Consider the following 56893-nt stretch of genomic DNA (forward strand, 5'->3'; position numbering starts at 1 on the left):
GCGAAACGGCGCTGACCACGTGGTGGTGTCCAGCGACCCGGCGCAAATGGAGGCCGTGGCAGAGACCTACGACTTCATGCTGGACACCGTGCCGGTGCAGCATGACCTCAACCCCTACCTGGCCGCGCTCAAGTACAACGGTACGCATATCATCGTCGGGCTGCTGGAGCCCATCGAGCCGACCATCGAAGCGTTCAATCTGGTCTTCAAGCGCCGCGTGGTGGCTGGTTCACTGATCGGCGGGATTGCCGAAACGGAAGAGCTCTTGAAGCTGTGCGCCGAACAGAACATCACCTGCGATATCGAAATGCTGGATATCAACGACATCAACGAAGGTTTCGAGCGCATGGAAAAAGGTGACGTGCGTTACCGCTTCGTGATCGACATGGCCACGCTGAAAAACACGCCTGCCTGAGGCAGGTCACGGGTAGCGATGCCCACTCTCCGAGGGTTTCTCGGGGAGTGGGCTTTTTTGTGGGCCCATCAATGAAAATTTGTTGATATACATAAGTCGTAGAAAGGCCGTTTTTTGGCGTGGATTGTTTTACCCTTCGCTTGAGCAGTGCCATAACGAATAAGCACAGGGGAACTCACCCATGAAGCATCTCTCAATCAAATGGAGCCTGACGGCTGCCCTCGCGGTGCTGGTGGTGATGATTGGCCTGATTAGCGGGCTGGGCTTTTATGCCAATACCAACAGCGGTCAGGCACTTGCCGAAATCAACAATACCAATGTGCGGCTGGTCAATCTGGCCAACCGAATGCAGGTCAATGCGTTACGGGCGCAGACCTTTCTCGACCGCGCTGCCAGCTTCAGTACCATGGGCAATCCTGAAAGAGGTCAGGAAAGCCAGGGGCAGGCAGTGGAGGCCACGCAGATCGCGCAACAGTACTTCGAGGAGTTCTCCTCTGTGGGGGTGGCCCCGGAAAGTGAGCTTTCCCGCTACCGAGATGCGGTGGCCGAGGCTTATCAAGCCTTTGTGGTGGAGGGCTTGGAGCCTTTGTTGAATGCGCCGCCTTTCCAGATCCAGCGCCGCCAGGCGGAGCTGGGCGAGCATAGCGCGCGTCTGGATACGGCGATGAGCGGTTTTGTGGCCTATACCGAATCTCGTGGTCAGCAGGTGATGCAACAGGTTGAGCGAGTCGCGACCTGGGTCGGTGCCATCGCCATTGGTCTACTGCTGTTTTCACTATTGGCGGCGCTGGTCATTCGTATTGCCATGGTGCGCGGGGTGGTGACGCCGCTGCGCCAGGCGCTGGACCACTTTGCGCGCATTGCCGACGGCGACCTGACCGGGCGTATCGAAGACCGCGGCCGTAACGAGATTGGCCAGCTGTTCATGGGGCTGGCCGCCATGCAGGAAAAGCTCAGGACGCTGGTCCTCTCGTTGCGCAGCAGCAGTGAGCACGTCTATAGCGGGGCCAGCGAGATTTCCTCCGGCAGTCAGGACCTCTCCTCGCGTACCGAGCAGCAGGCCGCCGCGCTTCAGCAAACGGCTTCCAGCATGGAGCAGATGGCGACCACGGTGGGTACCAATGCGGATATCGCCCAGCAGGCCGACCAGCTCTCCGTGGCGGCATCGCAGTCGGCAGAGCTGAGTGGCGACGAGGTCGAGCGAACCGTGCAACTGATGCGGGATATTGCGGCCAGCGCCGACAAGGTGAACGACATCATTGGCGTGATCGACTCGATTGCCTTCCAGACCAATATCCTGGCGCTCAATGCCTCCGTGGAAGCGGCCCGAGCCGGTGAGCAGGGGCGCGGCTTCGCCGTGGTGGCCAGTGAGGTGCGTTCTCTCGCTACCCGCAGTGCCGAGTCGGCCAAGGAGATTCGTGGCCTCATCGAGCAAACCACGGCACAGATCACCAGCGGTGCCAGCCAGGCCGAGCGCAGCGGGCAAACCATCCATCAGACGGTGGACGCCATTCGTCAGGTCACCACGCTGGTGGGTGAAATTTCCACGGCAACCCGTGAACAGAGCGGAGGGATCGAGCAGATCAATGCGGCGTTGACCGAAATGGATTCGGTGACTCAGCAGAACGCGGCGCTCGTGCAGGAAACCAGCGCGGCGGCCACTGCCCTGGAGGGCCAGGCCAGCGGTCTGGCAGAACTGATCTCTACCTTCCGGCTGGCCGCTGGCGAGCAATTGTCGCCTGCGCCGCAGGAGACAGCGCCCGCTCTTGGGCGGCAAGCACCCGCCCCGATGCCCAAAGCCAAGTCTACCCAGACACAGCAGGACGAGTGGGACGAATTCTAAAGAGGAAGACCATAGAACGCCCCCTGTGCGCACGATGTGCTCAGGGGGCGTTTTTCTTTCAGGCGTGAGCCACCACGCGCAGGCGCACGTAGTCGGCGGTCCAGTTGCCGCGACCATCGCTCAGGCTGTGCGCCAGCAGGTTGACCGCATTATCGAACACGGCATCTTTCAGGTCGTCATCCAGGCCGTGGAAGAACGGGCTGGCAAAGGTGTCCAACCAGTTGGCCATGCCCTTGGGCAGCGGCGTAGGGCGTGGGATGAGCTCGATGCTGTCGATACGAAAGCCCACCGTTTGCAGCAGGTTGGCGTAATCCTCTGCCGTCGGGAAATACCACGGGTGACGCCCTTTGGAGCTGATGCCACGGAACTGCAGCGAGGCAATCAGCGCGGTGCAGATGGCCGCCACGTTACCGTGCCCACCAAACTCGGCCACGAAGCGGCCACCAGGCTTGAGGGCTCGCTTGACGCCGGCCAACACGGCTTGAGGGTCCAGCATCCAATGCAGGGCGGCATTGCTGAAAACTGCATCGAACTCGTGGTCGAAGGGCAGTTGGTGGCCATCGACGACTTTGGCCGTCACGCCGCGCTGCTGCGCCGCCGCGACCATTTCCGCTGACGCATCGACGCCCAGCACGTCAGCGCCCAGCTGCATGATGCGCTCGCTCAATACGCCATCACCGCAGCCCAGATCCAGAATGCGCTCACCCGGCTGAGGGGAGAGCAGCTTCAGCACCTCGTGGCCCAGCTTGGGCACGAAAGATGCGTTTTCCGCGTACTGGCTAGCATTCCATGCTTGCCCAGGCGGGGTATGTGAGGTGTTTGTCATGGCGGCATCCTGGCATCGTTATTCAGTGGTGCGATTATTCAGAGTGAAACACTGTATTAGAATAACGCTTTTTACAGTATAGCCATCCGCTGGATAAGCCCCAGTCACACAGTGTATTCAGTTGTTGATGCGTACTGTCTTGGCCGTTGGTGACATATCCTGACGCTATACTGGTTCCATCACGTTTCACGTAAGCTGGTCATCTTTGTTTGACAATCCATACACTACACCCTCGAGGCACCATGAACGACGTTATCAAGCTCTTGCAGTCCCACCGTTCCATTCGTAAATTCACCGACCAGGAGATTCCCCGTGGGCTGCTCCTGGAGCTGATCAAGGCTGGGCAGGCGGCGGCGACCTCCAGCCATGTGCAGGCGTACAGCGTGATTCACGTGAAAGATGCAGCCAATCGAGAGCAACTGGCCGAACTGTCCGGTGGCCAGGGCTATGTGGCCAGCAGTGCGGTATTTCTGGTGTTCTGCGCCGACATGAAGCGTCCTACCGAAGCCTCGGCGCGTACTGGCGCCAACGTAGAGCGCGGCATGACCGAGCAACTGCTGGTGGCCACCGTGGACACGGCGCTGATGGCCCAAAACGTGGCCGTGGCGGCCGAGTCGGAAGGGCTGGGCATCTGCTACATCGGCGGGATTCGCAACAACCCCGAGGCCGTCAGTGAACTGCTCAAGCTGCCGCCCCATGTGTACCCGGTATTCGGTATGTGTCTGGGCTACCCGGACCATCAGCCGGAGGTCAAGCCCAGGCTGCCCGTGGAGGCGATTCTGAAAGAGGACTACTACACTGATGACAGTGATCAGGTCGTGGCCTTCGATGACACCATGCGGGCCTACTACCAATCACGCAGTAGCGGCAATAAAAACAGTGACTGGTCGCACAACCTCACCCCGCTGTTCGACAACAAGCTGCGCCCCCATATGCGTGACTTTCTAGTGAAGCGTGGCTTTACCATGAAATAAGGAGCCCTTCATGTCCCTACAGCGTGCCTACCTTCTCTTCGCTGGGCTTTACAGCCTGCTGCCCGTGATGGGCGTCATTGCCATTCTCTTCGGGGGCGGGACACCGCTGGCGCTGGTGCACCTGTTTTTTTGGGGTGTTGGGGGTCGTGGGGCTGTGGGGATACATGCTCAACCGAGGCGTCATGAATCAGCGCATGTGGCGGCCGCTGGCGCTGGTGTTTGCCGTGGGAAGCCTGGTGCAGATGGGCATTCTGCTGAGTACGCCAGTGGCGGGCGTAGAACTGACCTGGATGCTCATCAGCAGCATCTTTGCTCTCATCCTGGCCGTCATGCTCTATCACTACGGCAATCGAGACCAGCCGCTGTGGGCCAGTGAAGAAGAGCGAGTGGCCGCGTCGAAGCTGGCCCAACTGTTGGAGCAGCAGTCCAACGTCACGGCGTATCACCGGGAGCCGGGTCACGAGAACAGTGTCCGCGTCTCCAAAGTAGGCAGTGCCTATCAGGCCAGCGTTACCCGCCGCACCCCCAAAGGTCAGGAGACGTTCGAGCAGCGCTTTCGCCATCCTGAAACGCTGCTGTTCTTTGCCGAAAAGTTCGCGAGCGTCGCGCCACAGGAGTTCACTCGCGAGGAGGAGCCAGGCTCACAGCCGGCGTGATCACCATCACGTTTGCAGCAGCGGACTGTTGGCCAACTGGCTCGCCAGTTGGCCCTTGATGAACTGGTAGAGAGGCGTAATGCGCTTCGGCAAATGTTCCTCGGCCACTCGCTGGTCGATATAGTAGGCGGCACGGCTACCGCAGTAGTCGATCACGCCGCCCACTTGATGAAACTGGAGGCCGGAAGCCTTCAGCAAGCGGCTGAAGCGTGGCTCGAGCATGGCGAACGCATGTGGGCGCTGGCTGAGGCCCACCAAGGCGGTGGCGGCCAGAAACAGGCTCAGGCTGAGCAGGGCAGGGCTCTCCTTGATGCTTTCGTAGGGGCTTTGTACGTCGCTATGCTTGCGACGCACCGTAGAATGAACGGCCAACCGCGAGACTTCGCATACCTGCTGATGAGCAAAGCAGCGGGGGTGCGTGTTTGGTAAAAACAGATGCTCCCCATAATAGGCTTCCAGCGGCAGGCTGTGCTGCTCGTGGCCATTGTGCTCGTCGAACAGTACGACCCTCAGGCATCCTACATCCAATCCTGTGGCCTTGTGGTGAAGCAGGCACACCAGCGACTGCTGGTCATGGTCATCGTGTTCGATATTGAGCGCACTGTCATTGCCGAGGTCGTAGTTCAACTCCTCGATGAACACCGCGTGGCGCAGGGTAAAGGCGCGCAGTTTTTCAATGGGTGTATGAGCAATCAACAGGGAAAAATGCGTGTCGAAGAAGGCCGGTGAGAAAGTGTTTTCGACAAGCGTTTCAGGCGTGGTGACGGGGGGAGTTATTGTCGTGATCACCATCGTTATCCTTGTATGAGCTGCGTTAATGGGATGGGTTTTCCCAAATAGAACCCTTGTCCATAGGTAATGCCGTACTCTTGCAGAATAGGCGTCAACGGTGCCTGATCAACGAATTCAGCGATGGTCTGTTTACCGAACCCCTTGGCAATGTCGGCAATTGCTTTGACGATGGTATGGCTGTCGGGATTGATCAGCAGGCTACGAATGAACGAGCCATCGATCTTGATGTAATCCACCGGCAGTTGGCCAAGATAATGGAAACTGCTGAAGCCGATGCCAAAGTCGTCCAGCGCGGTACGGCAGCCCAGGTCTCTGAACGTTTGCAATACGTTGCGGGCGGTGGAAAAGTCGGTGATGGCTGCCGTTTCCGTGACTTCGAGAATCAGGTGGTGAGGGTCGGCACCGCTGCTGCGCAGCTCGTCGGTGAGGTACTGTTTCAAGCCCAGGTCGTGAAGCGACTGCCCCGACAGGTTCACGGCCAGCGAAACACCGCGCTCCTGCAGCTTGCCCAAGGCTTGCAGACTGTGCCTGATGACCCAGCGGTCCAGAGCGACTACCAGGCCGCTCTGCTCGGCGACCGGAATGAAGTGCTGAGGCGCCACCAGACTGCCATCCGGGTGTCGCATGCGGACCAGCACTTCGTAATGTTTGATATCGTGATCCTTGAGGCGCACGATGGGCTGCACCATCAGCTCGAACTGCTCGTGTTCCAGCGCGTTGTGCAGCTGTTCCACCCAATACACCCGCTCCTGCAGCTCGTCCTTGGCATTTTCGGCCTGGGACAGCAGGTACCAATCCTGATTGCTGCTCTCTTTGGCCTTGTACATGGCCATGTCGGCGCTGGCCAGCAGGTCGGCAGAAGTCTGCCCATGGGCCGGGAACAGCGCGATCCCTATGCTGGCAGAGATATGATGTTTCCGGCCTGCGGCCTGGAAGCCAATGCTGCTCAGCAACTGGTTGATATAGTCGGCGACGCTGATGGCTTGCTCGCTGTTCACCCCTTCCAGCAACAGGGCAAACTCATCGCCCCCCAGCCTGGCAATCGTGCCACGCTGCCCGAGATTGATGAACAGCGTTTCGGCAACTTCACGCAGCAGGTGGTCGCCCACATGGTGCCCGCTCAGCTCATTGACCTCCTTGAACTCGTTGAGGTCGAGCAGCACGATGGCGCCTTCGCTCTGACACAGCAGGGCGTGCTGAACCGCATCCTGGAAATAGCGACGGTTGTACAGCTCGGTGAGTGGGTCGTGTTCGGCCAGCCAGGTCAAACGCTCTTCGGCAGCTTTGCGCTCGGTGATGTCCAGACCTACCGAAATGCGTGCTCCCCGCTCCCGATATCTGCTGGTGAGTGGCGCATGGTACCAGGCCACGGTGGCGTAGCGCTTGTCCTGGGTATGCAGGGTTTTCTCTTCCTGCTGATGGCTGGCGAACTGGCCTGCGGGCTGAGCGTTGCGGTGCTCCGCTCCCCCTGACAGAGGGTGGGCAGAGCTGTCGAAGATGTCGTAAAAATGGCGGCCTACCAGATCCTGGTCCGCCAACCCCAGGCGGCTGCGGGTATATTCATTGACTCGTTGAATGCGCCCAGTGGCCGTTTGCACGACGATGAACACCTGGGCCGTATCCAGCAGGCTATTGACGAAATCGCGCTCGCTGGCCAACTCCTCGATACGCTCGGCCAGTTGACCGCTGTGATCATGTACCGACGACTCCAGACGCTCCAACTGGTCGGCCAGGGTGCGCGTGGCATTTTCCAGTATGTCGATCTCATTGGAGCGCCTGGGGGGCGTCATGGGCAGGCGGGTGCGCACGCGCTGAAACTGCCCATCCGACAGCGCCGGTAACAGGGCCGCTACACGGCGCAGCCGCGCCATGGGCCCGAGCAGGATCGCCAGCAGCAGCAATTCCGCCGCCAGCCAGCCCGCCACGCCCAGCGCCAGCAGCGTGTTGGTGGCCCGCTGAATGGCCGTCGTTTGCGTCGTGATGTCTGAAATCAACAGAAAATAGCTGGTGCTGCGCCAATCGGCATCGTCTTCCATGTAAACCGCGCTCAGCTCCAGGTAGCGTCCGGCGTACTCCATGCTGAAAGGCGTGTCTGCCAACTGGTAGATCGGCGTTGCCAACGAGGCTTGCTCCAGCAGTGGCAGGGTAGGTTCTCGGTTGGTGATGGCCACCAGATGACCGTTCCAGCCTGGCAGGTATCGCGATGGGTCGTTGGAGTCACCCTCGACGTGGCCCGTGACCATCAGCGCTACTTCGCTACCCGAGACCTCCTTGGCTTCGCGGGTGACGTCGGCAAGCGAACGAGACAGCATGACCATGCCGATGCTGTCGCCATCCACCAGAATGGGAACCGCCGCATATTGCTGGCAGCTGGTGGTACAGCGTAGCGTCTTGATGGGAATCTCTCGCGCCAGCAGGTCGTCTACCCAGCCGCGAATGGGCAGCTCCATATCCGGGGAGCCCATCCCGGACTGCCCACGCTGCTGCCCCTGACGATCGAAGACGAACACGCCATCTACCCCGGCTTCCAACTGCAGCGAAGGCCACTGGGCTGCCAGCACCGTGCGTAGGCCTTCATCATCGTTCTGAGCCAAGGCATTGCCCAGGTCGGGGGCGTTTGCCGTCAAGCCTGCCAACTGGCGCAGGTTATCGGCAGAGCGCTGCATGGCCAGGCGGATTTCTCGCTGTTGACGCTCATGATGCCCCTGACGGCTCTGTTCGAGCTGCTGGGTCAGGTGATGATGGCCAAGCCAGATGAACAGGGCCACCAGCACCAGCAGCAGCAAGCTGCTAGGCGCAATGACACGCCAGGCAAGACTCGAGCGACGCTTGACGGGTGGGCTGGACTGATTCATCGAGACAGATCCCGGTGGCAGGGTTTAAAAGCGCAGAGAGAGTTGAAACAGCAGCATGTTCCAATGCTTGCGGGTCAGGCCGGCATCGGGGTTGTCTTGCCGAGGCAGCCAGCCGGTGCCATCCACGTAGTGATACTCCCCCGACAGCATGAGCTGGGGCGTGGGTGTCCACTGCACGCCCAGAGTGATGTCATCGGCGAATTGGGAATACGCAGGACCGAACCCGGCCCGTTCGTAGGCGCGGCCCGAACGGTCATCGGTATCGTTGACCAGCCGGTCGAAGCGAATCAGGCCGCTCCAGTCGGGAGAGAAGCGCCGCTGGTACTGGACATACCAGCTTTCACCCGTGATATCGAACGTGCGTGGCAGGTTCTCGCCGCTCAGGGCCTGCTGGCGCAGCGCGTATTCGGCGGTCACGCTCCAGTACTCCTGGTTGTACTGCAAGGAAGCGATCCACGGTTGAAACTCGAAGTCGGCCGCCTGACCGACGAGCGTGGCATCGAGGTGCACCGAGGCCGTGCTCAATGCCGCTACCCACTGGCCGCTGTGGTCTTCGAAGAGCAGCTGCGCGATGGCCGAGGGCTCGGAGGCAGACACTCGTTGGGCCATGCCGCCAAACAGCTGGTCGGATAGCTCTGAGCCCGTCTGCGGGCGACCCAGGCCGCCTCTCAAGCGCCACGTACCCGCCGGGGTATGCTCCTCGGCATACAGGCTGATACCATCCGCCGCCAGCCCCAGTGCGCGGGTGCGGTCAAAGTAGATGGATTGAGGCAGCAAAATGCTCGGGCGTGTAAAGGCCACGTCCCGGGTCTGGTTATAGAGTCCAAACGGGTTCTTGAAGCGGCCTACCTGAACCCCCAGCGTGCGCGCCGGGCTGGACAGCATCTGGTAATCCACCACGCCATAGTCGAGGGTGGGGGCCGCATCGCTGGTATCGCCTCCCGCACGGCGGCTGAGCAGTTGGCCTGCCACCAGCACCCGGCGGTGTGGGCGAAACGAGGCGTTCAACCCCAGTTCGGTATACTCCAGGCTGCCCTTGTCGCTACTGGGGCCAAAGAAGTCGTTATGGTCGGTGATGACCAGTGCCTGGCTGAGAAACCCGTGCACCTGAAGGGTGTCGGCGGGGTGCTCTTGAGCCATGCCTGCCATGGGCAGCCAGGCCAGCAAACCCGCCAGGGCGCAGCGCTGCCCCAAGCGCTTACTCCATGGAAATGACACGGACGCTTTCATCCAGGTACTCCCGTTCAAGGTAGCCTAGCGCGCCGGGAGTGCGGGCAACTCGCTCGCGCATATCCACTTGGTCGCGTACACGGTGGGGCGCTTGCCCCATGCCAGAAAACACCATCCTGTCCCAGGCGAGCTGCAGCTGATGCGGGTAGACGGCCAGCATCTCCTTGGCAAAGCGGGCATGTACAGGGTCGCGATTGGGTAACACAAAAACCTGCATGGCCTGGCCGCCAGGCCAGGTGCGTTGGCGCATGGCAAACATGGCGCGAAGGGCATCCCGTGGCAGCGCTGAAAGTTCGATGTCCGGGTGAGCCACGAGAACGATCGCCGTGAACGACTCGGTCGGCTCGGCTTCGGCCAGGGCACTGGCGGGCACCAGCCATAGCCAGATCAAGGCCAGCAGCCCATAGGCGCGCCAGGGTCTCCGTGGCATCACGTTCAGCAAGGGCACCAGGAACAAGTGCCGTGTGTCATGGGTGTAAGAATGGGAAATCCCCCTGCAACGTACAAACGATGACCTAACAACGCTTCCGTCTCGACCCTGCCGTTCTTGTCATTTTTATATTAGAAAGATAGTACGCTAAAAGCGCGACAGGGTAACGATCGTCAGCACTCGAAAAAGCAGGCTTATTCAACGATCAGTGACTGTAGGCGGTCCGGGTAATCCGTAAACAGTCCGTTGACTCCCATGCGCATCAGGAGCTCCATCTCTGGGCGCTCGTTGATGGTGTAAACGTGCACTGGCAGGCCGTTCTGCTGGGCCAGACGAATAAAGTCGGCATCGATCACGTCCTGCCCATCACGCTGGGCGTTGGTGCCGATCCCGACGGCGTATTCGGCGATGCGCTGAAAGTCGCTGGCACGCATCTGGGCGGGCCCGGGCGTGGTGTCGTTCCACTCGACCATGGGGGAGCCTTCGCCCTCGCCAGGGGAGTACCACAACAGTTGCACCAGCGGGATCTCAGGATTGAGCGCCTGTATTTTCAGCAGGCTTTCCTGAGCAAACGACTGCACCAGTACACGGCCTTCCTGTACAAGGTCGTAGGCCTCCAGGCGCTCTACCAGCGCGGCTTCCAGGCCTGGGTTCAAGTGGGGTGACTTGGTTTCGATATAATAGCGGGTGGTATGCCCGAAGTGATCGAACAGTTCCTCCAGCGTCAGCATGGGTAAACCGACAAAGTCTTCCGACGCTTGCGCGGGGTTTGCTTCGTTGAACCAGCTGCCGGTATCCAGCGCCTTCAGTTCGGCCAGTGTGTGCTCATGGATATGCCCTTCACCGTTACTGGTACGTTCCAGCGTGTTGTCATGAAAAATGACCACTTTGCCATCGGCGGTGAGCTGAGCGTCCAGCTCCAGATAGTCCACACCCCACTCGTGAGCCAGCTCGTAGGCGGGCATCGTGCTTTCGGGAGCGTGACCGCTGGCGCCACGATGCGCGATGACCTGAACGTTTTCCAAGGCGTTCAACTGCTGGGCCAGCGGCGGCTCGCTGGCGACCCCGGCAGTAGCAACGGTCATGAGTGCCGTCAGTGCGGCAGCAGTACTCGTATAGCGCGGCATGGTGGCTCCGTGGAATAGGTAATATTTATCAAGGACATAACGTCTGTCTATTAAAAACGCACGCACTCCCTGAAGAATCGGACGCACTTCCCGTGGCAGCGTGTTCATTCAGCACTCTCCCAGCACTCTCCACGAACAAGATGGCAATTAAAGGTATGCTGGTAGGAAAATACGCTCAATGTGGAGAACATCATGAGACAGAAGAAGGGTAGGGGGGCGCTGGTACTTCGTGTGCTGTTTGCGGTGGTCATCGGGGTAGTGTTGGGCAGCGTCGTGCAAACCCAATTGAATCTGAGTGAATTGCAGGCGTTGGGGGTGGCCATTCCCCTGGGTACGCGGCTTTCGACCACGGCACAGGATCTTCTTCACTTTGCGCCCGTTTACTCAGGGCTGTTTCTGGCGGGGTTTCTGATCTCCCAGGCCGTGGCGGGCTGGCTCACTCGGCGGTGGCCTGCCAGCCTTCGATGCCTGGCCTTTGCGCTGGCGGCCGTGGCCGGGCTATGGCTGACGTTCCTGCTGACCAATATGTTTGCGCCCATGCCCACGCTGGTGGCAGCCACCCGCACTGCCGGTGGGCTGGCCGCCATGCTGGCAACGGCCGCCATAGCCGGCTGGCTGCTGGCCATGCTGACGTATCCCGCGTCGCACAAGCGCCATGGCCACACGTCTCTGGCCATGGCGCTGGTCTCCTTCGTGCTGCCCGTGACTCAGCCCGCTGCCGAAGCCCAAACGGCTTATCAGATCGACACCCTGGCCGAGGCGCTGGAGCACCCTTGGTCGCTGGCATTCTTGCCCGATGGCCGCTTTTTGGTGACCGAGCGCCCAGGACGCCTATTGCTGCTGGATGACAGCGGCCAGACGCTGGCCGACCTCGATGGCGTGCCGGAGGTGTTTGCCTCTGGGCAGTCGGGGCTGTTCGATGTGCTGCTTTCTCCCCAGTTCGAGACGAATCAACAGCTCTACCTCAGCTACGCCTGTGGTACGGCCAGTGCCAATCATGCCTGCCTGGCTCGGGCCACCCTGGGCGATGGGCGTTTGGAGCAGGTAGAAGAGATTTTTCGGGTTCACCCCGCCAAGCGTGGCGATGCCCACTATGGGGGGCGCCTGGCATGGCTGCCGGATGACACGCTGATCCTCACCCTGGGCGATGGTTTCGATAACCGTGAAGATGCCCAACGGGTGAGCAGCCATATCGGCAGCATCGTGCGCCTGAACGCCGATGGCAGCGTGCCCGACGACAACCCCTTCCTGGCTCAGGCCGATGCACTGCCCGAGCTCTACAGTATTGGCCATCGCAACGTGCAGGGGCTGGTTTACGACGCCCAGCGCCAGCAGCTGTTTGCCCACGAGCATGGCCCGCGAGGCGGAGATGAGCTCAACCTCATCCAACCCGGCAACAACTACGGCTGGCCAATTGCCACCGGCGGGCTGGATTACACCTGGGCCAGGGTCTCGCCGTTTACCGAATACCCCGGCATGCAGCCCCCGGCGCTGGAGTGGACGCCTTCTATCGCCCCTTCGGGCATGGCCGTCTATCGGGGCGAGCTGTTCCCCGAGTGGCAGGGCGACCTGCTGGTGGGGGCATTGGTCAATCGTGAAGTGCGTCGGGTACGCTGGCAGGAAGACGGCAGCGCCGAAGACATAGAGGGGCTGTTTGGTGAGCTGGACGCGCGCATTCGTGACGTGCGAGTAGGCCCCGAGGGCGCAGTCTATCTGCTGACCGACAGCCCTCAGGGCAAACTGGTCAGAGTGACGCCAATCGAGCCACAATAAGTACGAGACAATAAGCACGAGAAAGGCAACTCAGCGGCGCCGCGCCGCGCGATGAGGAGATAGCGCATGCTGGCTTACACAATGGTGGGAACCCAGGATCTGGGGCGTGCTCTTCAGTTCTACACGCCGCTGTTCAATGCCATGGGGCTGGAGATCTGCTGGCAGGATGACAGCTGTGTTTCCTTCGGTGACCCGGATGATGTCGACGTGCCCCAGTTTTTCGTGGGCCTGCCGTTTGATGGTCATCCTGCCACGGTAGGCAATGGCACCATGACCGCCTTCCAGTTCAGCGACATCAAGGAAGTGGATACGCTGCATCAGCTGGCCCTGCAAAGCGGTGGCAGCGACGAGGGCGAACCCGGTTTTCGCCCTCAGTACGGCGACGGCTTCTACGCGGCTTACGTCCGCGACCCCGACGGCAACAAGCTTGCCTTCGTGGTGTATCCACACCGAGTTGGGCTTTAAGCTCCCAACTCTCTGCGCAACCAGCTCGCCAGGGCTTCGCTGCGGCGGGCGTTGGTGTGTTTGGGTAGCCACAGGCAGAGCCTGGCCGAGGTTTCGATATAGCCCCAGGGGGCGACCAGCCGACCGCTTCTCAGGTCGTCTTCCACCAGTAGCCTGGGGGCAATGGCGACCCCGAGCCCTGCCACGGCGGCTTCCATCAGGTAGTAGAGGTGTGCAAACCCCTGGCCCTGCTGCAGGGCTGCTTTCAATGCGGTGGGTTCCAGGCCTTGGGCGGCAGCCCACTGCGGCCACGCCTGAGGGCGTGATGCGGTATAGAGCAGCTTGCTGCCAAACAGCGATGAGGGGTCTTCCACGTGACAGGCCTCGGCCAGCCGGGGGCTGGCCACGGCGCAAATTTCCTCGGCTATCAGAGGAATGCGCTCGCCTTCCTCGGGCCAGGGTGGTTCGAAGAAGGCCAGCGTGGCGCTGGTCTCGGGTTGGCCCGGCTGTTCTGCATCGCTCACCACCACTTGCAGCTTCAGTTCGGGCAGCGCCTGGTTCACGCGGTCCAGGCGGGGGATCAGCCAACGGGCCAGCAGGCTGCCTGGGCAGGCCAGGGTAAACGGCGCCTCTTCCACCTCATGCTTGAGACGGGTGCAACTATCCCTGAGTTTAGCGAAGGCTTCCCCCACGCCGCTTTGCAACCGTTCACCGTGGTGAGTGAGCACCAGCCCGCGCCCAGCTTTGGTGAACAGCGCCACGCCAAAATGCTCATCCAAGCTCTTTAGCTGGCGGCTTACCGCGCCGTGGGTCACGCTTAGCTCATCGGCGGCGGCGGTTACGCTGCCTAGCCGGGCGGTGGCTTCAAAGGCGCGCAGGGCGCTCAAGGGCGGCAGGCTGTGTTGCATGGGGTCTCCTGAAACAGTTGCGTAAAACTCACAGGTGTTTGCCATCTTATCGATTTTTCTTGCGGCCTGCCTGCGCTAACGTCATCACAACCCTAAATCGCCCCAAGACTCAGAGGTCGTGATGAATAAACCTTTAAGCCTACCCGATACCAACGGCATGTTTGGCAGCTTTGGTGGCCGCTTTGTGGCCGAAACCCTGATGCCGCTGATTCTCGAGCTTCAGGATGAGTACACCACGGCCAAAAACGATCCCGAATTCCAGCGCCAGCTCGCCTATTTTCAAGGCGACTACGTGGGGCGCCCCAATCCGCTCTACTTTGCCGAGCGCCTCACCGAGCACTTCGGCGGCGCGAGCATTTACCTCAAGCGTGAAGAGCTGAACCACACCGGCGCACACAAGATCAACAACTGCATTGGTCAAGTATTGTTGGCCAAGCAGATGGGCAAAAAGCGCATCATCGCGGAAACCGGCGCAGGCATGCACGGCGTTGCCACCGCTACGGTTGCAGCGCGTTTTGGTTTGCCCTGCGTGATTTACATGGGTGCCACCGACATCGAGCGCCAGCAGCCCAACGTATTCCGCATGAAACTGTTAGGGGCGGAAGTAATTCCCGTCACCTCAGGCACCGGCACGCTCAAGGATGCCATGAACGAAGCGCTGCGCGATTGGGTAACGAATGTCGACGACACCTTCTATATCATTGGCACCGTGGCAGGCCCGCACCCTTACCCGGCCATGGTGCGCGATTTTCAGGCGGTGATTGGCCATGAAACCCGCGCTCAGATGCTCGAAAAACAGGGCCGTTTGCCTGACTCCCTGGTGGCTTGCATTGGCGGCGGTTCCAATGCGATGGGGCTGTTTCACCCCTTCCTGAATGACGCCGATGTGAAGATGATTGGCGTGGAAGCAGGCGGCAAAGGCGTCAACAGCGGCCTACATGCTGCCAGCCTGAACGGCGGCACCCCCGGCGTGCTGCACGGCAACCGCACCTACCTGCTGCAAAACGAAGATGGCCAGATTATCGACGCTCACTCGATTTCCGCAGGGCTGGACTACCCCGGCATCGGCCCCGAGCACGCTTGGCTGCACGAGCAAGGGCGGGTCGAGTATGTTTCCGCCACCGATGACGAAGCGCTGGAAGCCTTCCAGATCTGCTGCCGCCAGGAGGGCATCATCCCCGCCCTGGAAACCGCCCACGCCCTGGCAGAAGTCGCCAAGCGTGCGCCGACACTGCCCCGCGAGCACCTGATGGTGGTCAACCTCAGCGGCCGTGGTGACAAGGACATGAACAGCGTGGCCCAGCATCTGGGCGATCGCTTTGGCATGAAACACTCATGAGCGCGATACAGGAGACTCCCATGCAACCTACCTTGCAACGTACTTCTCGGCTCGACAGCTGCTTTGCCGCGCTCAAACAGCAAAACCGCCCAGCGCTGGTCAGCTACCTCACTGCGGGCGACCCGGACCCCGAGACCTCCCGCCGCCTGCTGCACGGGCTGCCGGAGGCCGGTGTGGATATCATCGAACTCGGCATGCCGTTCAGCGACCCCATGGCCGATGGCCCCGCCATTCAAAAGGCTGCCCTGCGCGCCCTGGAAAAGGGCCAGACCCAGGCCAAAACGCTGGCAATGGTGCGCCAGTTCCGAGAGCAGAACAGCACCACGCCCATCGTGCTGATGGGCTACTACAACCCGATTTACTGCTACGGCGTCGAGCGTTTTCTCAGTGACGCCGCCCAGGCAGGGGTAGACGGGCTGATCGTGGTGGACCTGCCCCCCGAGCACGATGAAGAGCTGTGCCAGCCCGCCGCCCAGTACGGCATCGATTTCATTCGTCTGGCCACGCCCACCACCGATGCCAAGCGGCTACCCAAGGTGCTGGCCAACGCTTCCGGGTTCATCTACTACGTTTCCGTGGCGGGCGTGACCGGCGGCAGTGCCCCCACACCCGAGCGGCTGGAAAGCGCCGTAAACCAGCTGCGCGAACACACGCCGCTACCCATTGCCGTGGGCTTCGGCATTCGCACCGCCGAACAGGCCGCCACCATTGGTCGCTTCAGCGACGCCGTGGTAGTAGGCTCTGCCCTGGTAGATTGCATCGAACACGCCAGCAGCGGTGATGACGCCGTGACGCGGGTGCATGGGCTGGTGAAAGAACTGGCGGCCAGTGTGAGAGGGTGCCGAGAAACGCGGCAGGAGCGTGCGGGTTTGCCAGCCTGAAGGAAGTGGGAAAGCGCTATCAAAAACACAGAGCGGGCCATGATGGCCCGCTCTGTGTTTTACTGAATCCACCACGCCCAACTTGCCGTTGTTTCTAGAAAACAGGCATCATCCACGTTTGACGGCGGGATAACGTCACGTGTACTCAAACAGAGGAAAATTATGGGCAAGCTCTTTTCGTTGCTGGTACTGCTGGGGTTGGGCTATGCGGGTATCTATTTCTATTACGGCGTGGTGATCGAAGGGGAGGTCGAGCAGCAGCTGGCATCCCGTGGTCTGGCCTCGGTCAGCGTGGATAACGTCGAGTACGGCCTGCTGGCGCCGGTCAGCAACAGCGCCAATATCGCCGTCACCGTGGGGTATCGTGGTTCCCAGGCGGCGGTCAACGTGCGCGTGCAAGGCCATCCGCTGTGGTCCGATGAGGTCACGGTACAGCTGGACGGCCTGCAAGCCCTGCGTTTGGGGATCAGCTTCGGGCAGTAACCACGAGCCAAACGTGTTCATGGCCAATCGATACCGCTACGGCTACCAGTAGCCCCGCCATGACCCAGTTGAACCCTTTGATCAGCATGGGCTGCCTGACACGCTGACCAAGCAGGCTGCCTATCACCACATAGCTGCCGGGGGCGCCTGCCGCCAGTGCGGCCAGCCCCAGTGCCCAGATAAACAGGCTCATGCCCTGAATACCCTCGGCAGGAAACTGCAGCGTCGCGATGGGCAGTGTCGCGACCATGGCTTTAGGGTTGAGTAACTGCATCATCAGGCCATCACGAAAACTGAGCATGCGTGGTGCCGGGGCGTGGGTATCCAGGGTGGCATTGGCGCGGGCCACCTTGTAGGCCAGATACAGGATATAAGCGCAGCCGAGCGCGCTGAGCAGCACCAGGGAGTCTTGAGATATCCAGGCGGCTCCCGCCCACCCCAACACCAGCAAGTACAGCAGCATGGCCAGCCCCACGCCCAGGCAAAACCCCAGCGAGGTTTTACCCTGCCCGTTGATACCGACATTCAACCCCAACAGATTCACAGGCCCAGGCGTGTACATGACGCCCAGGGCATAGGCGACGATTGCTAACATGAGAAAACCTCTAGGTGGACGTGATGCTTAACGCGTGATGTCGCGTTGGTACTGGAAAGGGGTCATGCCGTAGATGCGTTTGAAACGGCGGTTGAAGTGGCTCAAATCCGCAAAGCCGAAACGCAGCGCTATCTCGGTGAGTGGCGCGCCCTGGTCGAGCGCGGAGCGGGCGGCGTTCACGCGGCAATTGATCACGTATTGATGAGGGGTCATGCCGAACTGTTGGCGAAATAGCCTCAAAAAGTGGTACTTCGACAAATGCGCGGCCTGGCTGATGTCGTCCAACGATATATCTGCCTCAAGATGCTCATGAATATACGTTTTGGCGTGGCCCAACAGCGTGTCTGGGCGGCTGGTGCGTTGGCCAGTCACCATGTGCCCGCCAAGCTGAACCATGCGCTCGATCACGCGATACAGCGCGTTTTCCTGGTCGATGCAGCTGCCCGCTTGATGCGTGGTCAGGCGTGCGACTTCCTGTATCGCCTGGCGCAGCAGCGGGTCGTGAATCAGCGTACTCCGGGAGCGAAACGGTGACGTTTGTGGGCGGCCAAGCAGCTCCTCGAACAGCGGCAACGCATGGTTGGGATGCACGTATACCATCACGTAGCCCAAAGCCTGCTCACCGCCAGCGTGGCCGTCGTGAACCTCTTCAGGGTTGAACAGAATCACGTTGCCCGGTGGGCTACGATGAAACTGCCCGCCGCTGAAGAAATCCTGTCGCCCCGCCAGCGTCACCCCAAAGGCGTACTCCTCGTGGGCATGACGGTCATAGCTAAAATCCTCGATGGCCGCTTTCAAGACGGTTAGTGACGGCACATGATGATTTTTGAAAAACTCGAACTGGCTGCTGTCCATGCCAACCTCCTTGATCGCATTCGGCCCATGGCGGGCTTACCCTGACCCGTTTCAGGATATGACGCGTGCGCCAGCGTGGCTTGTACATAATTGCTCAACGGCGGTGTCAGTGTATATTCACTAGACGGTACACAGTGGGCGGCATTCGCAAAACGCTGGCAAACGAGGAGGGCGCATGGCAAACCCCAACGTAGTGGTGATTACCGGCGGGAGTCGAGGCATTGGTGCCGAGACGGCCCGGCTGTTCGCCCGGCATGGCTACGATGTGTGCCTCAACTATGTCGAAAACGACGCGGCCGCCGAGCGTGTGCGCAGTGACATCCTTGCTCTGGGCGTGCGCTGCCTGGCCGTGAAGGCGGATGTGTCGAAAGCCGGTGAGGTGGCGAACCTGTTTCGCCGGGTCGATCAGGAACTCGGCACACTGACGGTGCTGGTCAACAACGCCGCCATTCTCAACACCCAGGCGCGGCTAGTGGATATCTCGCCGGAGCGTTTTGGCAACGTGCTGCAAAAGAACGTCATGAGCTGCTTTCTCTGCTGCAAGGAGGCCGTGCAGCGCATGTCTACCCGCCAGGGCGGCGCGGGCGGCAGTATCGTCAATGTTTCCTCCATGGCCGCCAAAAGCGGCTCGCCCAACGAGTACGTGGATTACGCCGCCTCGAAAGGGGCCGTGGATACCTTGACTCGGGGGTTGGCGCTGGAAGTCGCGGCCGAAGGCATCCGCGTGAATGCAGTGCGCCCCGGCCTCATCTACACCGAGATGCACGCACTCGGCGGCGAGCCTGCCCGCGTAGACCGCTTGAAGTCTCGCATCCCCCTGCAACGGGGTGGCCAGCCTTCCGAAGTGGCAGAAGCCATTGTCTGGCTGGCCAGTGACAAGTCATCCTTTGCCACCGGCACTTTACTGGATCTGGCGGGCGGCCTGTAACGCCCTGACCAGCCCCCTTGGCTGCCCAGGCAGCCCCCCAAAAAAGGACACCCCATGTTTACCGGCCTGAGTGCGTTTCCGCTGACCCCCATGAACGAGCAGGGCATCAACGAGCAGGAGTTCATCCAGCTAGTGGCCCGACTGGCCCACGCGCAGGTGGATTCCATCGGCGTGCTGGGCTCTACCGGCAGCTACGCTTATTTGAGCGTGGAGGAGCGGGCCCGCGTGGCCAGGCTGAGCGTGGAAAACGCCGCTGAGGTGCCGGTGGTGGTGGGCATTGGCGCGCTGCGCACTCGCGATGTGCTGGCCAACGCCGAACATGCCCAGCAGGCCGGGGCGAGTGGCCTGCTGCTAGCGCCAGTGTCTTACCAGAAGCTCACCGACGACGATGTGTTCAACCTGTTCAGTACCGTCAGCCGCGCCATCAGCGTGCCGCTGTGCGTGTACGACAACCCCGGCACCACCCACTTCACCTTCAGCGATGAGCTGCACGGGCGCATTGCCGCGCTGCCACAGGTGCGCTCCATCAAGATTCCACCGGTGCCCAACGATCGGCACGACGCCAGTGCCCGGGTGGCGCGGCTGCGGGCGCTGATCCCTAATGATGTAACCATCGGCATCAGCGGCGACCCTGCCGCCGCCACGGGCCTGCTGGCAGGCTGCGAGGCATGGTATTCGGTATTCGGTGGGCTCTATCCGGAACACGCGCTGGCGCTGACCCGCGCCGCTCAAACGGGAGATGCCGAACAGACCCTGGCCCACTCCAACGCGCTGGCAGCGCTATGGGCGCTTTACCATGAACATGGCGGCAGCCTGCGGGTGGCCGCGACCATGGCCGAACTCACTGGCCGCGTGAGCGCACCCTGCCTGCCCCAGCCACTGAATACCCTGCAAGGGCAGGCACGCCAGCAGGTGAGGGCGGTGATCGAGGCGCTGGGGCTTGGTTAGACACTGGCTGAACGGGTCTCATCACACCAGCACTATGTCATTAACGCATTGTTCGGCTAGGCCACCGGCACCGTGCCGCCATCGATCACGAACTCCGTGCCCGTGATCGAGCCTGCCAGCGGCGAGGCCACGAACGCAATCAGGTTCGCCACTTCTGCTGGGGTAGAAGGCCTGCCCAACGGGATGCCGCCCAAAGCGCCCATGTTGATCTGCTTGCCGCCCTCGTAATCGGTGCCTGCCTGCTTGGCCAGCCGCATGGCCAAGGCAACGGCGGCTTCCGTCTCGATCCAACCCGGCGAGACGCGCACTACCCGCACCCCCTGTGGGGAAACCTCCTTCGAAAGGCTTTTGCTGTAGGTCGAAAGCGCCGCCTTGGCTGCCGCGTAAGCCGTTGTGGATTCTGGCAAAGGCAGCTCCCGCTGAATCGAGGTCACGTGAACGATCACCCCTTCACCCTGGGCCAGCATGCCCGGCAGCAGGGCGCGATCCAGCCGCACGGCGGGGAACAGGTTCAGGTTCAACTCCTGCTGCCACTCCTCTTCACCCAGGGCCGCAAAGCCGCCTGCCGGGGCGGACGAGCCGCCCACCACATGCACGATAATATCCACACCGCCCATGCGCGCCTTCACGGCTTCCGCCACGGTGGCGCAGCCATCCACAGTGGTGAGATCGGCAGCGACAAACAGCTCTTCAGGCAGGGCAGTGGGGCGGTTGCGGGCGGTGGTGAGCACCTGCGCGCCCTCTTCACGAAACAGCGCCACCACCGCCGCACCCGCGCCTTTACCGCCGCCCGTGATCAATACGCGACGGCCGCTAAGCTGCAGGTTCATGGGGTAATCTCCAAGCTGTGAATGCGTTCATCGGCCAGTTCGATATGGTGAAACAGCTGCACCGGGCTGCCGGGAAAATCGCCGGTCACGGTGGTGGTAATCACCATCTTGTCGCCATCACGAGAGACGTCAGTGGGCTCCACGTGGTACTCAAACTGGCGGCGGGTATCGCGTAACCAGGCACGAATGGCGGCAATGTCCTGGTGAGTTTGCCCTTCATCCAGCACGCGGGCATCCGTGGTAAAGCACTCCGCCAGCGGGGCATCATCCGCGCCGTTGCTAATGGCGATATAGGTGGCAATGTGGGGTGGGAGTGACATGCTCATGGTGGGCCTTCCTCATCGTAGTTGCTGTGCGAGGATCTTCTGCTTAGGCTTACCAAAACTGCGCGTAAAGCATCGCCCAATCGGGCAGTGATACAAGCGCGCACCGCGCAGCGGTGCTGTATTGATACCGCCTCAATAAGCTGATAATTTATCCAGTATGACAAAGCGTGCCTACAAAGAACGGTTCTATCCCACCACCGAGCAGGCAGCGCTGTTGGCGCAGTCGTTCGGGTGTGCGCGCTTTGTCTGGAACAACACTTTGCACTATCGCACTGAAGCGTATCAGCAGCGCGGCGAGTCAGTCTCGCATTCGGCAGCGGAAAAGCGCCTGGTGTCACTCAAAGCCGACTACCCGTGGTTGAAAGACGTGTCTAGCGTGATCCTGCAGCAGACGTTGCGCGATCAGAAAACCGCCTTCGACAACTTCTTCAACCCAAAGCTCAAAGCACGGTATCCGCGTTTCAAAAAGAAGGATGGCCGCCAGTCTATCCGGCTAACCAGGGCAGCGTTTCGCTATCGGGATGGCGAGATCACTATTGCCAAAGCAAAGACGCCATTGCCGATCCGCTGGAGCCGTCCGCTGCCCAGCGAACCCTCCAGCATCACGATTTCACGCGATCGTGCCGGACGCTATTTCATAAGCTGTCTGTGCGACTTCGTGCCAGAAGCCTTCCCGGTCACGCCAAAAACGGTAGGCATAGACCTTGGCCTGAGCGACTTGTTCATCACCAGCGACGGCGCAAAGTCCGGCAATCCGCGTCATCTGAAACACTACGAAGCCAAGCTGGCTCGCCTGCAGCGCCGACTGGCGAAGAAGCAGAAAGGCTCTCGCAACCGTCAAAAACTGCGCCAAAAAGTGGCGCGACTGCATGCCAAGATCGCTGACTGTCGCCGCGACGCCATCCATAAAGCCTCTCGCACGTTGATCAACGAAAACCAAGTCATCTGCATCGAGTCGCTGAACATCACCGGGATGGTCAAGAACCGTTCATTGGCCAAGGCCATCAGCGATGCCGGCTGGGGCGAGTTCGTGCGCCAGCTTGAGTACAAAGCCGCCTGGGCGGGCCGGCAACTCGTCAAAGTGAGCCAGTGGTACCCCAGCAGCAAACTGTGTCACGGCTGCGGCCACAAGGTCGAGAAGCTGCCGCTATCGCAGCGCCATTGGCACTGTGAGGGCTGTGGCGTGGCCATCGACCGCGACATCAACGCGGCCAACAATATCCGAACCGCCGGACTGGCGGGTTTCGCCTGTGGAGCGACTGGAGCGGGGGCAGCGGCGTAGCCGCTGTCTAGTGAAGGCGTGGGGAAGCAGGAAGGTTTTTGGGGTGACTCAAGAACCCTCGCCCAACGGGCGGGGAGTGTCAGCCATGAGAAGGATTTACACGCCCACTAGCGCGGCCAGCGGAGTGGAAGATGTATTAAAAATGCTGGAAGGCCGCTGGAAGCTGATCATTCTCTTCCACCTCTTCGATGGCAAGGTGCAGCGCTACTCCGATCTTGAAAAACTGATTCCCGGCATCTCGCAAAAGATGCTCGCCCAGCAGCTACGTCAACTGGAAGGCGATGGCATCGTCGCGCGCACGGTGTACCCGCAAGTGCCGCCCAAGGTGGAGTACCGCCTGACCGAGTGGGGCCAGGCGCTCTGCCCCGCGCTGGATGCCCTGCTGACGTGGGCCGAGCAGAAGGAGGCGTTTCACCCTACCGAACACGCAGACGATGCCCGCGCGTGAGCCTCGTCAGTCGCCAAGTCTGCCCCGGCTCAGTATCATCACCCGCTCATTCACTTTAGAAGCCACTGCTCATGTCTTGCCCACCGTGCCCCCGCTGCCAATCCGAATTCGTCTACCAGGACCAACGCCTGTTCATCTGCCCCGAATGCGCCCACGAATGGAACCCTGAAGAAGCCGCCGCCGAAGAGGCCGTGAACGTGGCCGATGCCCACGGCACGCCGCTGGCCGAAGGCGACAAGGTCACGCTGGTCAAGGATCTCAAGGTGAAAGGTAGCTCTCTGGTGCTCAAGATCGGCACCAAGGCCGTCATCAAGCGGCTAAAAGAGGGCAAAGACCACCAGCTGGACTGCAAGGTAGACGGCGCAGGCGACATGATGGTGACCGCGCAGTTTGTGAAGAAGGCTTGATGAAGCATTATGTGCTTTAAGCTGTACAGGTTGGCGTGCGGTCGCTAAACTTGTACCGTAAATGGTACAAGTGAGGTGTGTATGAAAATCGTGTCTTTTACAGAAGCGAGGAATGGCTTGAAAGCCGTGCTGGATGGCGTTGTGAATGATGCAGACACCACCGTGATCACGCGCAGGGATGCTGAAGATGCCGTTGTGATGTCACTGGATTATTACAATAGCCTCATGGAAACAGTGCACCTGCTTCGTTCACCTGGTAATGCTGAGCATCTTCACCGCTCAATAGCGCAATATCGTGCTGGCCAGACAAGCGCACGAGCGTTAATGGATGAGTAGCCAACGGCTATTGTGCTGGACAGATGAGGCCTGGAACGACTACGTCTATTGGCAAGGTCAGGATAAGAAAACCCTCAAGCGCATCAACAAGCTGATCAACGATGTAAAGCGCTCTCCCTTTGAGGGAATCGGTAAGCCAGAGCCCTTAAAAGAAAATCTGGCGGGCTTCTGGTCTCGACGCATCGATGACACCAATCGGCTTGTTTACGCCGTCGATCAACATGCCATCACGGTCATTTCATGCCGCTATCACTATTAGCCTGAAACTGACCTTGCCTCTGGGAGTCAGTCCGCCTTGCGGGAGGTGGCTTTAGCCCGCGACCATGCTAGCCGCCAGGCCGCCTTTAGCACCATGGCGCTTGCCCAACTGCCCATCGTAACCCCCTGAATTCTTCAGTCCACCTCACGATGCATTCAACTGAGGCTCATTCACCACCACCGCGTCACGCAACGTTTCAGCAAAGCTTGCCAAGGCGGGTGTCCAGGTTTCTGATTTGGGGGCGACAAAATAGGTATCGATATTGGCGATGGAGGTGGACAGTTCCAGCGTGTGAATCTCGAATCGGTGCTGGTGGGCTTCAACCGTGCCACGGGGGAGCACTGTGTAACCCATCCCGGCAGCAACGCAGCCCAGCATTGCATCCAGCGAACCGAGCTCGAAGATCCTGCCCGCATTAACACCCTGGGCGGCCAGCAAAAGCTCAATACGCTGGCGGTAGCTGCACCCCTGGCGAAACGCCAGGAAAGCAGACGTAAGCAGCGCTTGTGAAGAGGGCATCTGCGTCATCGGCGTAGAGCCGACTAAGACAAGCTGCTCGCTAAACGCTTTGAGCGAGTGGTAGTGGCCATGCTCGAGCCTCCCGGCCACGAAGATACAGTCCACCTGCCCATTAAGCAACAGCTCGACCAGCTCAGCCGTCGGCCCGGTTTTGATCTGGATATCAACGTCAGGCTGCGCTGCGTGATAAGCCGCCAGTATCGGCGGAAGGCGTAGCGCCGTCGTGGTCTCCATGGCACCTATGCGCAGCCGCCCACATGCCTTCACCTGGCCTTTAAACAGCGACACGGCTTCATCGTGGGCCGTTATCATGCGCTCAGCGTACTCCACCAGTGCCCACCCGGCACTGGTAGGACGAACTCGCCCCGCACGGTGAATCAGCTTTACGCTAAGCTCCTCCTCAAGCTTCTTAATGTGGGTAGTCACATTGGATTGAACCGTGTGTAGCCGTTTGGCCGCCGCCCCAAAGCTGCCGGTTTCGGCCACGGCCACCAGTAGCCGTAGCGATTTAAGTTGCACGTGCCATCTCCCAGTCAGGTTATCTATAAAAAAGATAGTATCGATCAAAACTAATCGTTTCCAGGAATGGCTACGCACGCGTAGCCTAAGAGGGTAACTACCTGCTGCTGACCTACCTGAGGTGGCTCCAAAGGGAACTGGCGTGATGAAGCGAACACTCACTACCGACGATCTGCCCGCGTTAATGACCGGCATCATGGCGACCCTGGCGGCGATAGGTATTGCTCGCTTTGCCTATACGCCGCTATTGCCCGCGATCATTCAGCAAGGGTGGTTTACCGCAAGCCAGGGTGCTTACCTGGGGGCGGCCAACCTGTTGGGGTATTTTATCGGCGCGCTTGCCGCCCACTCGCTGAGCGAGCGTTTTGCGCCGCGCTGGGTGTTGGCGGCAAGCTTTGCGGGTATCGGGCTCAGCTTCCTGCTTTGCGCGGGGGCGGGTGGTTTTCACTGGTTCTTCTTCTGGCGGCTGGTCTCGGGGGTAGGCGGGGGGATCTTGATGGTCGTGGGCCCCTCGCTGGCGCTGGCGGCCACGCCCCCGGAAAGGCGAACCCGTGTCGGTGCTCTGGTGTTTACCGGTATCGGGTTTGGGGCGCTGCTTTCCGCCCTCGTTGTGCCGTCACTGCTCGGGGTCAGCCTCTCGCTCACCTGGGGTGCGCTGGGGCTGCTCTGTTTGGTGGCTGGCCTGTCGTGCGACCGCGGCGTCACGGGCTTGCCCCCACGCCCAGTGGCAAGCCAGGCGGCAAACCCGGTGGGTAATAGCCCCGTTGGGTATGCGGGGGTAAAGTGGGTGGTGGTGCTGGTCATCGGCGCTTACGCGCTGGATGCGGTGGGGTTCGTACCCCACACCGTGTTTTGGGTGGACTACCTCGCCAGGGAGCATGCCTTGGGCCATCAAGCCGCTTCCCTGCAATGGGGAATCTTCGGGCTGGGTGCCCTGTGCGGGCCGTTCATCGTGGGGGCGCTGGCCCAGCGCGTGGGGTGGCAAGGGGGCTTGATGATCGCCTTTACGGCCAAGGCCGCTGCCGTCATGCTCCCGGTGTTCTCGCTTGCACTGCTCAGCCAGTCGGTTTCTTCGTTCATGGTGGGGGCAATGATTCCCGGCATCGTAGCCCTTACCTCTGGCCGCCTGGCCGAGCTGGTCGGGCCCACCGCCCACAAGCAGCTCTGGGGGCGAGCCACGGCCGCTTTCGCCGCTGCCCAGGCAGGGGCAGGCTATGCCATGTCGGCGCTGTTTGGCATGTGGGGCAGCTACACGCCGCTCTTCATCATCAGCGGCATGGCGCTTGCCCTTGGCTTGTTGCTCGTACTGCTTAGCCGAGGCGTTCAGCAGCGCCGCACACATCCTTCTGCCCAATAACCTAACAAGCACTATTCAGACAAAGGGAGGCCACCATGGAACTCTACCTGAACGCAACATCCCCCTATGCGCGGCTGGTGCGCATCGTGTTACTGGAAAAAGGCCTGATGGACGCCGTGACGCTCAAGTGGTGCGACCCCTGGGCCGACGACGCCGACCTTCTGAAGGCCAACCCCGCCGGGCGCATCCCCGCGCTGGTGACGGAGGAGGGCACCACGCTCAGCGAATCCATGTTGATTGCCATGTACCTGGACAGCCTGGACAACGTAAAGCCCACCCCGCCCATGCTGCCCAACCCGTTGAGTGACGTACTGCACCTGGCAGGCCTGGGCCAAAACCTCATGGATGCCGCATTCACCACCGTGATTGCCCGCAAGCACTATGGCCAAGAGATCGACCAAAGCGAGCTGGGCCAACGCCGGGCAAGGGCCATGCAGCGGCTGTTGGAGCAACTGAATAGCGAGCTGAGCGGCAACCCCACAGCCGAACCGATTCACTTGGGCGACATCGCCATCGCCGTCGCGCTGGAATACCTCGCCTTCCGGCTGCCAGAAATACGCTGGAAAGAAGCGCATCCCCAGCTTGCCGCGTGGCATGCGGCCCTAACCGCGCGAACAAGCTTCCAGCAAACCGCCTTCACCTAGCCCCCGTGGGAGGTGGCTTCAGCCCGCGACCAACTCCCCCCAGGGTTGAACCCGCCCGTGGGAGGCGGCTTTAGTCCGCGACCAATCCCCCCAGAGGTGAACCATCCCCGTGGAAGGCGGCTTCAGCCCACGACCAACTCCCCCCAGAGGTGAACCAGCCCTGTGGGAGGTGGCTTCAGCCCGCGACCACCCCCCCAGAGGTGAACCAGCCCCGTGGGAGGTGGCTTTAGCCCGCGACCATTCCAGCGTGCAGCGGTAGCGTGGAAGTGATGACTCACCTTCCTCCCAAAGCATCCATTATCGACTAAAAACTAAGCTTTCGAGGTAGGCTTAACCCATATTTGCTGTTAGGCTCAAAGGATTAGAGCGAATAACGCCGCAGGGACAACACAATGCAGAATGCCCGAATAACGCTTCACCCAAGCAAGCAGCGCCTGCAAGCGCGGGTGGAGAACATTCTGTTGGCTGACTCTAGCAATACGCTAAAACTCCGCGAGCACGGCTACCCGCCACGTTATTATTTCCTAAGTGAAGTGAATAGAGGTTAATATTATTTAGAAATATTTTAATTATTTTTTAAAATATTTTGATGTTTTTCTGAGTAGAAAATACAAGTAACTGATTTGTTGAATTCTACTTAGCGCTGGGTTTTGTTTGACATATAATAGTCAGGTGGTTTTTTTGATTCGTTTTTGTTGTTGTATGTTTCTTTTCTAGTTGATTTTGATTAATATTAACCTAAAGCGGCTAAAAAATGAGCAAAATAGCCATGGTACAATCAGATAGTGGTGGTGTTGCGGCCCTTAAAGGGTTTACCTACCAAAACTTAGTCGCGGCGTATTACGTCCTTTCTATGCTTCAGGATAAAACGCTGATATCTGTACGTTGTGAGGTTTCGGACGATATAGATTTAGTTTACGAAGATAGAATTGTGTATGTGCAAGTTAAAACAACAGAAGATGATGCTAAATGGAGTGTTAAAGAGTTTGCTGAAGCTTCTACTAAAACTGTCCCTCCGGCTGGTCGGCAGAGAGTAAATCAAATTATTAGTCAAGAAGATTCAATTCTCCATAAGTCTATTTTATGTGATAGCTGTGATCTTCCTGGTTATTTTCTCATAGTTACACCAAGAGATATTGCTAATTCACTTAAATACCTAAAGGTATCTCTAAAGGATCGCAATGAAAAATATGATCTTAAGCTTCCTTTGTTAGGAAAATTAAGATCTGCTATTGAGCGCAGCCGGCCAAAAAAAACAGCATCTTTTACATCACCAAACGGGAATGGTGTCGAATATTGGCTTGATCATGCAGAGTGGCAAGTAATCTCTTCAAAAGAATTTATTGAGATGCGTTGTACAAAGTTAATTCGCCAGGCTGCGCTTAGAAAAAATATTTATTTAAGTGAAAATGGTGATCCAGAGAGAATTCTCTGCTCTTTGTTAGTTAGCTTATTTGAAAAAGGCGCTGCTTCGAGAGTGCTTAAAACTATTGACGATAAATCTTATTGCCGGAAAGATTTTCTTCCTTGGTTTGAAGCTGAGATTGAACATTATGAGAATTCAAGTGACAACCATGTAAAAATATATTCTACAGACAATGCAAAGCTTCAAGCGGTTCTTTCAATGTTCTTTAAGGATAATGATCTTTATCAAGATGCTAATTTTACGGGTAGGAAAGAGTGTAAAGGGTTTAAAGGTCAGTATCATAAGAGGAAGTATGGGTATGATTTGATAGCTTGTCATTTATATAAGTGGTTTCATGAGGTCTTGTTGCTGCCTAATGAAATTGCGGATAATGCCCCAGATAAAATCACAGATAAATTTGCTCTATTAACTAAGCGTTATCAACAGCAGGCTGGTTTTATCAATAGTCTGATTGCGAAAGCTTTATTGCACTCAATAGTTAGAACTACTTACAAGTCGCAGCCAATTGCTGCTAGCCTATATATAGATGATGATGAAAATACTTGCTTTGACAACATACACATTGTATTGAATGCCCATGCTCCTGATAATTTGATAATGGGTTTTAGTCGTCTACTGAACTCTGTCGGGGATCAGGAAATTTCGTGTATTGTATCTGAGTTTAATGATCTTCTTGAGTCTGAAGCATTCTCTAGCCAAAAAGAAAAAGTGTTGATTGCAAAAAAAGATAACTATTTATTAGAACATGATGTTAATAATGTACTCGATGCAAACAGTTCTTTAGATGAAAACTTAGATCGATTTAGTTTCGTATTTTTTATTGGCTATGAATCAAGCCATCTTGAATGTAACTCTAAAGAAATGGCTGATGATTATGAAAATAATCTAAAGTCCGAAATTGTAGTACAATTTAAATCTCTAGTTGATAAGATAGTTGATAAAGATGATTTTAATAAAGATTTAAATATTGAAGTTTACTTATATCCAATCCCATCACTTAACACTCTAATTAGCAAAATACAAGATCAGGTGGAGACAATATGGAAAATATCCTAAATCCCCAAAAATGTTTGGAGAGTGTGCGAAATGAAACTTTAAGCCCATTCTCTTATTTAAAAAGAGCTAATGAATGTTTATCTTCTCCAGATTTGCTACCAATAGGTCAGGATTTTATTATTCGAGCGTTAGAAGAGTTACCTCTCTTCAAAAATCAAAATTCAATGCTTCAAGATCTTCTTCGCACAGCAGGCTTATACCCATATTTAAAAAAATATTTTACGGATCTCTCGCCTGAAAAAGAATTTGTGCTTGATGTTTATAAGAGTAATTTTGATGAGAATTTTGTGTTTCATTCAATGCAAGCTAGGGTGTTTAACCTTCTAATGTCTGGAAGAAATGTCATTTTGAGCGCTCCAACAAGCATGGGAAAAAGCGCTATTATTGATGCTTTATTAGCGTCAAATAAATTTAATAGCATCGTTATCGTGGTTCCAACAATAGCTCTTATTGATGAAACAAGAAGACGGGTTCAAGCACGTTTTGGTAGTTCGTATCAAATTATTCATCATGGATCTCAGATAAGGCGAAAAGAAAAAGTTATTTATGTATTTACACAAGAACGCGTAAACGAGCGAGAAGATTTAGTAAATGTTGATTTGTTTGTTATTGATGAGTTTTATAAGCTTTCTGATGTTAAAGATGTTCAGTCCAGACCCAGAGCTTTTGCTTTAAATATAGCTCTCAGTAAGTTGCTTACTGTATCAAAACAGTTTTACATGATTGGTCCTTATGTTGATGCAGTTCAAGGCATGAGTATATTGACGCGCGAGTTTACTTTTATTCCATCTGATTTTAAAACTGTGGCGCTAAATATACACAAATATAACATAGCGCCTAATGACACAAATAGTAAAAATAAAACGTTATCGAAAATTATTAAAGAAAACAAAGGTCAAACAATTATTTATTGTAAATCTCCAAATTCTATTTCTAGAGTTGTTGACTTTTTGGTTTATAAGTATAATTTAATTTCAAAGAATGTGAAGAGCTCTACGGACGATTCTTTAAGTTTATACTATAATTGGTTAGAGGAAAATTATGGCCCAGACTGGAAATGTACACAAGCCTTAGCAAACGGCATAGGTGTTCATCATGGAGCTTTACCTCGCGCAATACAACAGAAAACCGTTGAGCTTTTTAATAGTAAAAAAATTCAATATTTAATATGTACTTCAACCATGATTGAAGGTGTTAATACCTCAGCAAAAAATATTATTATCTATGACAATCGCAATGGTAATCCTAGGATCGATAGTTTTACTCATAAAAATATCTCAGGTCGTGCTGGTAGGATGGGGCAATACTTAGTTGGAAACGTTTTTTGCCTAGAGCAGTTGCCTGAGAAAGAGTCGCAAATAGTATCTTTACCCTTAGGGCAGCAAGATGAAAACTCTCCTATAAATCTTTTAGCTGGAATACAACCAGATCACCTATCTGAACAAAGTAGCCAAAGCCTGAGTCAGTTTTCAACAAAATCTGATATTCCAATCGAAATCATAAGAAAACATCCATCTTATGATATTGAAGTTTTAGAGCAGGCTTTTAATCTAATTTTTAATCTATCTATTAGTGACATGGATCAAATTGCCACAGTAGTTAAACCTACAAAGTATCAGTTGAAGTTATTAACGCGATTCATTAAAGTCACAGAAAATAGAGTGTTAGGTAGACAGCAGCTTAGTCATGAAGATAGTGATGAGCTTTATAATAAGCTACGAGCATATATATATGCCGATACTCATACAGCATATATGAAAAGTCAAATAAGCTATATTTATAGTGGTGCTATTAGTGCTGCTATTCGTTCAGACGCAACAGATAGAGAGCTTAGTATAGTACGCAATATTTTCAAGCATGCTGTTTCAAGGGCGCTTTCTTTACTGCAAGATTTGTTGAATTATAAATATAAATTATTTGATCGAGAGCCAATTGCTAACTTGGGTTGGATTTTGCATATATTCGAAAATAGTCACTTGCCTGCTTCATTCTCTGCGCTAGAGGAAATGGGAATACCAATAGAAACATTAGAAAAAATTATTACAAAAAAACTAGGTGAGAGAGATGTTGATACTTTAGTTAGATATTTGAGAATGAAATCAAGATCTCTTGTGCAGTTGAATGCTGTAGATCACATGTTTATTAGGCGTGCACTCTGTTAATTGCATGCCTGAATTTAATTTATTTGTTTTTAAAGTGCACGCTGTGCTATTGATTTGGCTTGATCGATGATTTTTTGATTTGTCTAAAAATATAGTTGTTAGCTGTGTAGATCACTAATTTTGTATTTTATGTTAATTTTCCATATTTCAAAAAATTAGAGATAAGGTTGTCTGGATAATGTGATGAGTTAGCAGCCTTCCAAGAGCGTTGGAAGGCTGTTCTTTTATTTGCTCTGCTTGGGTGGCCTTGGTGGTGGAGGGGTAGGTATTCTCTTGTCACTATTTCCCCTGACATTTCTTGTAGGAGGCGGCGGTGGGGGTGGTGGCTTTGTCATGAATATTGTCCCTTTGCTGGTCAATAAAAACAGGTGTGTAAGCTATTATGCTGCATATCATGCTAAGGAAAAGACACAATGTTACCAAAAATAGATTAAATGATCTTTTGTCATTTGTCATTGTCATTTTGGTTGTCGTTCTAATGAAATATTCATTCATTGCAATGTATACAGAGCTTTCGGCATCTTCATTGCCTCGATAGTCACTATAAGTTTTTTACATTCAATCACATAGTTTTCTAGGCTGCGTGGAGTTGGAAGCATTTCATCTTTGTAGCCAAACCAAACCACGCGAAAAAACCATGTGGCTAACACTATGAATAATATTGATGCAACTAGAAATAACCAGTATAGTATTAGCCCCCATTCTGGCATGTCGCTAGGTTTATTGTTGAGAAGGTAAGAGCAAAAGCCTAGCAAACCTATGGTGATTGCTACAGGTAGGCTTAAACGCTGTAACATTTTATCTCTTCTATCTAACTCGTGAAAATAGAGCTTTTCATATAGTTTGTATCGATCTTTCGGCTTGAATAAAGGTTTTTCTTCGTTATTGTATTTTTTTATAGTTAGTAAATGTTTGTTTAAGTTTTTAAGCTTTCTTGTTATGTTTGTATCCATTTCAATCTCTATTAATATAATTGATTTTTGTAACATCTTATACAGTTTCACCCAACCCCACTAACCCTAACCACCTCCCTCACCACCGCCTCATTCAACACCCCGCGTTTGGCTTCCACCACCGTGAGCCATTCGCGGGCACGGGTGATGCCGGTGTACACCAGTTCGCGGGTCAGGATGGGGTTCAGCGTGGGCGGCAACAGCAGGGCAGTGTGCAAGAACTCCGAGCCTTGGGATTTGTGCACCGTCATCGCAAACACGGTTTCCACCGCGTGCAGGCGGGAGGGCAGCACCCAGCGGATGGGCTTGTCGGGGTCGCTAGCGGCACTTGATGAAGGGAAGGCCACTCTCAATAGCTTCTGCTGCGGGTTGCGCGGGTCCGGTACGGCCAGAGTGATACCGATATCGCCGTTCATCAGTTTCAGGCCGTAGTCGTTTTGGGTCACTAGTACCGGGCGGCCCTCAAACCAGCCTTTCTCCAGCGTGTAGTCGCTGCCGAACAGCAGCTTTTCGCCGCGCAGCGTGCTGGCGATGCGCTGGTTCAAGCCTTCTACCCCCCAGGGGCCTTTGCGCAGCGCGCAAAGCAGTTGGAAGTGGCTGTAGGCGCTGAGTACCTCGCTGGCCCAGGCGTTGTAGACGGCGGGGCTCTCCTCGAAGGATTCCCCCCGTGGGCGCTGTGTTTGCAGCACCTTGAGGTAGTGGCGGTAGCCCGTGGGCGGGGCGATGGGCTGGCCTTGGTGGTCGGTGCGGCCTTCGCCGTTGCCAGTAAAGCCGCTGGGGCTGCCGTGAATCACCAGCTTGTCCAGCGCGGCGTCGTCATTCATCACCAAATGGTGAATATCCGGGTAGCCGTGGCGCAGCACGGCGGTGACGGCCTGCTGCTTTTCCCGTTCGCTTTGCGCATGGCCCGGTTGGTTGATGGCTTTGGCGAGCTGGCCGATGCCGCTGTGTTCATTGAAGCGGTGGCTGACCCGCAGCATGGTAATGGCCTGGTCCAGCGGTTGGCCTGCGGGGTCGATGAACTCCGCTGGCAGCGGTTGCCCGGTGGCCTGGGCCAGCCATTCGGCGGTGGCCGGGGTGTAGTGGGCGGCTTCTGCGCGGCGGCACAGGTCGCCGAGTACCGAACCGGCCTCTACCGAGGCGAGCTGGTCTTTATCCCCCAGCAGAATGCACTGGGCGTGGGCGGCCAGGGCGCTGAGGGTGGCGGCCATCATTTCGATATCCACCATCGAGGCTTCGTCGATCACCAGTACGTCCAGGGCCAGCGGGTTGGCGGCGCTGTGGCGGAAGTGGCGGGTGTCGGGGCGTGCGCCGAGTAGTCTATGCAAAGTGGTCACTTCTGTGGGGATGGTGGCTGATAGTTGTTCTGTGGGTGAATCATCGCGAGCTGAAGCTCCCTCCCACAAGGCTCCCTCCCACAAAGTCCTCTCTAACACAGTTTCCTCACTCAAAGCTCCCTCCCACAAAGTCCTCTCCAACACAGTTTCCTCACTCGAAGCTTCTGTCTGCTCGGCTCCTTTCAGCAACATGGTGAGGTCATTGAAGGGGAGTTTGGCGACTTGTCCGGCGATGGATTCGTTCAAGCGGGCGGCGGCTTTGCCGGTGGGGGCGGCCAGGCGGATGCGTAGCGGCTGGCGGGGGTGCTGGGCCAGTTGCAGGGTTTGCAGCAGGGCGAGCAGGCGCACCACGGTGGTGGTTTTGCCAGTGCCGGGGCCGCCGGTAATGATGCCGAAGTGGCTGCGGGCGGCCAGGGCGCAGGCGGTTTTTTGCCAGTCCAGGGCGTTGCTTGGCTTGAACAGAATGTTCAGGGCTTGGGGGAGTAACCCAGGGTGACTGGCGTCACCCATCGCCCAATGAATTGGCCTCCCACTTTGGCTTTCTGAGCCTCTGCTTGCTGTGTGGCTAGTGGTTGGCTTGGCTGTCAGAGGAACTGGCCTCCCACTTTGGCTTTCTGAACCTGTGCTTGCTGTGTGGCTAGTGGTTGGCTTGGCTGTCAGATGAATTGGCCTCCCACTTGTGCTTTCTGTGCCTGTGCCTTCCAGGCGGGCGGCGATGTGTTGGTGGAGGCTTTGTTCGTACTGCCAGTAGCGGCGCAGGTAGAGCCGGGTGCTGGGCGTGCCGCTGGCTGAGTGAGTGGTTACTACCACAAGCGGCGTGTTGCCGGGGCCTTCGCTGGTGAGCAGCGGGTGGTGCAGGGCGGCTTGCCATTCGTGGAGCGTGAGCGTTGCCAGCACGTCGCTGGGTAGCGGCGGCGGGTCGGTGGGGTCGTCGCCTTCGGGCGGTAGCGAAAGGGCGAAATCCGGCGCATTGAGCGTGGCGTTGATATCCAGGCATACATGGCCCCGGCCTAGCTGGTGGCTGGCTAGCGCGGCGGCCAGTAGCAGCAGCGTGGGGGCATCCGGTGCTTCGCTGGCGAGAAAGCGCACCAGGGCGCGGTCCAGGTCCCGCAGCCAGCCGCGTGCTACCCAGCGTTCGCATAGGGCCAGCAGTTCCGGGGTGCTACTGAGTGCAGGGTGAGCGCTGGCGGTGGGCGCATCGCCGAACATGTCGAAGGTGTGGGTGTCGTGCTGGCGGCTCATGCCGTGGCCTCCTGCTGGGTGGCGTGGGGCTCGCCTGCAAACAGGCTGTCCAGGGCTTCGATGAGTTCAACCGGGGCGGGCTCGCCCACCACGCCACGCCCAGGGCTGCGGCTGCCGCGCAGGAATACTGTCATCGAACCGCCCAAGTGCTGGTGCGGGTCGTAATCTGGCAGGCGTGCTTTTAACAGCCGGTGCATGGCGAGCAGGTAGAGCGCAGCCTGCAGGTCGTAGCGTTTGGCGAGCAGCGCGTGGCGCAGGGCCTCGGGTTCGTAGGCGCTGTCGTTGGGGCCCAGGTAGTTCGATTTCCAGTCCAGCACGTAGAAGCGCCCCTGATGCTCGAAGGCCAGGTCGATGAAGCCTTTCAGCATGCCGTTGAGGGTGTCGGCATCCAGCGCGGGGCGTTCGATGCCTGGCAGTAAGTGCTTGCTCACCAGCGCGTCGATGGCCTGGGTGTTCACCCGCTTGGCGGCAAACCAGAACTCCAGCTCTACCTGGTAGCTTTCCAGCTCATTCAGCGCCACGCTTTGCGGGGTGGGCGCGGCCAGCGGCAGCGGCGTGGTGAGCACGGCGCTTAGCCAGCCCGCCAGCGGTTCTTGCCATGCCTGCCAGCCGCGTAGCTGTACCCGCCGCCACAGCATGTCGTTGAGGGCTTCTCTATCATTTGCGGCAGCATCGAAACCTTGCTTGCCCGCCCACTCCAGCAGCCCGTGTAGAAAGGTGCCGGGGCCGGGGCCACGGGGGAATTTGTGCAGGTGATACGCTTCCGGTTGGGATCGTTCTTGAGATAGTTCTTGAGATAGTTCTTGAGGTTCATCCAGCACTTCGAAGGCGGTGGCTTCCTGGGCGGTGGTGGGCTCCAGCGGTGGCAGCACCGGGGCGGTGAGCGTGCCGGAAAGCCGCAGCGCGGAGTAGCTGGCAATCCACCAGTGCTCTTTGGCCGGACGCGTGGGCGTGCGGGCGTGGCCCAGGGTGCTGCTTTCCGCCACGGGCGTCACGCGATCAGCGGTGGGCTCGGGCGGCATGCCGAGGTGGATGTCGCTGCCTTCCACCAGGGCATCGAGCGCTTTGGGGAGCGCATCGGGGGAAAGGGTGCTGCCACCGGTCAACAGGTAGCCCAGCGCGCTGTTTTCCAAGCCTTTTAGCGGGGCCAGCCCCAGCCAAGTGGCGTGGCGGGCACGGGTGAGCGCCACGTAGAGTTTGCGCAGGTCTTCTCCCAGCCGTTCGCGGTCGGCGGTGGCGAGTATCGTGTCATCGGCATCCAGGCTGAGCTGCAGGTTGCCCTCGCTGTCGTGCCAGCGCAGCGGTACGTCGTCGGCTTTCACCGGCCGGTGGTTGGCGATGAAGGGCAGGAACACCAGCGGGTACTCCAACCCTTTGGATTTGTGGATGGTGACCACCTTGACCAGATCCGCGTCGCTCTCCAGGCGCAGCTTGTGGCTGTCGCCGTGGCTTTCCGGGTCGGCAATGGCATCAAACAGAAAGCGAATCAGCGCGTGTTCGCCGTCCAGCTCGGCGCTGGCCTGTTGCAGCAGTTCGCCCAGGTGCAGCAGGTCGGTGAGCAAGCGCTCACCCTCTTCGAACTCTGCCAGCAGGCGGGCGGGAATCTCGAAATCCACCATGATGCGGCGCACCAGCGGCAGCACGCCCTGGCGCTGCAACAGGCAGTGGTAGTGGCTGAACTGCTCGACCCGCGCTTCCCAGGCCAGCTCGTTCTGCTGCAGGTGGTCCAGCTCGGCAAGGCTGAGCCCCAGCACTGGGGTGGCCAGCGCGGCGCGCAGGTGCGCTTCGGCCTGGCGGGAGCTGGCCAGCGGCTCAGCGCAGGCGCGCAGCCAGCGCTCTACCTGGGCGGCCATGGGCGAGCTGAACACCTTGTCGTGATCCGACAGGTACACGCTCTTCACCCCTCGGCTGGCCAGCGCCTGACGAATGGCGCGGGCTTCCTGCAGGCCGTTCACCAGTACTGCCATATCGGAAGGCTTGAGCGGGGTGAGCGCGTCGTCGGTTTGAAAGCCGCTCTTGCCGTGTTGGCCTGCGTTGAGCAGTTCCGCCATGTACGAGGCGCAGCGTTCGGCCATCTCGGTCTGGTAGGCGGTTTTGGAGAGCGGCTCGTCGGCGGCGAGCGGCCAGAGCGTCATGGCGGGCAGCGGTTGGCCCTGATGAACCAGCCGTTCGTGACGGCCTTTGGCGTCTACCGGCAGAAACGGCAGCGGGTTGTCGCCGCTTTCTTCGCGGAACAGGAAGGCCCCTGCCGGGTGTTCATCGGCATAGCGGAAGCAGTGGTTCACTGCCGCTACCATGGCGCGGCTGGAGCGGAAGTTGGTGCCCAGCGTTACGTGGCGGCCTGCGGTGTCTTCGCGGGCTTTCAGGTAGGTGAAGATATCCGCGCCGCGAAAGGCGTAAATGGCCTGCTTGGGGTCGCCGATCAGCAGCATGGCAGCGTCGCGGCGGGGTTTGGCGACCTCATACACCGCGTTGAAGATGCGGTACTGGATGGGGTCGGTGTCCTGGAATTCGTCGATCAGCGCCACGGGGAACTGGCGCAGGATCTGCGCGGCCAGCGCCTCCTTGTTGGGGCCTTGCAGGGCGCGGTCCAGGTGGGTGAGCAGGTCGTTGGGGCCCATTTCGGCGCGGCGCTCCTGCTCCCGCTCCAAGCGCACTTTGCACCACTGTACGGCGTGAATCAGCAGGTCGTTGCGTGGCTCGGGCAGCGTGTTGAGCGCGGCGGGCAGCTCGGCCAGCGCTTGCCAGGCCTTCGGGCAGGGTGGCGCGCCCTCTTTCCATATTTCCGCCATGCCGTCTGGGGTCAGGCGTTTCCAGGCGGCGGGGGTGAGCGCGGGGCGCTCTAGGTCGCTGTCGCTCCACTCCCGCAGTGCGCCTAGCCAGTTGGCGCGGCTTTTGGCGTTGAAGCTTTGGCCTTTGAAGGCTTTGCGCTGGGCGGCGTCTTCCAGCGCGGGCACCAGGTCGTCCAGCCATTCGGGCCAGGGGGCTTTTAGCGTGCTGAGCAGGGCGCTGCGCTCGGCGGCGGCGGTGCTCAGCGTGTGGGTTGGCTCGGGGCGTAGCGCGCCCAGTGCGTCGCTTTCGTGCAGCAGCTTGCGCACGTCCTGATGCAGGTGGTCGGGGGATTTCCAGTAGCCGGTGATGCTGCCCAGCGCCTCGGCGTCCAGCGGGTAGTAGAAGGTGCGCCAGTAGTCGCGCACCACTTCTTGCTCCAGTTCGTGCTGGTCGTTTTCCAGGTTGAGCGAGAACAGGCTGCCGCTATCGAAGGCGTGTTCCCGCAGCATGCGGTAGCACCAGCTGTGGATGGTGGAAACGGCGGCTTCGTCCATCCACTCGGCGGCCAGCTCCAGGCGGCGAGCACAGGCGGGCCAGGTGGCCTCGGGGTACTGGCTGCGCAGCGCCAGAAGAAGAGAGTCTTCACCCTGATCACGAAATACGGCAGCCGCCTCCACCAGCCGATGGCGAATGCGTTCGCGCAGCTCCTGGGTGGCGGCGTTGGTGAACGTGACCACCAGAATTTCCGGCGGGGTGAGCGGGCGCACGAAGGCGGTGTCGTCCTCGCCGTGCTGCCCGCCCAGCACCAGGCGCACGTAAAGCAGCGCGATGGTGAAGGTTTTCCCCGTGCCCGCGCTGGCTTCGATCAAACGGCTGCCGTGAAGCGGCAGCGTCAGCGGGTTCAGCGGGGCGGGCTGGCTCATTATTCAGGCTCCAACAATAACGCGCCCCTGCTTGGGGCCTAGACTGTATGAGTGCTTCGCCACCTGCTAATCTAGCCGCCAAGCCACTCTTAGGATGCTCAGTTTACGCTACCAGCGGCTTCGGTTCACTCACACGAAGGGATCTCATGCTGACCTCGCTTCTGGATAACGACTTCTACAAAATCACGATGCAGAACGCCGTGATCAAACGCTTCCCCTATGCCCATGCCCGCTACGCGTTTATCAATCGTGGCGAGCATGCGTTTCCTGAGGGTTTTGGTGAGGCGCTGCGCGGTGAAGTGGATCGCATGGCGACGCTGCGCTTGTCCGATGAAGAGAAGCGCTACCTGGAAACCACCTGCCCTTACCTGGACCCCACCTATCTCGATTTTCTGGCGGGCTTTCGTTACGACCCCCGCGAGGTGACCATCGAGCAGCAGGGCAGCGAGCTGTCGGTGGTGATCGAAGGGCCTTGGTACCGCACCATTTTATGGGAAGTGCCGCTGATGGCATTGATCAGTGAGCTTTGGTATCGGCTGCGCGGCGTGGCGGTGTCTGAAGAGGACGAAGCGCTGATTGAGCAGCGCACGCGGGAGAAGATTGAGCTATATCGCCAGCACGGGCTGAAAATTGCCGAGTTCGGCACCCGTCGGCGTTTTTCGTTTGCGGTGCACGACCGGGTCGTCAAAGCGCTGCGCCACTACGGTGGCGAGGCCTTCAGCGGCACCAGCAATGTGCTGCTGGCCATGCGCCACGGGGTGAAGCCCATTGGCACCCACGCCCACGAGTGGTTCATGTTCCACGGGGCGCGTTTCGGTTTCAAAATGGCCAACAGCCTGGCGTTGGAGCACTGGGTGGATGTGTACCGGGGGATTTGGGCATCGCGCTCACCGATACGTTTACCACGCGGGCATTTTTCGAGAGCTTCGACAAGAAGTTCGCCAAGCTGTTTGACGGGGTGCGCCACGATAGCGGCGACCCGATCGAGTTCGCCGATGCCACCATTGCCCATTACCGGCGCCTGGGCATTAACCCGCTGAGCAAAACCATCATCTTCTCCGATGCGCTTACCCCTGAAAAAGTGGAACGCATCCGCGCCTGCTGCCAGGGGCGTATTGGCATGGCGTTTGGTATTGGCACCAACTTTACTAACGATATTGGCGTGGCGCCCATGAACATGGTGATCAAAATGGTCGAGGCCCGCCCCGAAGGGCAGGGCTGGCTGCCGGTGGTGAAGCTCTCCGATGTGCCCACCAAGAACACCGGCGACCCTGAGATGATTGCGTTGGCGAAGAAAGTCCTCAGCATGGGCCATTCATAGCCGTGTGGCTTTACTCCTTTTTGCCCTTAACAGCGAAAAAGAGCGGCGCGTAAAGTGATTCGGTCAGTGTGGCAAAAGTGTGTCCGTTGGCCTGCTCGAAAAACAGCCGCTCGAAGCGGGGCCACTGGTGGCTTAAATACGCGCTTTGCGCGGCTTCGCCGATAACCTTGTAACCTCCTTCATAGGCGGCTTCGGCGGCAGCAAAGGCGTCGCTGTCTCGGCCTTTATCCTGCGCTATTTCCGGCGTGCCTTGCTTGGCCAGCCAGGCAAAACCGGCCTGTGGGGCCAGCGGCAGCGGGGTTTGCTGGCCCGCTTGCCAGGCGGCGAGCTGGGTTTCCAGGTGCTGGCGGGCGGTGTCGGCGGCCACGGGTTCCAGCGTGACATGACCGGCTTTGGAAAGTAGCAGTGTAGTCATCGGGCCACTGAGGTTGCCTGCCAGGTGGGCGACCCAGGGGCGCAGCAGGTGGCTCCAGCGGTATTGGCCGCGCCCGCTGCCTTGGCTAATCAGGCTGCTGCTGAGCAGCAGCAGGCGGCAGCGCTGGCCTGCCTCATCCTGGCGCAGCTCGCCCAGGGGTTCTTCCAGCGTGAGTCCGTGGGCCTCGAACTGCAACTGTGCGTCTGGCAGTGCGTGCGGCCACGCCGTGAGTGCTTCTTCGTAGGCGTTGAACAACTCTTCCATGGGGTCGGAGAGTGCTGCGCGCATGCGTTCGCCGAAGGCGCCCATGGCCAGCACGCCTTGGCCTTGAAAGCGCTCCAACGCGTCGTGCAGCGCCTCGATACGCGGTTGGCCGTTATCCACCGCGTGGCGCTGGGCGGCAATCAGTTGGTCTTGCAGCTGCCAGTTTTGCAGGCCATCCAGGGCGAAGGGCTCGGCGTCTAGCTCGGCGATTGCCTCTTGCTCGAAATAGACGCCCAGGCGGGTATTAAAGAAGCTGCGCACCGGCTCGCGCAGAAAGCCGCCCAGTTGCCCAAGGGAAAGCGTGGTGGGGGCGTTTTCTGGCGGCGGCAGCGTGCGGCTCGCGGCGGTGGGCGTGCGCGGGGCGTGTACTTCCCGCCATTCGTGGGCATAGGTGAACAGTCGGCTTGTGGAGGGGGTGAAGTAGGCGCGACTGAACGGCTGCAGCGGGTGCTCGGTGGTGAGGCTTTCCAGCAGCGGCGCGCCGTTTTCCGTTTGCCAGCCAGCCTCCAGGTGATCGCGCAGTTGGCCCACCAGTACCGAGGGGGGCAGCGGGGAGTTGTCGATCTGGCTGCGGCCCATCCAGCTGATGTAGAGCTGGTCCCGGGCGGAGAGCAGCGCTTCGAGAAACAGATAGCGGTCGTCTTCCCGGCGGGAACGGTCGCCGGGACGGTAGTCGCTGCCCATCAGGTCGAAATCCAGCGGCGGCTGGGAGCGGGGATAGTCGCCGTCGTTCATGCCCAGCAGGCACACCCGCTTGAAGGGGATGGCGCGCATGGGCATTAGGGTGGCGAAGTTGACCGCCCCGGCCAAAAAGCGCTGGGAAAGGCTGTGTTCATCGATTTGTGCCAGCCAGTGTTCGCGCACCATGGAGAGCGGCAGCGGGTCGTCGAGTTCTGCTTCCTGGCTGCTTTCCAGCATCTGCTGCAAGCCGTTTTCCAGCTTGGTGAGCATGATGCTTTCCTGGGCATCGTCGGTGAGAAAGAAGGTTTCCAGCAGTGCCCGCAGCCGCGCCACCCAGGTGGCGGCATCGGTGGGTTGGCAGAAGATTTCCCAAGTGGCGTCGAGTTTTTCCAGCAGCGTGGCCAGCGGCCCTGCCAGGCCCGCTTCCAAGCCGCCAATATCATCGAAGGGCTCGATGCCTTGCCAGGCGTGGCCGTCGCCGACGGTGTAGCCCAGCAGCAGGCGGCGCAGGCCGAAGGCCCAGGTGTTTTGGCTCAGCCCACCGGGCAGTTCCAGCCGCTGGCGCTGCTTGGCGTTGAGGCCCCAGCGGATGCCCGCGCCTTCCATCCAGCGTTCCAGCACCGGCAGGTCGCGCTCTTCTAGGCCGAAGCGCTGGCGCAGGGCAGGTACATCCAGCAGGTCGAGCAAATCGCTCACCGACAGGCGCAGCTCTGGAAGCCGTAGCAGCTTTTCCAGCGCAATCATCAGTGGCAGGCGGTGGCGGCTGGCTTGGTCGGAGAGCGTGTAGGGAATGTGCCGCGGGTCATCGGTGGGCAGCTGGCCAAACACCGCTTCGATGTGCGGCGCGTAACGGTCGATATCCGGCACCATAACGATGATGTCGCGCGGGCGCAGGTGTGGGTCGGCGCTGAAGGCGGCCAGCAGCTGGTCGTGGAGAATCTCCACTTCCCGCTGAGGGCCGTGGGCGATATGGAACACGATGGAGTCATCGGCAGCGGGCAGTGCGGGCCAATGGGCTTGGGTTTCTGCCACCGGGCGCAGCTCGCGGATATCGTCTTGCAGCTGGCTGAGCAGGCAGTGGCGCTCCTCGCCGCTGAACGGCTCGAACATATCGATGCGCAGCGCCTGCTGCTCGAATAGGGTTTGGTAGTTGCCCGCGTCGTCGTGCTCATCGAGCAGGCGCAGGTAGTCGCGGCCCTGCTTGCCCCAGGCGGCTAGCAGCGGCTGGGCGTGCAGGTGCAGGGCGTCATCGGCATCGCCGGTGCCCAGTACATCCAGCGCTTCGGGCATGCCGGTTTTGCGCCGCTGGCGATAGCGCTGGGCGCGCAGCAGGTCCTTGTGCTCGATGATGTCCGCCCAGTAGAACTGGCAGGGGTTGTGCACGCACAGCACGATCTGGCAGCAGCGGGAGAGCGCCGCCAGGGCTTCCAGGGTTTGCTGGGGCAGCGATGAAATGCCGAAGATAATCAGCCGCCGGGGCAGCCCCGGCGGGCAGGCTTGGCCCTCTAGCTGCTCGGTGGCCTTCAAAAAGCGCTGGTGAACCTGGGCGCGGCTGCTGTTCAGCCCGGCTTCGCCTTGGGTGGCGGCCACATCGTCACGCAGGATGCGCCACAGAGCAGGCTGCCAGCGCTGGTGCTCTTCCAGCGGGCGGTGTTCGCCTCGGGCGGTAATCAGCACATCGTGGCCGTTGGCCCAGGCGTCCAGCCAATCGGCGCGGTATACCTGGTACTGGTCGAAGAGATCCGCCAGCCGCTCGGCCAGCTGGTAGTGCTTGCGCTGGTCACGGTCGGTTTCCAAAAACTGTGCCAGCGGCTCGAACACCGGCTGCCCGGCTAGGGTAGGCAGCAGGCGCAGCAGCCGCCATACCAAGCGCGACTTATCAAACGGCGAGGTTTCCGGCACGGCATCGGCATTTTGCGAAACATGAGTGAGCACCGTGCGGTAGGCCTGCCATAAAAACCGCGCGGGCAGCATTACCTCTAGCGCCGCCGCAATGCCCGCGCCGCCATTCTTAGGGTCTTCCGCCAACGCCAGTTTTAGCCACTGCCCAATACCGTTGCTCTGCACCAGAATGGTTTCGTTCTCCAACGGCCCCAGCGGCTGGCGGCGCATCCACTCCACCGCCAAACCGCGTAAATCTTCCAAGCGGTTAGCATGTACCACCATAAAACCGGGGGGGAGCGGAGTGGGGGATAACAAAGCATTGGCAGACATACGGCGGCGTTCCTTCACGGCAATCAGCGTCACGGGTAGCAGTGACGCTATGGTGCCATAAGATGAAGGTAGACGGTGTATGGGATGTTTTAGTTGCGTGCTTCTGGCTGTGACAGGGGCTTAATGGAAAGCCGCATGCCTAAAGAATTAGCGATTTTGCTGATGGTCGAGAAGGCCGGATTGCCTTCACCTGAAAGAGCCTTATAGAGTCCTTCGCGGCTCATGCCAACGTCTTTGGCGAGCTGGCTCATGTTGCGTGCACGGGCGATATCGCCGAGAGCGGCAGCCAGCAGGGCGGGATCATTTTCTTCCATGACGGCATCTAGATAAGCGGCAATATCTTCTTCGGTTTGAAGATAATCAGCAGTATCGTAATGACTGAAAGTGACAGTAGGAACGGTCATGAGGTTACTCCTTCCATTGGGCGGCGATGGCTTTGGCCTGCTCGATATCGTGGGATTGGCTGGCTTTATCACCACCGCACAGTAGCACTACGATTACTGGCCCTTTGTTCATAAAATAGACCCGATAGCCTGGACCATAGGGAATGCGTAGCTCGGAAACGCCTTTGCCGACCGGTTTTACATCGCCCGGGTTACCCAGGCTCAGACGGCGGACGCGGGCTTCAATTTTGGCGCGGGCACGAATATCGCGAAGTTCGCGCAGCCACCCATCGAAGACATCGGTTTTGATTAACTCGATCATCTGATAACTGTAGTTGGCAGTATGTTAAGTGTCAACTTTGGTTAACATTTTGTGAGAAATAAAGCACGATGCCAGTGACTGCGTTAGCGCCATCAGTTAAGCAGCTTGCGGGATGTAAGATATATCGCCAAGCTGTGGCCTTTGCCATGCCATTGAGAGGAGTCCGTGATGACCGAGCCGACCAACCATAATACCCGCCGCCACTCTGCCCAGGTGGTGGATGGCCCCGGTAAAGCGGCTAGCCGCGCTATGCTGCGCGCCGTGGGCTTCAACGACGACGATTTTCAAAAGCCCCAGGTGGGCGTAGCGTCCACCTGGAGCATGGTGACGCCGTGTAATAGCCATATCGGTGAGCTGGCAGAGTTTGCACGGGATGGGGTTGATGCTGCCGGTGGCAAAGGGGTGATTTTTAATACCATCACCATTTCCGATGGTATTGCCAACGGCACCGAAGGCATGAAGTACTCGCTGGTCTCGCGGGAAGTGATTGCGGATTCGATTGAAACCGTGGCGGGCTGCGAAGGCTTTGATGGCCTGGTGGCGATTGGCGGCTGCGATAAGAACATGCCGGGCTGCATTATGGGCTTGGCGCGGTTGGATCGCCCCAGCGTGTTCGTTTATGGCGGCACCATTATGCCCGGCAAGGGCCACACCGATATTGTCTCGGTGTTTGAGGCCATGGGCGCCCACTCCCGTGGCGACATCGACCTAATCGAGCTGAAAAACATCGAAGAGACCGCCATTCCTGGCCCTGGCTCCTGTGGGGGCATGTACACCGCCAACACCATGGCTTCGGCCATTGAAGCACTGGGTATGAGCCTGCCGGGAAGCTCGGCGCAGAATGCCATCTCCCAAGAGAAACGCGATGACTGCAAAGCCGCTGGCGAAGCCGTGCTGGCGCTGCTGGCTCAAGACATCAAACCCTCCGATATCATGACCCGCGAGGCGTTCGAGAACGCCGTGACCGTGGTGATTGCCCTGGGTGGTTCCACCAATGCGGTGCTGCACCTGATTGGCATGGCGCGCACCATCGGTGTCGAGCTGACCCTGGCGGACTTCACCGAGATCGGTAAGCGCGTGCCAGTACTGGCCGACCTGCGCCCCAGCGGCCACTACATGATGAGCGAGTTGGTGGCGATTGGCGGTATTCAGCCGCTGATGAAAATTCTGCTGGATGCTGGGCTGCTAAATGGCGATTGCTTAACCGTAACCGGTAAAACGCTGGCGGAGAACCTCGCTAACGTCGAGCCGTACCCGATGGATCAGCAAATCATCGCGCCGCTGGGTAACCCGATTAAAGCCGAAAGCCACCTGCGTATTCTGTTTGGCAACTTAGCGCCGGAAGGGGCGGTGGCTAAAATTACCGGTAAAGAGGGCACGCGCTTTAGCGGCTCGGCGCGGGTATTCGGCTCGGAAGAGGAAGCCCAGGCGCGCATTAACGATGGCACCGTAGTGGCGGGCGATGTGGTGGTGATTCGCTACGAAGGCCCGAAAGGCGGCCCTGGCATGCGAGAAATGCTCACGCCTACCTCAGCCATTATGGGCCGTGGCTTGGGCAACGATGTGGCGCTGATTACCGACGGCCGCTTCTCCGGCGGCAGCCACGGTTTCGTGGTGGGGCATGTGTCCCCGGAAGCCTTCGAAGGTGGCCCGCTGGCGCTGGTGGAAGATGGTGACCCGATCACCATTGATGCCGAAGCCGATACCATTGATGTGCATATCAGCGATGAGGAGATGATGCGCCGCCGTGCGGCCTGGCAACAGCCTGAGCCGCGCTATCGTAAAGGCGTATTGGCGAAGTATGCCAAATTGGTCAGCTCGGCCAGTACCGGTGCGGTGACCGACCAAGAGTAACCTGTGAAGAGTCACCGGCACGGTTAGGCTGTCACTAAGTCGTCAAGCGCAAGGCGTACCCTTAATGCCTTGCGCTTTTTAATGAGTAAACGGTGGGTACGATGGCGGTAGAGAATAAGATACGAGGACGAGCCAGCGAGGTTTTTTGGGCATTTTTAGCGCTGGGGCTGACCTCCTTTGGCGGGCCGGTGGCGCACCTGGGCTACTTTCGTACGGCGTTTGTTGAACGCCGCCAGTGGCTCAGCGAGCAGGCCTACGCGGATTTGGTCGCGCTGTGCCAGTTCTTGCCGGGGCCAGCCAGTAGCCAGGTAGGCTTTGCCTTAGGGTTGATGCGCGCAGGCCCCTGGGGGGCGGCGATGGCGTGGCTGGCGTTTACGCTGCCCTCTGCCATCGTGCTGGTGCTGTTTGCATTGGGCGCGGCAGTGCTGGATGGCCCGGTGGCCAGCGGCATCATTCACGGCTTGAAAGTGGTGGCGGTGGCTATTGTGGCCCACGCGGTGTGGGGCATGGCGCGCAACCTCTGCCCGGATAAAACCCGCACGGGAATTGCCCTGGCAGCGGTGTTCGCGGTGGTGCTGGTTAGCGGGCCGTTGGGGCAGGTGGCGGCGATTGTGCTGGGCGGCGTGGCGGGGCTGCTGCTTTGTCGCCAAAGCGCTGCAGCATCGTCTAGCGAATCGCTACACTTCCCGGTGACACGCCAAGCGGGCACGCTGGCGTTACTAATATTCGCGGGGCTGTTGGTGCTCTTACCGCTGTTGGCGGCGAGTGCGGGTTGGTTGAACGTCGTCGATGCGTTCTACCGTTCAGGCGCGCTGGTGTTTGGCGGTGGCCATGTGGTGCTGCCGCTGCTGGAAGCGGAAGTAGTGCAATCGGGTTGGGTCACGGCAGATGAATTCTTAGCGGGTTACGGCGCAGCGCAGGCGGTGCCGGGGCCGCTTTTTACGTTTGCTGCATATTTAGGGGCGCTGCTGCCGGGAATTCCCAGCGTGATTGGCGCGTTACTGGCGCTGCTGGCGATTTTTGTACCGGGGTTTTTGCTGCTGGTCGGCGTGCTGCCATTTTGGAATCAGTTTCGCCAGTGGGGCAGTGCTCAAGCGCTGATGCGCGGTGCCAATGCGGCGGTGGTGGGGATTTTAGGCGCGGCGCTGTATCAGCCGGTGTGGACCAGTGCCATTATTGGGCCTTACGAGTTCGTGCTGGCGTTGACGGGCTTTATGCTGCTCACCGTATGGAAGTTGCCTGCATGGGTAGTCGTGATCGTCGTCGCTTTGGGTGGGGTAGTGATCACGCTGTAGCATCACTACCCCAGCCGGTTTATACGCGGCTTACTTTAACCGGTAGGCCTTGGCGCACGCTGGCGCCGCTAATCGGTTCAACCCGGCTTATTCATGAGTATGCTGATTGAGCATCGCGAAGCCCCAGGTTGCTGGCACCGACTCCCAGCAGCCGTATTTGCGGTGTGAATACCTGCCGATATATACCCAAACAGTACGGTTTCTTTGTTGCTATATAACCTTCAGTAATCGATTCCGGCCATCAGGGCAGCCGTGATCGCCAGCCATCGTGATGGCCGCCTTGCGCTTGGATCGGTTGTGATATCAACCGTGTATCAGCTCAGTGCGGTCAGCTTCGGTAGCCCCTTAAGCAAGGTGGGCCACCATTTGTCAGCGGCATCGCCAAGGTGAACAGTGATGCGCCGGGCGTGTAGCGAGATAGTGGACGCGATCTTGAGGACTTGCTCGCGCATCCGGCTCAGGCTCCAGCCCTGGTGGGTTTGCCGCTCCAGGAGGCAGCGCAGTCCATGCAAGACCTGGTAGGCGTAGAGACTCAGTAGCAGGCTCACTTCGTTGCGGGCCATCACCTCTTGAACGGTGGAAGCGCCGCGGTCGGTCGAGGAGAGATGCACGTCGAGTGCTGATTTCACCTCGCCCATGTGCGCCTCGGCACTGCCGCGCTTACGGTAGAGCGCCAGAACCTTCTCCGGCGGCCAGTCGAACTTGCCGAGGTTGGTGACCAGGAAGAAGGCATGCAGCAGCAGGTCATCGGGGCGTTCCTGCACCACCAGCACCACGCGACGCGGTGCCGACCAGGAGCCCGCTTGATACTCCAGATCGTGGCACCATTCACGAGGCTGCTCAGGTGGTCGGCCACTCGGTCGCTTGAGATAGGGCGCTGCCAGCTTCTGCAGACCTGTATGGCTACGCAGCCGACCCAGGTACTCGATGTCGCGCTCTTCCAAGGCCTCCAATGTCGCATTGTCAGTGAAGCCAGCGTCGATGCGCACTCGCACCTGGGCACCGGTGCTCTCGTTGAGTCGCCGTACTAGATGCGGGATCCAGGTGTCGGCATCCTCGGCTGGGCCGGCATTGCCCTCCCGCAGCAAGCCGCCCACCATGTCGCCGGTCTCCGCCAACGATGCGACCAGCGGCGAGTAGATGCGGGCCCCGTAAAGGCCATGATAGGCCGAGCCGCCCTGGTGACCGTGAGCCTCAATCGGCAGACCATCGATGTCCAGTGTCAGCTGATGAGGGCGTTTGCCCTTTTCCAGCGAGGTCAGACGCCAGACTACCAGTCGCAGCAGGCCTTCGTGTACGGCATCGATGTTGTCGCTACGCCCGAGACATGCCAGCAGCCGCGATAATGTGGCTTGAGAGGGCCGATCTTGAGCCAATGGCGTCATGCCGCGCGCATCGCTGCAGGCCAGTTGCCAGAGCGGGTCACGGCGCAGCGTGTCGGTATCGCTGAGGTCGATCCAGCCCATCGCGCGCTGCAGCACCAGCGTTCGCAGCTGACTGGCCAGGGAGTGACGGATACGTAGTGGGTTGCGTCTATCGACCAAGTTATCCTCCAGCGCGTCGATCAGGCCGCTGTTGTCGAGGGCTTCACGCAGCAGCAAAGCGCCGCTGTCGCTGGTGGTGCGTTGGCCGTCGAGCTCAACGCGTATAGATCCGTTGCAGGTCGGAATCCAGGGAGATATGCTTTCACCCATAGCGGATGGTCCTCTTGAATCAGATTCTTGGCGAAATGCACTGATTTTTATAGAGAATACCATCCGCTATCTTCGTTTTCAGGCCTGCCTCATGAATAAGCCGGGTTCAAGCCAAGTGCCGTCTACCGCCCGCGTAGGGTCTTTAAACCCCAAGTCGTTGATGTTGATGCCTGCCCGCATCCACGGCATATCAGGCTGGGGTTCACCGTCAATGATGTGTGGTGTGGCGCCTAAATCTTTATGACCGTAGCCGTGTTCAATACCCAGTGCGCCGGGCACAACGCTTTCGCTTACCAGGGCTAGCCCCACCACGCTGCCGCCAGGGCTTTCAATGCGAATGGTGTCGCCGTGCTGAATGCCAAAGCGTTCGGCATCTTGGCGGTGCATTTGCACGGGGTTGTAGGGCTTGATCATCCGCAGCCGTTCGTTACCGATGGCGTAGGAGTTCATCAGATTGGATTTGAACGAGAATGCCAGTAACGGCCACTCTTGCTCTGAGAAGATCTCCCGCATGGGCTGCTTATTCGCCATTTGAGGCAGCGAGTGACACGGTACGCCCCGGTTTGGCAGCCCATTGGTGGTATCAATGCTGGTGCCAACCGCTTCGTTATAGACACACAGGGTTTCTTTCCACTGGCGTTTTAAATGTTGGCCTACGAAGTGTTCACTGGCATCTTCAAAACGTCCACCCCGTGCGTACAGATAGGCCACACGGCTGCGCTCGTCGGCTTTCAGCGTACGTTCAAGCTTAGGCAGCAGCGGTGCAATGCCACTATGGGCAACGTCAGTTTCGTTCGCTTCTGGTAGCGGCGTCTCTTGGAAGGCAATATTGGCCGCTGCCCGCAAGTAGTAATCTTCAGCGCGGTTGAGGGGGTGCAGATTGCCATCGGTATCGGGGATGGCGTTATCACCGAAGCCCGGCAGCCCCAGCCGTTTAGCTACGGCGATAAAGAAGCTATCCATAGACACCGGCTCGCCTTCGGCGGTTTTTTGTTGGCGCGGTTCAACCACCGGCCAGCACGCGGTGGTCAGCTTGCCTAGCGTGCCTTTCCAGGAGCCTGCAAAGCCCCATACTTCGTACATCACTGAATCCGGTACGATGTAATCGGCGTAGCGGTTGGTCTCGTTGATAAAGCCATCAACCGCGACAAACAGCCCCAAGCGCTTGGGGTCTTTCAACTTATCAACAATCACGCCTTTTAAGCCCGCTTGGCCATAAATCGGGTTAGCCATGCAGCCAATCACCGCTTTAATGGGGTAAGGGTAGCCATCCAGCGCGGAAGGTAAATGTTCGGTGAGTGTTGGCGGCGCGAGCGAGCGCCAAGGAGCCTTAGCAGGGTAGGGGGGTTCGCCAGCCGCTACCTTGCGTTGATACTCCGACGATTTTTCATAGGGGAAACGTGAGCGCGAGAGAAAAACGCCCTGCGGGCCACGCTTGCCGGGGAAATTGGCTAAGTCGTAGCGTGGGCCTTCACCGGTGCCTTTATAGGTGCCGCCGCCCACCGCGCTGCCGCCTTTCATGTTGTAGTTGGCTGCCAACAGGTTGAGCATTTGAACGCCAAAAGCAGCGTAGAAGCCGTTGCCTGACATCATACCGCCGTGGCAGTTAACGGCGGCCTTACGGCCGTGGCTGGCATACTTTTTGGCTAAGTCGATAATCGTCGCTTTGGGAATACCACAATGTTCAGCATAGGTGTCCATGTCGTATTCATGGGCCGATTCACGCAGCAGCGTTAGGCTGGTTTTAACGGTGACGGTGCTGCCATCGGCAAGCTCCACTGCGCGCTCGGCAAATAGCTCGGCGGCCATGACATCTTCGCTGAGCGCGAATTCGCCGCCTGACACGACGACGGGAATATCCGCATCACTATCGGCCTCAGCAAGACCCAAATCGCTGGCGCGCAAAAAGTAGCCACGGCGCGGATGTTCGAACGTATCAATGACCAAATGCGTCGCGTTGGAGTGGGTGGTCTCACCTGCGGCATCGGCAGCGGTCTGGCCCGGCAGGGCGAGGAAGTCGCTGGCGTAACCCTCGTTATCCAGTAGCCACTGAATCATCGCCATGGCAAAGGCGCTGTCGGTACCGGGGCGAATGGGCACCCAGCGGTTATTATCCGCCGCGTGGGAAGTGGCGGCATTTAGCGCGGGGTCGACTACCACGTACTCAAGGGTTCCTGAAGCGCGTGCCTGAGCAAGCAAGCGGCCCTGACGCTTAAACGGGTTGCCTGCTTGGCTAGGCGCGCAGCCGATATACATGATGAACTGTGCGTTCTGAATGTCGGGTTTTACATGGGCATTGGTGACAATATTGTTCATCACGGCCCCCGACCCCATGCGGAACGCCAAGCCGCAATAAGCACCGTGGTGGCCGTAGTTGCGGGTAGCAAAGGCGTTGAGCGTGAAGCGCTTGAGTAAATCTGAGCGCCCGTAGTCGGTGGCTTCCATGACCATCAGCTGATTCGCCTTGGGGCCGTACTCTGGATTGGCAGGGTCGATAGGCGTGTCGTGGTCGTGAATGGCGCGCAGCCCATCTACATGGCCTTCACCAAACAGATCGCCCCCCTCACAAATCTCTTCAATCAGCTGTTCAAACGAGATTTTTTGCCACTCCCGATTACCGCGCTCGCCAACGCGCTTCAAGCAGTGGTCGATACGGAACGGGTTAGTGATCTGGCTCATCATGGCATTTCCGCGGGCGCAGGCGGTAGAGCGGTTAACCTGCCCCTGTTCGCCGTAGGCGCTGACGCTGCGAAGCGCATCGGCCACTGGGGTGCGCATCGGTAAATGGTCATCTGCAGAGAGCGGATGGTAAGGATTGCCAGATACCCGCAGCACTTCGCCCTTTGTGTCATCAACCCTCACTCGCACCCCACACTGGGTGGTGCAGCCGTAGCAAATGGTAAAGGCGGTGCGTTGGTTGGGAGTGAGGGTTAGCTCGCCAGTGGCTAAGTCAACGCGGTACTCCGGTGTGAGCGAGTTGCCGTGAATGTTGTGCTTGGGTTTTTCCCCCGCGCTGCCACTGAGTCCTTTGGCCATCTTGGCAAGCGGGTCAGCGTAACCTACTGCAAAGGTGGCGGCACCGCCTGCGGCAGCAGCGCCTTTGAGAAACCGGCGGCGTGAGGGGTCTTGAGCAGACTTAGCCATGGTTAGGCGCTCCTTGTTCGGCGTTAAGCGAGTCACTGGGTGTATTGGTGTCGAAAGAGGGCGGCGGTTTAACGCCACCTTGCTGGGCTTGCCGCCATGGGATAAATAGCTCAATCAGTAAGATAGCGGCGAGCCAAAGCCCAAACGTACCGACAATACCTAACAGTCCGGAAGAGCCAGCGGGGATGCCATAGTGGTGAAAGCCTGCGCTGTTACGGGCGACGTGCTGAACGTCCATCAGCACCACCCAACGGAACATCCAGCCCATATGAATAGCTACTAAACCGAGTAGCCAAGCCCAGGCAAACAGTGCGGGTTGGCGTTGGGTAGAGCGTGAGAGTAACCACGCCACCGCTATAAAGAGCGTTATGCCAGTAGTACCGCCCCACAGCGCGGTGCTACGCCAGGAAGGGCTGTGACGAACAGACTCCAGCGCTGCTGCGACCGAGCCAACGTTGGCGTTAATACCATCCAGGAACCAGCTAGCCGCGATTAAACCCGCCACGGCACAGAAGGCAAGTAGGACATACAGCATTTGCCGAACGGTGGCGTGCGAACACAGCCCGCTTACCCGGTTGAGTACCAGCAAAAGCCCTGCTGCCGCGATGAAGCCTGTCGCGACCAGCATGGGCGGAAGCCATACGGTGTTCCATAGCGGGCGTGCTTTCACAATGGCAAGCTCCGCGCCGGTATAAAGCATAATGCCGCTGGAAAGCAGTAGTGCGGCTAGTCCCACGATGGCCACCAGCGCCCTTGGAGTAGCGCTATCGCCCAGGCTTAGCCATTTAGCCATCCATCCGCTCAGCCCTGGCGCATTTCGCCGGGCCTGGAGCGCCGGGCGCCAAGCCAGCCAGGCAAGGCCCAGTACGCTGACGAGATAAAGCGGCAGAACCACGCTGCCGATGGACATCCACGAGTGGGTGTTGGCGTGAGCATAAAAGTGCCAAAAGCGCAGCGGTTGGTGTAGATCTGCAAGTAGTGCAACAGGTGCGACCAGCGTGGTGCTGACGCAAGCGATGAGTGCAAGACGTGCGGTGGGCAGCCACGCTTTTTTGCCGAAGATTAACGCGGGGGCTGCAAGCCAGAGACTCGCGTAGGAGACGGCGATCATGAAAAAGTACTGTACTGCCCAGGGGTACCAGGCAATGTCATAACGCGGGGCGAGCAGTTCAATGGTGGAATTCATAGCCCATCTCCTGGCCGTGGGGATCAAACACTTCAAGCGCCACGGGTTCCGCCACGGGGCGTGTAGTGAAGCGTTCATCCATCCCGAGGTAGAACACTTGGGGAAGCGTGTTTTTTTCTGGCTGAAGTACCATCAGTGCATCACGGTGTTCTTGAATCATGCGGCTGATTTGGCTGTCAGGATTGCGCATATCACCAATAATCCGCGCACCTCCAACACAGCTTTCAACACACGCGGGCAGTAGCCCTGCCTCTAAACGGTGCGCGCAGAACGTGCATTTGTCGGCGGTTTGGGTACGCTCGTTAATAAAGCGGGCGTCGTAAGGGCAGGCGTTAACGCAATAAGCGCAGCCCACGCAGCGGTCGCTGTCCACCACCACGATGCCATCCTGCTGTTGGTAGGTAGCTTCAACGGGGCAAACGGGTACGCAGGGCGGGTTTTCGCAGTGATTGCACAGCCTGGGCAGCATAAACGTGGCCAGTTCACCGCTCTCCTGGTGCTGCACTTCGTACTGGGAGACCGTGGTGCGAAACTGACCAAGCGGGGCGGCGTTCTCAATATGGCACGACACCGTGCAAGCCTGGCAGCCGATGCACTGGCGAAGATCAATCAGCATGCCGTAGCGCTTTGTGGGATCACCTTCGCGCCGGGCAGGCTGCTGATTAATGCCTGCTTGGGCAAGGCTAGAAAAGGGTACCAGTGCAGCGCCTGCACTTAAGCGGGCCAGCTGGCCGAGTAGCGAGCGGCGTATGGCGTCCATAGCGCCTCCTTAGCGGGTAAAACGTCATTCGCAGGGGCGAATGGTCGGGGTACGCTAAGACTACGCCTTACGTTGAAGGGGAAAGTTGATTCTCGTCAATGAGTTAGTGCGCTTTTCTTAATGCTCACTTAATCTTAAAACGCTAACTGATTGTTTTCATGAAAGACGTCCTATTAAGCGTGACAAACAAAAACAGGCTGACCCAATGGGCCAGCCTGTATCGAAAGGGGGTAGATTCTGATGTAGTAGCTGTTGCTATGGCGCCTCCAGCTCTAGGGTGCGACGCAGGACATTGAGTTCATCGATGTCCAGATGCTCTAGCCTTCCGGCGAGCAGGTCGCTGATCTTTTGAACGGGTAAGCCAGCTTGGCGGGCTATTTCGCGGCTTCCCAGATCTGATACGGCGATCAGACGGGTAATAATACGCATGAGGCGCGTACGTTTTTCTAAATCCCTGACATCGAGGTCAGGGCTGCTTCGCGGAGGATCCTGCACTTCTGCGTGAGCAGTCGAGTATGCCGTACTCATGTGACTCCATGGGTCTGAAATGACAAACACACAATGCCGCCAACTCACGCGCTTTTCAATGCCTATTTAGATGAAAATTTCACGACCATGAGACAGCCCGCAAACGCGCTGGCTCTGGTAAACTATGCCCCTTCCCATTTTTTCAATGAGCCGCAGCCTGTACGCGGCTCGTTCCACTGTTTTTCGCTAGAACAGGCCATGGGCCGAGGAGTTATTGCATGTCGAACAGCGCACCCAAGGTGGGCGTGATCATGGGGTCGAAGTCGGATTGGCCGGTCATGGAGCACGCGGTGGCGATGTTGGAACGGCTGGGTGTTGCCTACGAAACCCGCGTGGTCTCGGCACACCGTACCCCGGACCTGCTGTTCGACTATGCGAAAAGCGCAGCGGAACGTGGCCTTCAGGTCATCGTGGCGGGCGCTGGCGGCGCGGCGCACCTGCCGGGCATGGTGGCCTCGCAAACGGCGCTGCCGGTGCTGGGTGTGCCGGTAGAGTCCAAGGCCTTGAAGGGGCTGGATTCGCTGCTCTCCATTGCACAAATGCCGGGTGGCATTGCCGTGGGCACGTTGGCCATCGGCAAAGCCGGGGCCACCAATGCGGGGCTGCTGGCGGCGCAAATCGTCGGCTTGCAGGACAGCGCCGTGCGTCAGGCCGTCGAGGCCTTCCGAGCAGAGCAAACGCAGCTGGTGCTGGATAACCCGGACCCCCGCCCGGATGCGCCTGCGGCCAGCGAATCGGCACAATAGGAAGCCCATCATGAGCGTGCATAGCAATCGCGTAAAACACATTGGCGTACTGGGTGCCGGGCAACTGGGCCGTATGCTGGCGTTGGCGGGCTACCCGCTGGGCAACACGTTTACCTTTCTGGACACCACCGGCAACCCTAGCGCCGGTATCGGTGAGGTGGTGGTCGACCCGGGTAACCAGCATCTGGCAGCGTTCCTCGACAAGGTCGATGTGGTGACCTACGAGTTCGAGCACCTGCCCGTGGCGCTGGTGCAGCAGATCGAACAGCACAAGCCGGTCTACCCCAGCAGCCGTGCCATTGCCGTGTGCCAGAACCGCGTGGAAGAGAAGGCGCTGTTCGACCGGCTGGGCATCCCGACGCCTGCCTACCGGGTGGTGGAGAGCGCCGAGCAGCTGCAGGCCGCTGCCACTGAGCTGGGCTGCCCCGTGGTGGCCAAATCCGTCACCGAAGGGTACGACGGCAAGGGCCAGGCGGTGCTGAGAGCGCCAGAGCAGGCCCAGGCCGCCTGGGAGTCGATTGGCCATTCCCGGTTGATCGTGGAAGCCTTCGTCGATTTCGTGCGCGAAGTGTCGCTGATTGCCGTGCGTGGTCGCGATGGGGAAGTGGTGTTTTACCCCATGGCAGAGAACCAGCACGTAGACGGCATTTTGCGCTATTCGGTGGCGCCGCTGCCCGACCTGGACAACAGCGTTCAGCAAACCGCCGATGGCTACATTCGTGCGCTGCTGGATGAGCTGGATTACGTGGGCGTGCTGGCGCTGGAGCTGTTCCAGACCCGCGACGGTAGCCTGCTGGCCAATGAGATGGCCCCGCGGGTGCATAACTCCGGCCACTGGACCATGGACGGCGCGGTGACCAGCCAGTTCGAAAACCATCTGCGGGCCGTACAGGGCTTGCCGCTGGGTTCGACTCAGGCGATTGGCCCCACCTGCATGGTCAACGTGATTGGGCAAGAGGGAGACAATCCCGCGCTGCTGGCGATTC

49 protein-coding genes and 1 pseudogene (2 of these 50 only partly in view) are annotated in these 56893 nt (G+C 58.6%); 26 read left to right on the forward strand and 24 right to left on the reverse strand.

Annotation, left to right across the window (positions count from 1 at the left end; all coding sequences use genetic code 11):
* Positions 1-415 carry the 3' end of an NAD(P)-dependent alcohol dehydrogenase gene (locus RVM26_RS02430; RefSeq protein ID WP_189463671.1) on the forward strand. The gene continues 647 nt to the left of window position 1, outside the view, so only the last 415 of its 1062 coding nucleotides appear in the window; its start codon lies beyond the left edge, outside the window; it ends in the stop codon at positions 413-415.
* Between the two features lie 181 nt (positions 416-596).
* Positions 597-2258 carry a methyl-accepting chemotaxis protein gene (locus tag RVM26_RS02435; RefSeq protein WP_498940580.1) on the forward strand — a complete coding sequence of 554 codons (1662 nt, stop codon included), beginning with the start codon at positions 597-599 and terminating at the stop codon, positions 2256-2258.
* A 58-nt stretch (positions 2259-2316) separates the two neighbouring features.
* On the opposite strand, the gene RVM26_RS02440 is transcribed toward RVM26_RS02435, so the two are convergent.
* Complete coding sequence (locus RVM26_RS02440) at positions 2317-3084, reverse strand: class I SAM-dependent methyltransferase (protein WP_498940582.1); 768 nt, start codon at positions 3082-3084, stop codon at positions 2317-2319.
* 242 nt (positions 3085-3326) lie between these two features.
* Between RVM26_RS02440 and nfsA the strand changes: the two genes are divergently transcribed.
* On the forward strand, positions 3327-4058 hold the full coding sequence (nfsA, locus tag RVM26_RS02445) for a nitroreductase family protein (RefSeq protein ID WP_498940584.1): 732 nt from the start codon (positions 3327-3329) through the stop codon (positions 4056-4058).
* 16 nt (positions 4059-4074) lie between these two features.
* Here nfsA and RVM26_RS02450 read toward each other — a convergent pair whose 3' ends face one another.
* A complete protein-coding gene (locus RVM26_RS02450) occupies positions 4075-4242 on the reverse strand; it encodes a hypothetical protein (RefSeq protein ID WP_498940586.1) in 168 nt (55 codons plus the stop codon).
* On the opposite strand from RVM26_RS02450, the gene RVM26_RS02455 reads away from it, so the two are divergent.
* Entirely contained in the window at positions 4241-4714 is a 474-nt protein-coding gene (locus RVM26_RS02455) for a hypothetical protein (RefSeq protein ID WP_498940588.1), read from the forward strand. The two genes, RVM26_RS02450 and RVM26_RS02455, sit on opposite strands and share 2 nt — an antisense overlap.
* Positions 4715-4720: 6 nt before the next feature.
* Here the strand turns inward: RVM26_RS02455 and RVM26_RS02460 are convergent, their stop codons facing one another.
* From RVM26_RS02460 to RVM26_RS02480, 5 genes are all read right to left on the reverse strand, one after another.
* On the reverse strand, positions 4721-5506 hold the full coding sequence (locus RVM26_RS02460; RefSeq protein WP_498940590.1) for a lysophospholipid acyltransferase family protein: 786 nt from the start codon (positions 5504-5506) through the stop codon (positions 4721-4723).
* Between the two features lie 2 nt (positions 5507-5508).
* Positions 5509-8361 (reverse strand): bifunctional diguanylate cyclase/phosphodiesterase, encoded by a 2853-nt coding sequence (locus tag RVM26_RS02465; RefSeq protein ID WP_498940592.1) that lies wholly within the window; start codon positions 8359-8361, stop codon positions 5509-5511.
* Between the two features lie 24 nt (positions 8362-8385).
* The gene (locus RVM26_RS02470; protein ID WP_227408091.1) at positions 8386-9510 is read right to left on the reverse strand and encodes a porin family protein; all 1125 of its coding nucleotides are present in this window, start codon (positions 9508-9510) and stop codon (positions 8386-8388) included.
* 49 nt (positions 9511-9559) lie between these two features.
* On the reverse strand, positions 9560-10021 hold the full coding sequence (locus RVM26_RS02475; RefSeq protein WP_227407753.1) for a hypothetical protein: 462 nt from the start codon (positions 10019-10021) through the stop codon (positions 9560-9562).
* A gap of 194 nt (positions 10022-10215) precedes the next feature.
* On the reverse strand, positions 10216-11148 hold the full coding sequence (locus RVM26_RS02480) for a PI-PLC domain-containing protein (protein ID WP_498940594.1): 933 nt from the start codon (positions 11146-11148) through the stop codon (positions 10216-10218).
* Positions 11149-11340: 192 nt separating this feature from the next.
* Between RVM26_RS02480 and RVM26_RS02485 the strand changes: the two genes are divergently transcribed.
* Entirely contained in the window at positions 11341-12921 is a 1581-nt protein-coding gene (locus RVM26_RS02485; protein ID WP_498940596.1) for a PQQ-dependent sugar dehydrogenase, read from the forward strand.
* A gap of 66 nt (positions 12922-12987) precedes the next feature.
* Positions 12988-13386: a VOC family protein gene (locus RVM26_RS02490; RefSeq protein ID WP_287804450.1), complete on the forward strand. Its 399-nt coding sequence runs from the start codon at positions 12988-12990 to the stop codon at positions 13384-13386.
* Here RVM26_RS02490 and RVM26_RS02495 read toward each other — a convergent pair.
* Complete coding sequence (locus tag RVM26_RS02495; RefSeq protein WP_498940598.1) at positions 13383-14273, reverse strand: LysR family transcriptional regulator; 891 nt, start codon at positions 14271-14273, stop codon at positions 13383-13385. The two genes, RVM26_RS02490 and RVM26_RS02495, sit on opposite strands and share 4 nt — an antisense overlap.
* A gap of 121 nt (positions 14274-14394) precedes the next feature.
* Between RVM26_RS02495 and trpB the strand changes: the two genes are divergently transcribed.
* From trpB to RVM26_RS02510, 3 genes are all read left to right on the forward strand, one after another.
* Positions 14395-15612 carry a tryptophan synthase subunit beta gene (trpB, locus tag RVM26_RS02500; protein ID WP_498940600.1) on the forward strand — a complete coding sequence of 406 codons (1218 nt, stop codon included), beginning with the start codon at positions 14395-14397 and terminating at the stop codon, positions 15610-15612.
* 32 nt (positions 15613-15644) lie between these two features.
* Complete coding sequence (gene trpA, locus RVM26_RS02505; protein ID WP_498941698.1) at positions 15645-16493, forward strand: tryptophan synthase subunit alpha; 849 nt, start codon at positions 15645-15647, stop codon at positions 16491-16493.
* Between the two features lie 162 nt (positions 16494-16655).
* Positions 16656-16976: a hypothetical protein gene (locus tag RVM26_RS02510; RefSeq protein ID WP_498940602.1), complete on the forward strand. Its 321-nt coding sequence runs from the start codon at positions 16656-16658 to the stop codon at positions 16974-16976.
* Here RVM26_RS02510 and RVM26_RS02515 read toward each other — a convergent pair.
* Both RVM26_RS02515 and RVM26_RS02520 read right to left on the reverse strand, forming a co-directional pair.
* Positions 16960-17571 (reverse strand): LysE family translocator, encoded by a 612-nt coding sequence (locus RVM26_RS02515; protein WP_039175903.1) that lies wholly within the window; start codon positions 17569-17571, stop codon positions 16960-16962. The genes RVM26_RS02510 and RVM26_RS02515 overlap by 17 nt on opposite strands.
* 27 nt (positions 17572-17598) lie before the next feature.
* Positions 17599-18426: a helix-turn-helix domain-containing protein gene (locus RVM26_RS02520; protein WP_498940604.1), complete on the reverse strand. Its 828-nt coding sequence runs from the start codon at positions 18424-18426 to the stop codon at positions 17599-17601.
* 175 nt (positions 18427-18601) lie between these two features.
* Here RVM26_RS02520 and RVM26_RS02525 point away from each other — a divergent pair, with 175 nt between their 5' ends.
* Both RVM26_RS02525 and RVM26_RS02530 read left to right on the forward strand, forming a co-directional pair.
* A complete protein-coding gene (locus tag RVM26_RS02525) occupies positions 18602-19354 on the forward strand; it encodes a Rossmann-fold NAD(P)-binding domain-containing protein (protein ID WP_498940606.1) in 753 nt (250 codons plus the stop codon).
* 54 nt (positions 19355-19408) lie between these two features.
* Positions 19409-20302 (forward strand): dihydrodipicolinate synthase family protein, encoded by an 894-nt coding sequence (locus RVM26_RS02530; RefSeq protein WP_498940608.1) that lies wholly within the window; start codon positions 19409-19411, stop codon positions 20300-20302.
* A gap of 56 nt (positions 20303-20358) precedes the next feature.
* Here the strand turns inward: RVM26_RS02530 and RVM26_RS02535 are convergent, their stop codons facing one another.
* Together RVM26_RS02535 and RVM26_RS02540 are read right to left on the reverse strand one after the other, a co-directional pair.
* A complete protein-coding gene (locus RVM26_RS02535) occupies positions 20359-21132 on the reverse strand; it encodes an SDR family oxidoreductase (RefSeq protein ID WP_498940610.1) in 774 nt (257 codons plus the stop codon).
* Positions 21129-21458 carry a nuclear transport factor 2 family protein gene (locus RVM26_RS02540; RefSeq protein WP_498940612.1) on the reverse strand — a complete coding sequence of 110 codons (330 nt, stop codon included), beginning with the start codon at positions 21456-21458 and terminating at the stop codon, positions 21129-21131. Before RVM26_RS02540 ends, RVM26_RS02535 begins: the two co-directional genes overlap by 4 nt.
* Positions 21459-21615: 157 nt before the next feature.
* On the opposite strand from RVM26_RS02540, the gene RVM26_RS02545 reads away from it, so the two are divergent.
* From RVM26_RS02545 to RVM26_RS02565, 5 genes are all read left to right on the forward strand, one after another.
* The gene (locus RVM26_RS02545; RefSeq protein WP_039175924.1) at positions 21616-22740 is read left to right on the forward strand and encodes an RNA-guided endonuclease InsQ/TnpB family protein; all 1125 of its coding nucleotides are present in this window, start codon (positions 21616-21618) and stop codon (positions 22738-22740) included.
* A gap of 85 nt (positions 22741-22825) precedes the next feature.
* Positions 22826-23188 (forward strand): winged helix-turn-helix transcriptional regulator, encoded by a 363-nt coding sequence (locus RVM26_RS02550; RefSeq protein ID WP_498940614.1) that lies wholly within the window; start codon positions 22826-22828, stop codon positions 23186-23188.
* A 71-nt stretch (positions 23189-23259) separates the two neighbouring features.
* Complete coding sequence (locus RVM26_RS02555) at positions 23260-23595, forward strand: alkylphosphonate utilization protein (protein WP_498940616.1); 336 nt, start codon at positions 23260-23262, stop codon at positions 23593-23595.
* 81 nt (positions 23596-23676) lie between these two features.
* Positions 23677-23931: a type II toxin-antitoxin system Phd/YefM family antitoxin gene (locus RVM26_RS02560; protein ID WP_081135244.1), complete on the forward strand. Its 255-nt coding sequence runs from the start codon at positions 23677-23679 to the stop codon at positions 23929-23931.
* Positions 23924-24190: a Txe/YoeB family addiction module toxin gene (locus RVM26_RS02565; RefSeq protein WP_016916501.1), complete on the forward strand. Its 267-nt coding sequence runs from the start codon at positions 23924-23926 to the stop codon at positions 24188-24190. The genes RVM26_RS02560 and RVM26_RS02565 overlap by 8 nt, the downstream gene beginning before the upstream one ends.
* 144 nt (positions 24191-24334) lie before the next feature.
* Here RVM26_RS02565 and RVM26_RS02570 read toward each other — a convergent pair whose 3' ends face one another.
* Positions 24335-25228, reverse strand: a complete 894-nt coding sequence (locus tag RVM26_RS02570; protein ID WP_062372658.1) for a LysR family transcriptional regulator — start codon at positions 25226-25228, stop codon at positions 24335-24337.
* Between the two features lie 145 nt (positions 25229-25373).
* Here RVM26_RS02570 and RVM26_RS02575 point away from each other — a divergent pair, with 145 nt between their 5' ends.
* From RVM26_RS02575 to RVM26_RS02595, 5 genes are all read left to right on the forward strand, one after another.
* Complete coding sequence (locus tag RVM26_RS02575) at positions 25374-26585, forward strand: MFS transporter (RefSeq protein WP_498940619.1); 1212 nt, start codon at positions 25374-25376, stop codon at positions 26583-26585.
* A gap of 35 nt (positions 26586-26620) precedes the next feature.
* Positions 26621-27229 (forward strand): glutathione S-transferase N-terminal domain-containing protein, encoded by a 609-nt coding sequence (locus RVM26_RS02580; protein WP_498940621.1) that lies wholly within the window; start codon positions 26621-26623, stop codon positions 27227-27229.
* 392 nt (positions 27230-27621) lie between these two features.
* Positions 27622-27777: a DUF427 domain-containing protein gene (locus RVM26_RS02585; protein WP_498940622.1), complete on the forward strand. Its 156-nt coding sequence runs from the start codon at positions 27622-27624 to the stop codon at positions 27775-27777.
* A 221-nt stretch (positions 27778-27998) separates the two neighbouring features.
* The gene (locus RVM26_RS02590; protein WP_498940623.1) at positions 27999-29711 is read left to right on the forward strand and encodes a dsDNA nuclease domain-containing protein; all 1713 of its coding nucleotides are present in this window, start codon (positions 27999-28001) and stop codon (positions 29709-29711) included.
* The gene (locus RVM26_RS02595; protein ID WP_498940625.1) at positions 29696-31873 is read left to right on the forward strand and encodes a DEAD/DEAH box helicase; all 2178 of its coding nucleotides are present in this window, start codon (positions 29696-29698) and stop codon (positions 31871-31873) included. The genes RVM26_RS02590 and RVM26_RS02595 overlap by 16 nt, the downstream gene beginning before the upstream one ends.
* Before the next feature lie 491 nt (positions 31874-32364).
* On the opposite strand, the gene RVM26_RS02600 is transcribed toward RVM26_RS02595, so the two are convergent.
* The 3 genes from RVM26_RS02600 to recB are packed head-to-tail and all read right to left on the reverse strand — an operon-like array spanning position 32365 to position 39100.
* Positions 32365-32826, reverse strand: a complete 462-nt coding sequence (locus RVM26_RS02600) for a hypothetical protein (RefSeq protein WP_498940627.1) — start codon at positions 32824-32826, stop codon at positions 32365-32367.
* A gap of 47 nt (positions 32827-32873) precedes the next feature.
* Entirely contained in the window at positions 32874-35405 is a 2532-nt protein-coding gene (recD, locus tag RVM26_RS02605) for an exodeoxyribonuclease V subunit alpha family protein (protein ID WP_498940628.1), read from the reverse strand.
* Positions 35402-39100, reverse strand: a complete 3699-nt coding sequence (recB, locus tag RVM26_RS02610) for an exodeoxyribonuclease V subunit beta (protein WP_498940630.1) — start codon at positions 39098-39100, stop codon at positions 35402-35404. The genes recD and recB overlap by 4 nt, the downstream gene beginning before the upstream one ends.
* Positions 39101-39288: 188 nt before the next feature.
* Here recB and pncB point away from each other — a divergent pair.
* A pseudogene (gene pncB / locus RVM26_RS02615) lies at positions 39289-40421 on the forward strand (nicotinate phosphoribosyltransferase).
* A gap of 10 nt (positions 40422-40431) precedes the next feature.
* Here pncB and recC read toward each other — a convergent pair.
* The 3 genes from recC to RVM26_RS02630 all read right to left on the reverse strand — a co-directional run bounded on the left by recC (position 40432) and on the right by RVM26_RS02630 (position 44700).
* A complete protein-coding gene (recC, locus tag RVM26_RS02620; RefSeq protein ID WP_498940632.1) occupies positions 40432-43995 on the reverse strand; it encodes an exodeoxyribonuclease V subunit gamma in 3564 nt (1187 codons plus the stop codon).
* 89 nt (positions 43996-44084) lie between these two features.
* Positions 44085-44399, reverse strand: coding sequence for an addiction module antidote protein (locus RVM26_RS02625; protein WP_287808294.1), 315 nt, complete (start codon positions 44397-44399; stop codon positions 44085-44087).
* A 4-nt stretch (positions 44400-44403) separates the two neighbouring features.
* Positions 44404-44700 carry a type II toxin-antitoxin system RelE/ParE family toxin gene (locus tag RVM26_RS02630; RefSeq protein WP_287808292.1) on the reverse strand — a complete coding sequence of 99 codons (297 nt, stop codon included), beginning with the start codon at positions 44698-44700 and terminating at the stop codon, positions 44404-44406.
* A gap of 168 nt (positions 44701-44868) precedes the next feature.
* Here RVM26_RS02630 and ilvD point away from each other — a divergent pair, with 168 nt between their 5' ends.
* Positions 44869-46554 carry a dihydroxy-acid dehydratase gene (gene ilvD / locus RVM26_RS02635; RefSeq protein WP_498940635.1) on the forward strand — a complete coding sequence of 562 codons (1686 nt, stop codon included), beginning with the start codon at positions 44869-44871 and terminating at the stop codon, positions 46552-46554.
* A 101-nt stretch (positions 46555-46655) separates the two neighbouring features.
* Complete coding sequence (gene chrA / locus RVM26_RS02640) at positions 46656-47849, forward strand: chromate transporter (protein WP_498940636.1); 1194 nt, start codon at positions 46656-46658, stop codon at positions 47847-47849.
* A gap of 314 nt (positions 47850-48163) precedes the next feature.
* On the opposite strand, the gene RVM26_RS02645 is transcribed toward chrA, so the two are convergent.
* The 5 genes from RVM26_RS02645 to RVM26_RS02665 all read right to left on the reverse strand — a co-directional run bounded on the left by RVM26_RS02645 (position 48164) and on the right by RVM26_RS02665 (position 55161).
* Positions 48164-49543, reverse strand: a complete 1380-nt coding sequence (locus tag RVM26_RS02645) for an IS1380 family transposase (protein WP_498938342.1) — start codon at positions 49541-49543, stop codon at positions 48164-48166.
* 78 nt (positions 49544-49621) lie between these two features.
* The gene (locus RVM26_RS02650) at positions 49622-52687 is read right to left on the reverse strand and encodes a molybdopterin dinucleotide binding domain-containing protein (protein ID WP_498940638.1); all 3066 of its coding nucleotides are present in this window, start codon (positions 52685-52687) and stop codon (positions 49622-49624) included.
* Positions 52680-53873 (reverse strand): polysulfide reductase NrfD family protein, encoded by a 1194-nt coding sequence (gene nrfD, locus RVM26_RS02655; RefSeq protein WP_498940640.1) that lies wholly within the window; start codon positions 53871-53873, stop codon positions 52680-52682. Before nrfD ends, RVM26_RS02650 begins: the two co-directional genes overlap by 8 nt.
* A complete protein-coding gene (gene dsrO / locus RVM26_RS02660) occupies positions 53857-54633 on the reverse strand; it encodes a sulfate reduction electron transfer complex DsrMKJOP subunit DsrO (RefSeq protein WP_137094539.1) in 777 nt (258 codons plus the stop codon). Before dsrO ends, nrfD begins: the two co-directional genes overlap by 17 nt.
* A gap of 255 nt (positions 54634-54888) precedes the next feature.
* On the reverse strand, positions 54889-55161 hold the full coding sequence (locus RVM26_RS02665; protein ID WP_287808282.1) for an XRE family transcriptional regulator: 273 nt from the start codon (positions 55159-55161) through the stop codon (positions 54889-54891).
* 218 nt (positions 55162-55379) lie between these two features.
* On the opposite strand from RVM26_RS02665, the gene purE reads away from it, so the two are divergent.
* Positions 55380-55907: a 5-(carboxyamino)imidazole ribonucleotide mutase gene (purE, locus tag RVM26_RS02670; RefSeq protein WP_016916523.1), complete on the forward strand. Its 528-nt coding sequence runs from the start codon at positions 55380-55382 to the stop codon at positions 55905-55907.
* A 10-nt stretch (positions 55908-55917) separates the two neighbouring features.
* A protein-coding gene (locus RVM26_RS02675; RefSeq protein ID WP_287808280.1) for a 5-(carboxyamino)imidazole ribonucleotide synthase crosses the window boundary here: on the forward strand, positions 55918-56893 show its 5' portion. Its footprint extends 170 nt past the window's final position; 976 of the gene's 1146 nt are visible here — the first part of the coding sequence; the start codon lies at positions 55918-55920; its stop codon lies beyond the right edge, outside the window.

Source organism: Halomonas sp. KM072 (assembly GCF_050710315.1).
Taxonomy (GTDB): Bacteria; Pseudomonadota; Gammaproteobacteria; order Pseudomonadales; family Halomonadaceae; genus Vreelandella; species Vreelandella hamiltonii.

Bases quoted from the DNA above. Each gene is read 5' to 3' on its own strand.
- RVM26_RS02595 (WP_498940625.1), top strand. From the start codon at position 29,696: ATGGAAAATATCCTAAATCCCCAAAAATGTTTGGAGAGTGTGCGAAAT.
- RVM26_RS02510 (WP_498940602.1), top strand. From the start codon at position 16,656: ATGGGCAAGCTCTTTTCGTTGCTGGTACTGCTGGGGTTGGGCTATGCG.
- nfsA (WP_498940584.1), top strand. From the start codon at position 3,327: ATGAACGACGTTATCAAGCTCTTGCAGTCCCACCGTTCCATTCGTAAA.
- RVM26_RS02485 (WP_498940596.1), top strand. From the start codon at position 11,341: ATGAGACAGAAGAAGGGTAGGGGGGCGCTGGTACTTCGTGTGCTGTTT.
- RVM26_RS02540 (WP_498940612.1), bottom strand. From the start codon at position 21,458: ATGAGCATGTCACTCCCACCCCACATTGCCACCTATATCGCCATTAGC.
- ilvD (WP_498940635.1), top strand. From the start codon at position 44,869: ATGACCGAGCCGACCAACCATAATACCCGCCGCCACTCTGCCCAGGTG.
- RVM26_RS02465 (WP_498940592.1), bottom strand. From the start codon at position 8,361: ATGAATCAGTCCAGCCCACCCGTCAAGCGTCGCTCGAGTCTTGCCTGG.
- RVM26_RS02555 (WP_498940616.1), top strand. From the start codon at position 23,260: ATGTCTTGCCCACCGTGCCCCCGCTGCCAATCCGAATTCGTCTACCAG.
- recD (WP_498940628.1), bottom strand. From the start codon at position 35,405: ATGAGCCGCCAGCACGACACCCACACCTTCGACATGTTCGGCGATGCG.
- RVM26_RS02440 (WP_498940582.1), bottom strand. From the start codon at position 3,084: ATGACAAACACCTCACATACCCCGCCTGGGCAAGCATGGAATGCTAGC.
- RVM26_RS02650 (WP_498940638.1), bottom strand. From the start codon at position 52,687: ATGGCTAAGTCTGCTCAAGACCCCTCACGCCGCCGGTTTCTCAAAGGC.
- recC (WP_498940632.1), bottom strand. From the start codon at position 43,995: ATGTCTGCCAATGCTTTGTTATCCCCCACTCCGCTCCCCCCCGGTTTT.
- chrA (WP_498940636.1), top strand. From the start codon at position 46,656: ATGGCGGTAGAGAATAAGATACGAGGACGAGCCAGCGAGGTTTTTTGG.
- RVM26_RS02575 (WP_498940619.1), top strand. From the start codon at position 25,374: ATGAAGCGAACACTCACTACCGACGATCTGCCCGCGTTAATGACCGGC.
- dsrO (WP_137094539.1), bottom strand. From the start codon at position 54,633: ATGGACGCCATACGCCGCTCGCTACTCGGCCAGCTGGCCCGCTTAAGT.
- RVM26_RS02550 (WP_498940614.1), top strand. From the start codon at position 22,826: ATGAGAAGGATTTACACGCCCACTAGCGCGGCCAGCGGAGTGGAAGAT.
- RVM26_RS02435 (WP_498940580.1), top strand. From the start codon at position 597: ATGAAGCATCTCTCAATCAAATGGAGCCTGACGGCTGCCCTCGCGGTG.
- RVM26_RS02480 (WP_498940594.1), bottom strand. From the start codon at position 11,148: ATGCCGCGCTATACGAGTACTGCTGCCGCACTGACGGCACTCATGACC.
- purE (WP_016916523.1), top strand. From the start codon at position 55,380: ATGTCGAACAGCGCACCCAAGGTGGGCGTGATCATGGGGTCGAAGTCG.
- RVM26_RS02585 (WP_498940622.1), top strand. From the start codon at position 27,622: ATGCAGAATGCCCGAATAACGCTTCACCCAAGCAAGCAGCGCCTGCAA.
- RVM26_RS02515 (WP_039175903.1), bottom strand. From the start codon at position 17,571: ATGTTAGCAATCGTCGCCTATGCCCTGGGCGTCATGTACACGCCTGGG.
- RVM26_RS02625 (WP_287808294.1), bottom strand. From the start codon at position 44,399: ATGACCGTTCCTACTGTCACTTTCAGTCATTACGATACTGCTGATTAT.
- RVM26_RS02455 (WP_498940588.1), top strand. From the start codon at position 4,241: ATGAATCAGCGCATGTGGCGGCCGCTGGCGCTGGTGTTTGCCGTGGGA.
- RVM26_RS02545 (WP_039175924.1), top strand. From the start codon at position 21,616: ATGACAAAGCGTGCCTACAAAGAACGGTTCTATCCCACCACCGAGCAG.
- RVM26_RS02600 (WP_498940627.1), bottom strand. From the start codon at position 32,826: ATGGATACAAACATAACAAGAAAGCTTAAAAACTTAAACAAACATTTA.
- RVM26_RS02475 (WP_227407753.1), bottom strand. From the start codon at position 10,021: ATGCCACGGAGACCCTGGCGCGCCTATGGGCTGCTGGCCTTGATCTGG.
- RVM26_RS02580 (WP_498940621.1), top strand. From the start codon at position 26,621: ATGGAACTCTACCTGAACGCAACATCCCCCTATGCGCGGCTGGTGCGC.
- RVM26_RS02450 (WP_498940586.1), bottom strand. From the start codon at position 4,242: ATGACGCCTCGGTTGAGCATGTATCCCCACAGCCCCACGACCCCCAAC.
- RVM26_RS02565 (WP_016916501.1), top strand. From the start codon at position 23,924: ATGAGTAGCCAACGGCTATTGTGCTGGACAGATGAGGCCTGGAACGAC.
- RVM26_RS02490 (WP_287804450.1), top strand. From the start codon at position 12,988: ATGCTGGCTTACACAATGGTGGGAACCCAGGATCTGGGGCGTGCTCTT.
- RVM26_RS02665 (WP_287808282.1), bottom strand. From the start codon at position 55,161: ATGAGTACGGCATACTCGACTGCTCACGCAGAAGTGCAGGATCCTCCG.
- RVM26_RS02590 (WP_498940623.1), top strand. From the start codon at position 27,999: ATGGTACAATCAGATAGTGGTGGTGTTGCGGCCCTTAAAGGGTTTACC.
- RVM26_RS02560 (WP_081135244.1), top strand. From the start codon at position 23,677: ATGAAAATCGTGTCTTTTACAGAAGCGAGGAATGGCTTGAAAGCCGTG.
- recB (WP_498940630.1), bottom strand. From the start codon at position 39,100: ATGAGCCAGCCCGCCCCGCTGAACCCGCTGACGCTGCCGCTTCACGGC.
- RVM26_RS02530 (WP_498940608.1), top strand. From the start codon at position 19,409: ATGTTTACCGGCCTGAGTGCGTTTCCGCTGACCCCCATGAACGAGCAG.
- RVM26_RS02520 (WP_498940604.1), bottom strand. From the start codon at position 18,426: ATGGACAGCAGCCAGTTCGAGTTTTTCAAAAATCATCATGTGCCGTCA.
- RVM26_RS02645 (WP_498938342.1), bottom strand. From the start codon at position 49,543: ATGGGTGAAAGCATATCTCCCTGGATTCCGACCTGCAACGGATCTATA.
- trpB (WP_498940600.1), top strand. From the start codon at position 14,395: ATGAATAAACCTTTAAGCCTACCCGATACCAACGGCATGTTTGGCAGC.
- RVM26_RS02460 (WP_498940590.1), bottom strand. From the start codon at position 5,506: ATGGTGATCACGACAATAACTCCCCCCGTCACCACGCCTGAAACGCTT.
- RVM26_RS02495 (WP_498940598.1), bottom strand. From the start codon at position 14,273: ATGCAACACAGCCTGCCGCCCTTGAGCGCCCTGCGCGCCTTTGAAGCC.
- RVM26_RS02470 (WP_227408091.1), bottom strand. From the start codon at position 9,510: ATGGCAGGCATGGCTCAAGAGCACCCCGCCGACACCCTTCAGGTGCAC.
- RVM26_RS02630 (WP_287808292.1), bottom strand. From the start codon at position 44,700: ATGATCGAGTTAATCAAAACCGATGTCTTCGATGGGTGGCTGCGCGAA.
- RVM26_RS02535 (WP_498940610.1), bottom strand. From the start codon at position 21,132: ATGAACCTGCAGCTTAGCGGCCGTCGCGTATTGATCACGGGCGGCGGT.
- RVM26_RS02525 (WP_498940606.1), top strand. From the start codon at position 18,602: ATGGCAAACCCCAACGTAGTGGTGATTACCGGCGGGAGTCGAGGCATT.
- nrfD (WP_498940640.1), bottom strand. From the start codon at position 53,873: ATGAATTCCACCATTGAACTGCTCGCCCCGCGTTATGACATTGCCTGG.